46 protein-coding genes and 2 tRNA genes are annotated in these 52,285 nt (G+C 40.9%); 35 read left to right on the top strand and 13 right to left on the bottom strand.

The window, feature by feature from the left end; genetic code table 11:
• Nucleotides 1–170: 170 nt before the first annotated feature.
• From IJI01_RS12135 to IJI01_RS12120, 4 genes are all read left to right on the top strand, one after another.
• A complete protein-coding gene (locus tag IJI01_RS12135; protein WP_292190698.1) occupies nucleotides 171–1,271 on the top strand; it encodes an SGNH/GDSL hydrolase family protein in 1,101 nt (366 codons plus the stop codon).
• A gap of 57 nt (nucleotides 1,272–1,328) precedes the next feature.
• Nucleotides 1,329–1,571, top strand: coding sequence for a TIGR03905 family TSCPD domain-containing protein (locus IJI01_RS12130; RefSeq protein WP_292190695.1), 243 nt, complete (start codon nucleotides 1,329–1,331; stop codon nucleotides 1,569–1,571).
• Between the two features lie 28 nt (nucleotides 1,572–1,599).
• Nucleotides 1,600–2,694, top strand: a complete 1,095-nt coding sequence (locus tag IJI01_RS12125; RefSeq protein ID WP_292190692.1) for an undecaprenyldiphospho-muramoylpentapeptide beta-N-acetylglucosaminyltransferase — start codon at nucleotides 1,600–1,602, stop codon at nucleotides 2,692–2,694.
• A gap of 271 nt (nucleotides 2,695–2,965) precedes the next feature.
• Nucleotides 2,966–5,764, top strand: coding sequence for a hypothetical protein (locus IJI01_RS12120; protein WP_292190690.1), 2,799 nt, complete (start codon nucleotides 2,966–2,968; stop codon nucleotides 5,762–5,764).
• Nucleotides 5,765–5,840: 76 nt separating this feature from the next.
• Here IJI01_RS12120 and IJI01_RS12115 read toward each other — a convergent pair whose 3' ends face one another.
• From IJI01_RS12115 to IJI01_RS12105, 3 genes are read right to left on the bottom strand one after another with little or no spacing between them, the layout of a single operon-like run.
• Nucleotides 5,841–6,536, bottom strand: coding sequence for a 5'-methylthioadenosine/adenosylhomocysteine nucleosidase (locus IJI01_RS12115; RefSeq protein ID WP_292190688.1), 696 nt, complete (start codon nucleotides 6,534–6,536; stop codon nucleotides 5,841–5,843).
• Nucleotides 6,537–6,554: 18 nt separating this feature from the next.
• A complete protein-coding gene (locus IJI01_RS12110; protein ID WP_292190686.1) occupies nucleotides 6,555–7,034 on the bottom strand; it encodes an S-ribosylhomocysteine lyase in 480 nt (159 codons plus the stop codon).
• 9 nt (nucleotides 7,035–7,043) lie between these two features.
• The gene (locus tag IJI01_RS12105; RefSeq protein WP_292190684.1) at nucleotides 7,044–7,910 is read right to left on the bottom strand and encodes a MurR/RpiR family transcriptional regulator; all 867 of its coding nucleotides are present in this window, start codon (nucleotides 7,908–7,910) and stop codon (nucleotides 7,044–7,046) included.
• A 248-nt stretch (nucleotides 7,911–8,158) separates the two neighbouring features.
• On the opposite strand from IJI01_RS12105, the gene IJI01_RS12100 reads away from it, so the two are divergent.
• Nucleotides 8,159–8,698 carry an NADH peroxidase gene (locus tag IJI01_RS12100; protein WP_292190682.1) on the top strand — a complete coding sequence of 180 codons (540 nt, stop codon included), beginning with the start codon at nucleotides 8,159–8,161 and terminating at the stop codon, nucleotides 8,696–8,698.
• A gap of 431 nt (nucleotides 8,699–9,129) precedes the next feature.
• Here IJI01_RS12100 and IJI01_RS12095 read toward each other — a convergent pair whose 3' ends face one another.
• Entirely contained in the window at nucleotides 9,130–10,710 is a 1,581-nt protein-coding gene (locus IJI01_RS12095) for a glucose-6-phosphate isomerase (protein ID WP_292190679.1), read from the bottom strand.
• 200 nt (nucleotides 10,711–10,910) lie between these two features.
• Between IJI01_RS12095 and IJI01_RS12090 the strand changes: the two genes are divergently transcribed.
• The 4 genes from IJI01_RS12090 to IJI01_RS12075 all read left to right on the top strand — a co-directional run bounded on the left by IJI01_RS12090 (nucleotide 10,911) and on the right by IJI01_RS12075 (nucleotide 15,539).
• Nucleotides 10,911–11,843 carry a glycoside hydrolase family 43 protein gene (locus tag IJI01_RS12090; RefSeq protein WP_292190677.1) on the top strand — a complete coding sequence of 311 codons (933 nt, stop codon included), beginning with the start codon at nucleotides 10,911–10,913 and terminating at the stop codon, nucleotides 11,841–11,843.
• 117 nt (nucleotides 11,844–11,960) lie between these two features.
• On the top strand, nucleotides 11,961–13,475 hold the full coding sequence (locus tag IJI01_RS12085) for a sensor histidine kinase (RefSeq protein ID WP_292190676.1): 1,515 nt from the start codon (nucleotides 11,961–11,963) through the stop codon (nucleotides 13,473–13,475).
• 24 nt (nucleotides 13,476–13,499) lie between these two features.
• Nucleotides 13,500–14,189: a response regulator transcription factor gene (locus tag IJI01_RS12080; protein WP_292190674.1), complete on the top strand. Its 690-nt coding sequence runs from the start codon at nucleotides 13,500–13,502 to the stop codon at nucleotides 14,187–14,189.
• A 60-nt stretch (nucleotides 14,190–14,249) separates the two neighbouring features.
• Nucleotides 14,250–15,539, top strand: coding sequence for a sensor histidine kinase (locus IJI01_RS12075; protein ID WP_292190670.1), 1,290 nt, complete (start codon nucleotides 14,250–14,252; stop codon nucleotides 15,537–15,539).
• Here the strand turns inward: IJI01_RS12075 and IJI01_RS12070 are convergent.
• Nucleotides 15,528–16,124 carry a response regulator gene (locus tag IJI01_RS12070; RefSeq protein WP_292190667.1) on the bottom strand — a complete coding sequence of 199 codons (597 nt, stop codon included), beginning with the start codon at nucleotides 16,122–16,124 and terminating at the stop codon, nucleotides 15,528–15,530. The two genes, IJI01_RS12075 and IJI01_RS12070, sit on opposite strands and share 12 nt — an antisense overlap.
• 281 nt (nucleotides 16,125–16,405) lie before the next feature.
• On the opposite strand from IJI01_RS12070, the gene IJI01_RS12065 reads away from it, so the two are divergent.
• The 3 genes from IJI01_RS12065 (at nucleotide 16,406) to IJI01_RS12055 (ending at nucleotide 20,410) form a co-directional block, all read left to right on the top strand.
• Complete coding sequence (locus IJI01_RS12065) at nucleotides 16,406–18,019, top strand: InlB B-repeat-containing protein (protein ID WP_292190664.1); 1,614 nt, start codon at nucleotides 16,406–16,408, stop codon at nucleotides 18,017–18,019.
• Nucleotides 18,020–18,152: 133 nt separating this feature from the next.
• Nucleotides 18,153–18,926, top strand: coding sequence for an RluA family pseudouridine synthase (locus tag IJI01_RS12060; RefSeq protein ID WP_292190662.1), 774 nt, complete (start codon nucleotides 18,153–18,155; stop codon nucleotides 18,924–18,926).
• Between the two features lie 17 nt (nucleotides 18,927–18,943).
• Nucleotides 18,944–20,410 (top strand): O-antigen ligase family protein, encoded by a 1,467-nt coding sequence (locus IJI01_RS12055; RefSeq protein WP_292190660.1) that lies wholly within the window; start codon nucleotides 18,944–18,946, stop codon nucleotides 20,408–20,410.
• Here IJI01_RS12055 and IJI01_RS12050 read toward each other — a convergent pair.
• Complete coding sequence (locus tag IJI01_RS12050; protein ID WP_292190658.1) at nucleotides 20,384–20,869, bottom strand: hypothetical protein; 486 nt, start codon at nucleotides 20,867–20,869, stop codon at nucleotides 20,384–20,386. The two genes, IJI01_RS12055 and IJI01_RS12050, sit on opposite strands and share 27 nt — an antisense overlap.
• Nucleotides 20,870–21,063: 194 nt before the next feature.
• Here IJI01_RS12050 and IJI01_RS12045 point away from each other — a divergent pair, with 194 nt between their 5' ends.
• Complete coding sequence (locus IJI01_RS12045; RefSeq protein ID WP_292190655.1) at nucleotides 21,064–21,816, top strand: polyphosphate polymerase domain-containing protein; 753 nt, start codon at nucleotides 21,064–21,066, stop codon at nucleotides 21,814–21,816.
• Nucleotides 21,817–21,864: 48 nt separating this feature from the next.
• Complete coding sequence (locus tag IJI01_RS12040) at nucleotides 21,865–22,551, top strand: DUF4956 domain-containing protein (RefSeq protein ID WP_292190652.1); 687 nt, start codon at nucleotides 21,865–21,867, stop codon at nucleotides 22,549–22,551.
• 46 nt (nucleotides 22,552–22,597) lie between these two features.
• Here the strand turns inward: IJI01_RS12040 and IJI01_RS12035 are convergent, their stop codons facing one another.
• On the bottom strand, nucleotides 22,598–23,893 hold the full coding sequence (locus IJI01_RS12035) for a sensor histidine kinase (RefSeq protein WP_292190649.1): 1,296 nt from the start codon (nucleotides 23,891–23,893) through the stop codon (nucleotides 22,598–22,600).
• 46 nt (nucleotides 23,894–23,939) lie between these two features.
• Nucleotides 23,940–24,617: a response regulator transcription factor gene (locus IJI01_RS12030; protein WP_292190647.1), complete on the bottom strand. Its 678-nt coding sequence runs from the start codon at nucleotides 24,615–24,617 to the stop codon at nucleotides 23,940–23,942.
• A 178-nt stretch (nucleotides 24,618–24,795) separates the two neighbouring features.
• Between IJI01_RS12030 and IJI01_RS12025 the strand changes: the two genes are divergently transcribed.
• From IJI01_RS12025 to IJI01_RS12015, 3 genes are all read left to right on the top strand, one after another.
• Nucleotides 24,796–25,950: a DUF3810 domain-containing protein gene (locus IJI01_RS12025; RefSeq protein ID WP_292190644.1), complete on the top strand. Its 1,155-nt coding sequence runs from the start codon at nucleotides 24,796–24,798 to the stop codon at nucleotides 25,948–25,950.
• Nucleotides 25,951–25,993: 43 nt separating this feature from the next.
• The gene (locus tag IJI01_RS12020) at nucleotides 25,994–26,683 is read left to right on the top strand and encodes a hypothetical protein (protein WP_292190641.1); all 690 of its coding nucleotides are present in this window, start codon (nucleotides 25,994–25,996) and stop codon (nucleotides 26,681–26,683) included.
• A gap of 181 nt (nucleotides 26,684–26,864) precedes the next feature.
• On the top strand, nucleotides 26,865–27,173 hold the full coding sequence (locus IJI01_RS12015; RefSeq protein WP_292190638.1) for a hypothetical protein: 309 nt from the start codon (nucleotides 26,865–26,867) through the stop codon (nucleotides 27,171–27,173).
• Nucleotides 27,174–27,292: 119 nt separating this feature from the next.
• On the opposite strand, the gene IJI01_RS12010 is transcribed toward IJI01_RS12015, so the two are convergent.
• From IJI01_RS12010 to IJI01_RS12000, 3 genes are all read right to left on the bottom strand, one after another.
• Nucleotides 27,293–27,742 carry a Fur family transcriptional regulator gene (locus IJI01_RS12010; protein WP_292190635.1) on the bottom strand — a complete coding sequence of 150 codons (450 nt, stop codon included), beginning with the start codon at nucleotides 27,740–27,742 and terminating at the stop codon, nucleotides 27,293–27,295.
• A 22-nt stretch (nucleotides 27,743–27,764) separates the two neighbouring features.
• A complete protein-coding gene (locus IJI01_RS12005; RefSeq protein WP_292190632.1) occupies nucleotides 27,765–28,661 on the bottom strand; it encodes a putative manganese transporter in 897 nt (298 codons plus the stop codon).
• Between the two features lie 93 nt (nucleotides 28,662–28,754).
• Nucleotides 28,755–28,825: transfer RNA gene (locus IJI01_RS12000), tRNA-Gly, on the bottom strand.
• 167 nt (nucleotides 28,826–28,992) lie between these two features.
• On the opposite strand from IJI01_RS12000, the gene sufC reads away from it, so the two are divergent.
• From sufC to sufU, 5 genes are read left to right on the top strand one after another with little or no spacing between them, the layout of a single operon-like run.
• Nucleotides 28,993–29,739: a Fe-S cluster assembly ATPase SufC gene (gene sufC / locus IJI01_RS11995; RefSeq protein WP_292190629.1), complete on the top strand. Its 747-nt coding sequence runs from the start codon at nucleotides 28,993–28,995 to the stop codon at nucleotides 29,737–29,739.
• A gap of 11 nt (nucleotides 29,740–29,750) precedes the next feature.
• Nucleotides 29,751–31,160, top strand: coding sequence for a Fe-S cluster assembly protein SufB (sufB, locus tag IJI01_RS11990; protein ID WP_292190626.1), 1,410 nt, complete (start codon nucleotides 29,751–29,753; stop codon nucleotides 31,158–31,160).
• 50 nt (nucleotides 31,161–31,210) lie between these two features.
• Nucleotides 31,211–32,386 carry a SufB/SufD family protein gene (locus IJI01_RS11985; protein WP_292190623.1) on the top strand — a complete coding sequence of 392 codons (1,176 nt, stop codon included), beginning with the start codon at nucleotides 31,211–31,213 and terminating at the stop codon, nucleotides 32,384–32,386.
• 15 nt (nucleotides 32,387–32,401) lie between these two features.
• Entirely contained in the window at nucleotides 32,402–33,622 is a 1,221-nt protein-coding gene (locus IJI01_RS11980; RefSeq protein WP_292190621.1) for an aminotransferase class V-fold PLP-dependent enzyme, read from the top strand.
• Entirely contained in the window at nucleotides 33,612–34,061 is a 450-nt protein-coding gene (gene sufU / locus IJI01_RS11975; RefSeq protein ID WP_292190617.1) for a Fe-S cluster assembly sulfur transfer protein SufU, read from the top strand. Before IJI01_RS11980 ends, sufU begins: the two co-directional genes overlap by 11 nt.
• Before the next feature lie 60 nt (nucleotides 34,062–34,121).
• Here sufU and IJI01_RS11970 read toward each other — a convergent pair whose 3' ends face one another.
• Nucleotides 34,122–34,670, bottom strand: a complete 549-nt coding sequence (locus IJI01_RS11970) for a M48 family metallopeptidase (protein WP_292190615.1) — start codon at nucleotides 34,668–34,670, stop codon at nucleotides 34,122–34,124.
• Between the two features lie 454 nt (nucleotides 34,671–35,124).
• Nucleotides 35,125–35,197, bottom strand: a tRNA-Lys gene (locus IJI01_RS11965).
• A 215-nt stretch (nucleotides 35,198–35,412) separates the two neighbouring features.
• Between IJI01_RS11965 and IJI01_RS11960 the strand changes: the two genes are divergently transcribed.
• The 13 genes from IJI01_RS11960 to IJI01_RS11900 all read left to right on the top strand — a co-directional run bounded on the left by IJI01_RS11960 (nucleotide 35,413) and on the right by IJI01_RS11900 (nucleotide 52,171).
• On the top strand, nucleotides 35,413–36,177 hold the full coding sequence (locus IJI01_RS11960) for a TatD family hydrolase (protein ID WP_292190611.1): 765 nt from the start codon (nucleotides 35,413–35,415) through the stop codon (nucleotides 36,175–36,177).
• 41 nt (nucleotides 36,178–36,218) lie between these two features.
• Nucleotides 36,219–37,097 carry a 16S rRNA (adenine(1518)-N(6)/adenine(1519)-N(6))-dimethyltransferase RsmA gene (rsmA, locus tag IJI01_RS11955; RefSeq protein WP_292190609.1) on the top strand — a complete coding sequence of 293 codons (879 nt, stop codon included), beginning with the start codon at nucleotides 36,219–36,221 and terminating at the stop codon, nucleotides 37,095–37,097.
• Between the two features lie 39 nt (nucleotides 37,098–37,136).
• Complete coding sequence (locus IJI01_RS11950) at nucleotides 37,137–39,890, top strand: tetratricopeptide repeat protein (protein WP_292190606.1); 2,754 nt, start codon at nucleotides 37,137–37,139, stop codon at nucleotides 39,888–39,890.
• 34 nt (nucleotides 39,891–39,924) lie between these two features.
• Nucleotides 39,925–41,844: a 1,4-alpha-glucan branching protein GlgB gene (glgB, locus tag IJI01_RS11945; RefSeq protein ID WP_292190603.1), complete on the top strand. Its 1,920-nt coding sequence runs from the start codon at nucleotides 39,925–39,927 to the stop codon at nucleotides 41,842–41,844.
• A gap of 85 nt (nucleotides 41,845–41,929) precedes the next feature.
• On the top strand, nucleotides 41,930–45,079 hold the full coding sequence (locus tag IJI01_RS11940; protein ID WP_292190600.1) for a DUF6240 domain-containing protein: 3,150 nt from the start codon (nucleotides 41,930–41,932) through the stop codon (nucleotides 45,077–45,079).
• 10 nt (nucleotides 45,080–45,089) lie between these two features.
• Entirely contained in the window at nucleotides 45,090–46,277 is a 1,188-nt protein-coding gene (locus IJI01_RS11935; RefSeq protein WP_292190598.1) for a flagellin N-terminal helical domain-containing protein, read from the top strand.
• Nucleotides 46,278–46,305: 28 nt separating this feature from the next.
• Nucleotides 46,306–46,782 (top strand): flagellar export chaperone FliS, encoded by a 477-nt coding sequence (locus IJI01_RS11930; protein ID WP_292190596.1) that lies wholly within the window; start codon nucleotides 46,306–46,308, stop codon nucleotides 46,780–46,782.
• Between the two features lie 293 nt (nucleotides 46,783–47,075).
• On the top strand, nucleotides 47,076–47,471 hold the full coding sequence (locus IJI01_RS11925) for an A24 family peptidase (RefSeq protein WP_330623159.1): 396 nt from the start codon (nucleotides 47,076–47,078) through the stop codon (nucleotides 47,469–47,471).
• Nucleotides 47,468–48,505, top strand: coding sequence for a hypothetical protein (locus IJI01_RS11920; protein ID WP_292190590.1), 1,038 nt, complete (start codon nucleotides 47,468–47,470; stop codon nucleotides 48,503–48,505). Before IJI01_RS11925 ends, IJI01_RS11920 begins: the two co-directional genes overlap by 4 nt.
• Nucleotides 48,489–49,736, top strand: coding sequence for a CpaF family protein (locus IJI01_RS11915; protein WP_292190587.1), 1,248 nt, complete (start codon nucleotides 48,489–48,491; stop codon nucleotides 49,734–49,736). The genes IJI01_RS11920 and IJI01_RS11915 overlap by 17 nt, the downstream gene beginning before the upstream one ends.
• 37 nt (nucleotides 49,737–49,773) lie before the next feature.
• Nucleotides 49,774–50,436 (top strand): type II secretion system F family protein, encoded by a 663-nt coding sequence (locus tag IJI01_RS11910; protein ID WP_292190584.1) that lies wholly within the window; start codon nucleotides 49,774–49,776, stop codon nucleotides 50,434–50,436.
• An 11-nt stretch (nucleotides 50,437–50,447) separates the two neighbouring features.
• Entirely contained in the window at nucleotides 50,448–51,908 is a 1,461-nt protein-coding gene (locus IJI01_RS11905; protein WP_292190581.1) for a type II secretion system F family protein, read from the top strand.
• A gap of 44 nt (nucleotides 51,909–51,952) precedes the next feature.
• The gene (locus IJI01_RS11900; protein WP_330623158.1) at nucleotides 51,953–52,171 is read left to right on the top strand and encodes a Flp1 family type IVb pilin; all 219 of its coding nucleotides are present in this window, start codon (nucleotides 51,953–51,955) and stop codon (nucleotides 52,169–52,171) included.
• Nucleotides 52,172–52,285: the final 114 nt, after the last annotated feature.

Here is a 52,285-nt window from a genome sequence, read left to right as displayed (position 1 = left end):
CCCGCTTGCTGAACCACGCATGCGTGTTAGTTTGTATTATCGATAAAGTGGTTAGAATGAAATGTGAGGAGCCGTATGCGTTAATAGCGCACGTACGGTTCTGGAGAGGAGTATAATGAAAAATTGTTATACTTACTTAAGGTACTATCTTTTTATAGAAAGAAATAAATATGAATACTGTTAGCAATTCACAAAAATTTATAAAAAGACTGCTAGTAACGATGCTTGCTGTAGCAGTTCTGATTGGCTCAGTGGTATATGCCTTTGATCCCTTTTATCACTATCACAAGCCATGGTTCGGACTCAAGGCAGTCCTAAATGATAAGGAATATCAGTGCGTAGGAACCCTGAGACACTTTGATTATGATGCTCTCCTTGTTGGTTCATCAGTTATGGAGAACAACGACAATGCCTGGTATGACAATGCTTTTGGTGTTAAATCAATAAAGGCTATCAGAAGCTACGGAGCAACGGCGGATCTGTGCTACCTCATGGATGAAGCCTATGCTGATCACGATATTAAACTTGTTTACTACAATATTGATCCGTCTGCGCTTAATGGCTCAACTGAGACCACCTATGAATCCACAGGTTGTCCCATGTACCTGTATGATAAGAATCCATTTAATGATGTAAGTTATCTATTTAATAAAGATGTTCTTTTTGAAAAGATTCCTTATCAGATTGCAAATTCTTTTATGGGTGACTATAACGAGGGACTTTCCTATAACTGGGCTAAGTGGAAGAGCTTTAATTCTGATATGGCACTTGGACTATATCACAGATCAAACGAAGTGGTTCCAATGATGGATGAAACCGTATATAGCCAGGAACTTGCTGGGAACATAGCTCTTTTGACAAGTCAGGTTGAGGCTCATCCTGAGACTGAGTTTATTTTCTTTTACCCCGTTTATTCCATGCTCTGGTGGGATGGAGTAGTCAGATCAGGTGAAAGAGATGCTTATATCTACAATGAGATTCAGATGACGAAAGCTCTTTTACAATATGACAATGTAAGAGTATTCTGCTTCCAGGCGCAGGAAGAGGTTGCTACAAACCTGGAGCTGTATATGGATTCCATTCATTTTGCTCCAGAGATCAACAAGCTTATGCTGGACGAAGTTCTGGCAGGTGAATATGAACTGACCAAAGATAACTACGAAGAGAAACTTATGGAAGTTAAGGCTTTCTCTGACAGAGTAGTAAATGAATATATCGTCCCTTATGAAGAAAAAGGGCTGCTGAACTATCAAACTGTTGCAGAACAATAAGATGTGTTATACTATACTCCGGATTAGACATTAGTGAATCAGGAGTATAGTTTTTTTATGGTTTATAAGACAAAAGGAACCTGCTCAACACAGATAGATATCGAGGTTGAGGAAGGCGTTATCAAGCACGTACAGTTTACAAATGGATGCAACGGTAATCTTCAGGGTGTGTCAAGACTTGTTGAGGGAATGAAATGCGAAGATGCTATTTCCAAGCTTCGCGGAATCAAGTGTGGGTCCAAGAATACATCATGTCCGGATCAGTTATCATATGCTATAGAGCAGGCAATGCAGGCCTGATATAGCGATCTGAAAGAAGGTTATAGAATTGAGCGAAAATGCTAATAAGAGAATCGTCCTTACTGGTGGCGGAAGTGCAGGTCATGTAACACCTAATATTGCACTTATTCCAGCTCTTCAGAAGGCTGGTTATGAGATTTTTTATATTGGTTCATATGAAGGAATCGAGAAAAAGCTTATTGCAGACTATAACATTCCATACTTTGGAATAGCTACAGGTAAGCTTAGAAGATACTTTGATCCCAAGAATTTCTCTGATCCATTCAGAGTTATGAAGGGATTTACAGAGTCAATCTCATTACTCAAGAAGATCAAGCCAGATATCATTTTCTCAAAGGGCGGATTTGTAAGTGTTCCAGTTGTAAGAGCAGCCAGAGTTCTGGGTATTCCTTATATTGTACATGAGTCAGATATTACCCCAGGTCTTGCCAACAAGCTCAGCATGAATGGAGCTAACAAGATCTGTTGTAACTTCCCTGAGACAATGAGACTTCTTCCTGCTGACAAGGCGATACTTACAGGAACACCTATCAGAGAAGAGTTAGGTAAGGGCTCAAGAGAAGAGGGAATGAAGATCTGTGGATTTACAGATGACAAGCCTGTTCTCATGGTTATAGGCGGAAGCCTTGGTGCACAGTCAGTTAATGAGACCGTCAGATTCGCACTTCCAAGACTTCTTCCACAGTTCAACGTAGTTCACATCTGTGGTAAAGAGAAGATGGATAACCTTAAGCTCTCTGTTCCAGGATATAAGCAGTTTGAATATGTTAAGAATGAGTTAAAAGATCTGTTTGCAATGGCAGACATTGTTGTTTCAAGAGCTGGAGCTAATTCAATCTGTGAGCTCCTTGCCCTCAAGAAACCAAATATTTTGATTCCTCTTTCAACTAAATCAAGCAGAGGCGATCAGATGCTCAATGCCAAGTCTTTTGAGCAGCAGGGATTCTCACTTGTTATCAACAATGATGATCTCGATGAGGATATTCTAGTTGAGACAATAGAAGATCTGTACGAGGATAGAGAGAAGTTCCTCGCAAATATGAATAAGAGCAGCCTTCAGTCAGCAACTAACGTTATTGTTCAGATACTGAACGATGAAGTTAAGCAGATAGCTCAGAAATAAGATAATTTAATATGTACATAATTAGAAGAGTAGAGATTTTTAATAAAATTATCTCTACTCTTTTTGCGTTCATTAGCCGATTAATAGGGAAATAAAACATAGAGGTAATCATAAAAATAAACAAACTATTAAATGATTATAAACAATCACAAAATCACATCTTTTAGACAAAATATTATTTCTATATGATTCAAAATATGATTGCCAATAAATACAATAAAGATAAATAAAGTGTGTGTGTAACCGTTGTTTGGTTTATGAGGGTAAAGAAATGAGAAAGAATACAAATAATAAAACAATATCAGCTATTCTTGTAGGTATTTCAGCTATACTTGCCATTTCAAATCCATTAACAGTTTATGCTGAAGATACAGAGGGCGCAGTAGAAAACAATACAGCTTCTGAAGGAGGACAGGCTGGTGGACAGCAGTCTGAGAATTCAGAGAACAGCGAAAACACAGCTCCTGATGCATATGACGAAGTATCATCAGAAATAACTGAATCAACAACTGATATTGGCGAAGCTAGAACAGCAACAGATGAAGCTGCTCAGCCTATTGTTGATGCAAACATTACAGCAGATGAAAAAGTAACTGGAAACATTTCTGATGCTGCATTAGAAGAAGTAAAAAAAGAAGCTCAGAAGGTTGATCCTGATACTGATCCTGGAAAGAACCTTGATGATGCTCAGGATAGAGTAGATGAAGCCAAAGCTCAAGTAGGCGAGGCAAATGCTCAGGATAAGGCAGCAGAAGTGTTTGAAGAAAAGGTAGAAGAGAAGGCTCAGGAAGCAGCTGGCTATGCTGATGATGCTCAGCAGAGCGGAGCTGATGCTCTTAAAGCTGCTAATGAAGCTGAGAAGACTATGACAGAAGTTGTTGATGATATTAACAACGTTAATTCTTTAGAAACTGCAGAGGCTGTTCAGAAAAAGCTTAATGATCTTATCACAGATACAGAGAATGATATAGACGAAAAGAAGGCAGAAGTTGAAAAGTATGAAGGTCTTTACAACGATGCTGTTAAGGCACTGAAAGAGGCAAAGGCTAATTACGAGTCAGCACGTACTGAAGAACAGACTGATCTTGGCAATGCAGAAGGCAAGGCTAAAGATGCTCTTACAGAGCTTAAGGCAGCTCAGACTAACGTTGATAACCTTAAGGCGGCGCTTGATAATGCTATAGAAAATCTCGGTAATGAAGCAGCTAGTGCGCAGGCAGCAAATGATGCATATGATACCATCGGCCCTGGCCCAAGACCTAATTGGAATGCTAGAAGAGATACAATGATCTCTGTAGTTATCAACTACATTATCCCGCAGGAAAAGGGCTCAGAGCTTACTAACAAGAAAGAATCAGAAGAAGCTGTAAAGGAACCTGGTGATTATTTCTGGCATAGAGTATCCGGATTTGAGATGCAGGATAATAACTACGTCGAAATTATCTACCGTGATGCAAATGGCAATCCGGTTAAGGAATATTATAATTACGACCTGTTAGATAAGAAGATGAACGGGGATAGATATAACACCGACGATTTAGGCAAATCTTATGGATTCTTTGCTTATGAAAAAGAGGCAGAAGAGATAGAAGCTGATAATTATTTGAATGATTATTTTGGTGGAGAGGATAAAGCTACTGATAATGGATATAATCGGCAAAATTGGTATAAGAAGGGCATAGCTGCGAAGAAAAATGACTATGCTGATTACGTAAGAGTTGATACAGAAAATCGCATTATTTATAAAGACGGAGAGGCGCCTGAAGGAAGTACGTTAGTTAAGATGTCAATAAAAGATCTTGCAAATGCGGGTTATTTCGACGTATTCAAATATACTCAGGCTGATGGAACTGTCAAATATCTTGTAAGAAAAGAGCTTGATGAACTTGGTGCAAAGGAAGTAGATGGAAAGCTGATGATCGGAGATACCGAAGTTACAATGGTAGTCCAGAATCAGAATAACCAGTATCACAAGGCTAACATGTATCTTATTGCTACTACAGGTGATGCACAAAAATATGCTGATATAGAATACATAACCGAGAAGGAGCTTAGTAAGGATAAATACAACACGATACTAAACGCACTTAAGAATAGTCAGGGAACTGATGAAGCTGCAGCAAAAAAGATGAAAGAGCTTTTGGATAAAAATGCTGCTCTTAATGGTTTCTTATCCGATGAGCATATATCAGAAATAGCTGCTATCGAAAGCAAGTACTCAGGCTACATTCAGAAGGTTGCTGATGCACAGAAGGCAGTCACAGACGCAAATACAGAAGTTACCGAGCTTAAGAATGCCATTACTACTCTTAAGAACAATCAGGCATCTAAGAAGACTCTTACAGCAGCAGTAGCTCTTGGAACAAATGATGTTGCTAAATATCTTGGAATCAAGCTTGAGCTGGCAGAAGATATTGATAAATACAACAACATGACAATAGATGAGCTCATTGAGGTAATGAACCAGAAATTGACAGATGCAAAGGCTGATGTTGCAGCCGCAGAGCAGAAGTTACAGGGACTTAAGAATCAGCAGCCAGCACTTGCAGCAAGAATTGATGAGCTTATTGCTTACTACACACCATCACAGACACCTGCTGATGATACAACAACTACAGATACTCCAGCTGGTACTACAGTTGGTGGCGCTGTTGGAACAACAAGCGCAGCAGTTGACACAGTATATACACCAGTAGCACAGACATCAGCTCCTGCAGCAGGAACAACTGAAGCAGTTAATGCAGACGCAGCTACTCCTCCTGTACAGGGCACTGTACTTGGAGCTAATAGAGCACTTGAAAATGGCGATAAGGTAGAGGATAAGGAAGAAGTAAAAGACTCTACTCCAGCTAAGACTGCAACAAAGACAACAGCAACTATCGCTGATGACGAAACAGCAAAAGCTGCAATGCCTACTCTTCCAATGACTCCAGCTACTCCTGAAGAAGCAGAGGAAGGCAACTGGTTATGGCTTATCTTCATCGGATTCCTTACAGCAATCGGACTTGGCGCAATCTTCGGATTCGTTAGCAGAAGAAAAGAAGAAGAGGAAACAGTAGAGAAAAAGTAATCAAATGATTATACACACATAATAAGAGCCCCGTTCCTTAATTGGAATGGGGCTCTTGTTACGTTCTGTAGTTGATTTAAAGAGTCTTGAGAAGTTCAAGAGTTGCTGCTGCGCAGTCCTTGGCAGCCTTGGCCTCGAACTCAGGATAATCCATGATCTCGCTTCCGTCAGCCTTATCAGAGATAGCGCGGATGATGAGGAATGGAACATTGTTAAGGAAGCATGCCTGAGCAATTCCAGTTCCTTCCATTTCACAGCACATTCCACCAAAATCCTTGATAATAGCATCTTTTACAGCTTTATCACAGATGAACTGATCGCCGCTACATACTCTTCCTTCAAAAATTCCAAGGTCAGGAGCTGCAACCTTGATAGCTGCTATAGCTTTTTCTCTAAGAGTAGCATCAGCTGTAAATGTAGCTGTGCCAAGCTGAGGGATTTCTCCCTTCTTATATCCGAATACAGTAGCATCTACATCGTGGTAGCAGGCATCTGTTGAAAGAACTATATCACCAATATTGATACGTGCATCGAGTGAACCTGCTGCTCCAGTGTTGATCACATGGGTAACACCGAAGGTATCAACAAGAATCTGAACACAGATACCAGCGTTAACCTTGCAGATACCACTTCTTACTACAACAACTTCTGTACTACCAATAGTACCTTCAAAAAACTCCATGGAAGCCTTTTTAACAGTGCTCTTAACTGTCATACTGCTCTTGAGGGTTTCTACCTCAACTTCCATAGCACCGATTATTCCTATTTTCATACCGATTCTCTCTTTCGATTATTCTGGGTAAACAAGGTGTTTGTCATCAATGTTATAAAGAGTGTTATCAAGATATCTCTTGGCAAGGAATTTAGCCATTCCAAGATTCATATCAAGATAGTTTCCGCAATCTCTTGCGCTTGCTCCAGGCACCTCACCCTCGAAATCTCTCATGAATTCATACATTCTTGTGATAAGTGGAACAATATCCTTTGAAGAAAGGTCTCCTGCGAGAACAACATAGAATCCTGTTCTGCATCCCATAGGTCCAAAATAGATTGTTCTATCCTTGTACTCTGGATCATTTCTAAGAAATGTAGCACCAAGATGCTCCATTGTGTGAACCTCTGCTGTGTTCATAACAGGTTCTTTGTTAGGAGCTGTCATTCTGAGGTCAAATGTAGTGATTGTTTCCTGTCCAACCTTATCTTTTCTGGATACATAGATTCCAGGCTCAAGGTCAAGATGATTGACTGTAAAGCTTGCAATTTTTTCCATAGTAATTATTTACTCCTTAGGCGGTTCGTTGAATACCTCGTAAGAATCAATCAGGTACTCACGAATATTATTATAGTCGCGATTACATATTGCTGTATACAGCGTATCAACCATAAAGAGCTGAGCAAATCTGGAACTTGTTATACCACTCTTTTTATCAATTTCAGGAGAAGTTGTAAAAAGAACATGGTTACAACCGGTTGTCAGAGTATTATTACCAAGTTTTGTAATAGCTATTGTAATAGCACCTTTCTGGGTTGCTATATTATAGAGCTGCATAACCTCTTTATTCTTGGGGTTATCAACAAAGAAAATAGCAACATCCTCATGGTTTATCTGAGATACTGTCATCAGGTTCATATGATGATCCTGATTGAAAATTACGTTGTAGTGAATTCTAAGAAGCTTACAGTAAAGGTCATAAGCAGCGACACTAGCCGTACCTACACCAAAGACCTGTATCTGCTTGGCTGTAACTATCTTATTAACCACTTCACTAAAACAACCAGTATCAAATAAACGATACGTTGTTTGAATTGCCTGAACGCTGGTTGCGCAAATATTATCAGCAATCGACTGTAATGAAGTATACTCGTTAACGTCCTTAAATGCAATCTTAGGTCCATTGTCTGCCTGTTTAAGAGATACATTTGCTTCTGAATAATATGCATTTTTCAGGTCCTTAAGGCCTGTATAACCAATGGCTTGCGCAAATCTTGTCCACGCAGCCTGCGTTGTTCCAGATAATCTCGCCAGTTCTTTTATCGGATATTGAAAAAGATCATCCTTTCTTTCAAGGACAAAGTCTGCAACCATCTTCTCTGCTGCTGGTAAAGTGTCGTAGCAACTTTTGATTTTTTCGCTGACAATATTCATGAAGTTTCTCCTATTTATGTAAAGGAAAACAACGATATATAATTAATCATATATCGTTCAACAATGTTCATTTTCTCACATATTTAGTATAACTTAAAATCAATTTCAATAGAGAAATATATCTATTAAATCTTTATAAATAGTGCGCAATTTAATGTGTATTTGTGCTATGCTTGTTTATAGGAGATTTCTAGAAAAATAGTGCAGTTGTGCACTTTTGCGGAGAGCGCAAGAAAGGAGACTAGAACATGAAATGGGTATGTCAGGTTTGTGGTTACGTTCATGAGGGAGATCAGCCACCAGAGGCTTGTCCTGTATGTAAGGCGCCTGCTGAGAAGTTCACCAAGCAGGAAGGCGATAAGGTATGGGCTTGCGAGCACGTTGTGGGTGTAGCTTCAACTGCTCCTGATGAGATCAAAAATGGTTTACGTGAAATGTTTAATGGAGAATGTACTGAAGTTGGTATGTACCTTGCTATGGGTAGAGTAGCTACTCGTGAAGGATATCCAGAAATCGGTGCTTTCTTTGAGAAGGCAGCTTGGGAAGAGGCAGAACACGCAGCTCATTTCGCAGAGCTCCTTGGAGAAGTTATTACTGATTCTACTAAGAAGAATCTTGAGCTCAGAGCTGACGCTGAATACGGTGCAACTCAGGGACGTGCAGATCTTGCTAAGAAGGCTAAACAGCTCGATCTCGACGCTATTCATGACGCTGTGCATGAAATCGGACGCGACGAGGCAAGACACGGAAAGGCATTCGCTGGTCTCCTTAAGAGATACTTTGGTTAATCTGAAATACAGATAAATACTGAGCTTTTTAAAGAGAGTAATCAGAGATGGTTGCTCTCTATTTTTGACTAAAAGAAAAATTCTTTGGTGCGTTAAAAAACGCTAGATTACCGCATGGCGCGTTTTCTGGCTTTACGGTAAAGAAAGTGAACGATTGAAACTAGACGTCTTTACCGCATTTATTGCAAACCCGAAATGGCGGTAAAGGAAATGGTACAGAAAGGCAGCGGAGACCTGAGTGGGCTTTACCGCATAGTTCAATTTCGTGCAAATACGGTAAAATAAGTGAAAAATTAGCATTAGAAAACTTTACCGTAAAATGCAGCTTCTGGTGTTTGCGGTAAAAAATGATAATCAAAAAGGAGGAGGGCCATGGGCTCTCCTCCCAAGCTTTATTAAACTATGAACATTCCTCGTCAGGAGGAGCGTCTTTAAATACCAAGTAACTTACTATACTCTGCAAGTGCACCATCTGTCTCGTGAGCGAGAACCTTCTTGGCAAGAACCTTACCAAGCTGAACACCTTCCTGGTCAAAGGAGTTGATGTTCCATACAAAGCCCTGGAACATTACCTTGTTCTCGAAGTGAGCAAGGAGAGCACCAAGTGACTTAGGATTAAGCTCATCGCCAATGATGATGCTTGATGGACGACCACCCTTGAAGTTCTTGTTAGCGTTCTCATCCTTCTTACCACAAGCGAATGCAACGATCTGAGCAGCTACGTTAGCGCAGAGCTTCTGCTGGCTTGTGCTGTCCTGGATGTTAACATCGTTCTGAAGCTGGCTGTTCTTGAAGCCGATGAACTGAAGAGGAATAATATCTGTTCCCTGGTGAAGGAGCTGAGAGAAGGAATGCTGTCCGTTTGTTCCTGGCTCACCAAAGATAACAGGTCCTGTTACATAGTTGATAGGATCACCGAAGCGGTTAACGCTCTTACCATTTGACTCCATATCAAGCTGCTGAAGGTGTGCTGGGAAACGGCTAAGTCCCTGTGAGTAAGGAAGTACTGCTGTGCTGTCATAGCCAAGTACGTTTCTCTCATAAACACCGATCATAGCATCAAGCATAGCTGGGTTCTTGAGGAGATCCTTGTTAGTTGCAAGCTTGTCTTCTTCTGCAGCGCCATCAAGGAACTGAGCGAATACGTCAGGACCAAATGCAAGTGAAAGAACTGCTCCACCAACGCCTGATGTTGAAGAATAACGTCCGCCGATATAATCATCCATGAAGAAAGCTTCAAGGTAGTTATCACTCTTAGCAAGAGGAGATGTCTCAGATGTAACAGCGATCATGTGCTTGCTGGCATCAAGACCTGCCTTCTTGAGAGCATCTGTAACGAATGACTCGTTTGTAAGTGTCTCAAGTGTTGTACCTGACTTAGATACAAGAATAAAGATTGAATGAGCAACATCTACAGAATTAAGAACTGCAGAAGCGTCGTCTGGATCTACGTTACTGATGAACTTAGCTTCCATCTTGAAGTTGCCAGTTCTCTTAGCCCAGTTCTCAAGAGCAAGATACATAGCTCTTGGACCAAGGTCTGATCCGCCGATACCGATCTGAACTACTGTTGTGAACTTCTCACCCTTAGCGTTTGCAATCTCACCTGAGTGAACTTTGTTAGCAAAATCAGCAATTCTCTTCTGCTCTTTAACATAGAACTCACGCTTGTTAACACCATCAGCCATAACGTTCTCGCCAAGCTGACCACGAGTGAGCTGGTGGAGAACCATTCTCTTCTCACCAGTATTTATAACTTCGCCGTTATAGAGAGCTTCATACTTCTCAGCAAGCTGTGCCTCATCAGCAAGTGCAGCAAGAGCAGATAAGATTTTATCATCAACCTCTTTTGCAGCGTAGTTGAAATTAAGGCCTGCAGCCATAGGTACTGAGTACTTTTTAACTCTCTCAGCGCCACTTACGCCAGTCATAGCTTCTACAAGATTAACAGAAGCTGTGCTCTTAAGATCATTGTAAGATTTAAGTGTGTCAAGATTATTCCAATTGATCATTGTATAATTTCCTCCTATAGGAATACGTAAGGAAAACGTTTTTTGTTATCCAGATAAAAGTTTAACAGAGAAAAATACGCTAATCAATAATCAAGCTGTAAAATATTAGTGAACTTTCCTTGATTTTACTAGTATAAATGCTGTTTGAAACATAGTATAATATTTTAGATAAATCAAAACTATATCTAAGGGAGGCTATTATGGGAGCATTTTTATTTGTACATTTCAAAGAGAAATTTACACCTGATGGAGAGCAGGTTTATTTTGGTGTATCAAAAGACGGCTTTAACTGGGAGCAGGTAAATGGAGGAAATCCTATACTTGAGAGTAAGCTCGGAGAAAAGGGAGTAAGAGATTTCACTATCACAAGGAAAAAAGATAATTCTTTTGTCATCCTTGCTACTGACCTTTCGCTTGCCAATAACTTTGCTACAAAATATCAGAGTAATTGGAATATCGTTAACAGACAGGGAAGTAAATTCTTATCCAAGTGGGAGTCCAAGGATCTTGTAAACTGGTCTGAGCAGGAGCTGGTCAAGGTCGTTGATGAAGACTATGGCTGTGCCTGGGCGCCAGATATTATCTATGATGAAGAGGCTGGAGACTACATGGTTCACTGGTCATCTAGATATCCAGCTCAGTCTGCCAACGAGATGGCTATTTTCTATGCTAAGACTGCAGACTTTATAAATTTTACAGCCCCAAAGATGCTCTGCAAGAAGTGTGACACAGGAATCATTGATTCAAACATTGTTTACGAGGATGGTTATTACTACAGATTTGTAAAGAGCGATTTCAATCCTGAGCACATTATTCTTGAAAGAGGAACTTCTCTTACTGGAGAATATGAGAGAATGCCTGCATTTGATGAGGAAATGGACAAATTAGAGGCTGGTCAGTATGAAGCTCCTACCTGTTATAAGCTTCCAGATGGCAGCTGGTGCCTGATGCTCGATTTTTATGGATGTGAGAAATCCAAGCAGGGATACGTTCCTTTCGTGGCAAAAGACATCTCAACAGGCCGTTTTGTGCGCTCTGACAAGGAATTCAGCTTCCCTTACGGCTTCAAACATGGAACAGTTTTGCCTATAACAGATGAGGAATATGATCGAATTAAGGAAAATTTCAAGTGAAATTTTCATAAAGATAAATAATATCTTACTAAATAGGGAATAGGATATTAACAATCATAAACGTTTTTATGATATAATTTTGTTAGGTGCATAGATATAGGTTGCCGGGGGTGCATGATGCGTTTTCGTACAAAACTCTTAATCACGTCAGTGGCGATAGTTATTATTCCTATTATCTTGGCAATCGGTACATTTTTTGCAATAGGCAGATATCTAGTCTATGAACAGAAGCTTGACGATTTTTCGAATGGATTTGATTATAGTATGGTGTCAGATCCAAGTGAAGCTTTTTCAGACATGACAGATGAAGTTACACATGATATAGCACTTGCACTAATTGTTAACCCATTTATTCTGGAAGATAAAGACTTCCTGGAAAGTGTAGACAGCAAGATTGCATCTAAATATTCTTTTCTTCTGGTCAAGAAGGGACAGGATGTTTATTATGTGGCAAATATGGATCGTGCCATGGATGTAGTTGATGAACTGCCAGGCTACGGAACAGATGTAAAAGGTATCTATTACACTGCGTCCAAACATTTAGTCAAACAGATCGATTTCAGATTTTCCACAGGTGATCAGGGAAGTCTGTATATTATATCTGGTATCAGGACAGCTCTCACAGCTTCAATGTTTATCTATATGGGAGTGGCAATTATTCTGATCCTTCTGGTCACAAGTATTCTTCTGACAATGTGGATTGGCAACAGCTTCTTTAAGCCAATAGATGAGCTTAACATAGCGATGCAGCACATTCAGGATGGTAATTTCGATTACATTCTTCCTACGGACATTACGGAAAAGGGCGAGATTGGCGCCATGTATCGTAATTACGAGGACATGAGACTGAGGCTTAAGGAATCAGCCGAGGAAAAGATTGAGCGAGAGAAGCAGAATAAAGAGCTTATCAGTAATATCTCTCATGACCTAAAAACGCCTATCACAGCTATCAAGGGTTATTCGCAGGGACTTCTGGAAGGAGTTGCTGATAATCCTGAGAAGCAGATGAAGTACATCAGGATCATCAATAATAAGGCCAATGATATGAACAACCTTATTAACGAGCTGACCTTGTACTCCAGTATTGATAATAATAGAATTCCTTATAATTTCATCAGACTTAATGTTGGTGAATATTTTGGAGACTGTATCGAGGAGATTGGAGCTGACCTTGAGAGTAAATCCATCAAGCTCAATTATTCCAACCTTACAACTCCGGATACACAGATAGTAGCTGACCCAGAGCAGATCAAGCGAGTGGTCAACAACGTAGTTAGTAACAGTGTCAAATATCTTGATAGAGATGACGGAACAGGTCAGATCGATATCAGGATTTTGGATGAGATTGATTCCATCAGAGTAGAGTTGGAGGATAATGGTAAGGGAATTGCTCAAAGAGATATCCCGAACATTTTCGACAGATTCTATAGAACGGATGCTTCCAGAAACTCCAAGCAGGGAGGAAGTGGAATTGGATTATCTATTGTTAAGAAGATAATCGAAGATCATGGCGGCTATATATGGGCTACAAGCCATGAAGGGGAAGGAACCTGCATGCACTTCGTATTACGTAAATATGTTGAGTATGCGGATAATCAGGAAACAGTTACAGTAGATCATGAAACGCCATAATAAAAAGAAAGGTGAAATACGTGTATGAGTAGAATTCTTATTGTTGAGGATGAAGAGGCCATTGCTGATCTTGAAAAGGATTATCTTGAGCTTAGTGATTTTGAGGTAAAGATTGAGAATACTGGAGATGCAGGTCTTGAGACTGCTCTTGCCGAAGAGTTTGATCTTGTGATTCTTGATCTTATGCTTCCAGGAATGGATGGATTTGAGGTTTGTAAACACATCAGAGAAAAGAAGGATGTGCCGATTCTCATGGTTTCAGCCAAGAAAGATGATATCGATAAAATCAGAGGCCTTGGCCTTGGAGCAGATGATTACATCACCAAGCCATTTAGCCCATCAGAGCTTGTTGCCCGTGTTAAGGCACACATGGCTAGATATTCCAGACTTGTTGGATCAGGCCACGAGAACAATGATTTCGTTGAGATCAGAGGACTCAAGATCGACAAGACAGCCAGAAGAGTATATGTAGATGATGAGGAGAAGAGTTTCACAACTAAGGAGTTTGATCTTCTTACATTCCTTGCTGAGAATCCTAATCACGTATTCACCAAGGAAGAGCTCTTTAGAAAGATCTGGAACATGGATTCCATCGGTGATATTGCAACTGTAACAGTTCATATCAAGAAGATCCGTGAGAAGATCGAATATGACACCTCCAATCCACAGTACATCGAGACAATCTGGGGCGTTGGATATCGCTTTAAGGTTTAATTGCTGATAACTCCTATCTGGTCTTGTGCCGGGTAGGAGTTTTTTATAGGAGGCCAATTAATGACCGATGTAATCAGGACAACAAATCTCATTCTGGTATCAACAGGTTTTATCGTTTCTTTAGTGGGATTAGTTCAGGTTCTGTTTAGCAGAAATATAGAAAAAAAGACAAGATATTTCTTTTATAGTTTGTTTTCTGTTCTGGAATTATATACTCTGTGTATTCTGATAAGGGAGCTGACTCATTCCAATGTTGGAAGTTATGGATGGGTAGTTCTTTCTAAAGTGGTGCTGTTTGGACAGGCTTTTTTTGCCTCGGTTCTGACAGTTCTGATCACTGCATTTCTACTATTTCAAACAGGTGAAGAAAACTGGATAAAGAATAAGGTGCTTATAGCTACAATTATCCTGTGGCTGTGTTATCAGGGACTACTTATCAGTAATATTTTTACAGGCAGTATCTATGAGGTTGACGATAACAATGTATATTCCAGAGGACCGATGTTTGCCGTCCTAGTAGTGCCAACAATAATGATAATGATAATTGACTTATTCATTATCTTTTGGAAGAGAAAGAAATACACTTCCAAGCAGATCAAGGCGTTTCTGGTATATTCGATACTGCCAATGATGGCCATGATAATACAAACAAGGCTTCTTGGAGTTCACTTTATTGTCTTGAGCTCAGTTTTGGCTACTTTTTTCATGCTGATTTGCATTATTAGCGATCAGAACGAGAAGTATTACAAAAAGGAGGCAGAAAATGCCCAGCTAAAGATAAACATTCTTTTAGCACAGATTCAGCCCCATTTTTTGTATAACAGTCTTACTACTATAAAATATCTATGTGCAAAGGATTCAAAAAAAGCAGAAGAGGCTCTGGATTATTTCATTAGTTATCTTCGTTATAATGTGGATTCACTTTCGAATGATGCGCCAATAGAATTTGAAAAAGAACTGGAGCATGTAAAGGGGTATTTAGAACTTCAGAAATTACGTTTTGGAGATGACCTTGATATTGAGTATGACATAGAAACAACTGATTTTAAGATGCCTACCCTCACACTTCAGCCGCTTGTGGAAAATGCAGTAAATTACGGTGTAAGAAAAAATGAAGATGGACAGGGTATAGTAAAAATAATCACACGAAAGAAAGATGACCATGTAGAGGTCATTGTTGAAGACAACGGACCGGGATTTGTATATGATCCATCTCCAAATGCCAGGCAAAAGCTTCATGTTGGTGTAAAAAATGTTATGGAGAGAATTGCGCGTATATCTGGAGGGGAACTTACCTATGAATCTGAAATGGGTAAGGGAACAAGAGCAATAATAAAACTATATAAATGACATGCCTTGAATTGGATGGCGAAGAGAAGAGAGTTGTTTTTTGATATCTTCGGCGTGGAGTGGTTTAAGAAGATATCCGCTCGCGCCAGTCTTCCATGCATCAAGAGCATAATCTGAATGACTTGTCAGGAAAATAATATTTACAAGTGGATTAAGTCTAAGGAACTGTTTGCACAGATCAAGACCATTTTCGTTTCCAAGTTCAATATCCAGGAAAATTATACCTACATCGTTGCTTTCAACGTATGCAAGAGCTTCGGAAGGCTTTGTAAAGCCTGTGATATTGACACCGGGGAGAGTTTCTTCAAGTACAGATATTGCTCCTTGTAAAAGAATTCGCTCATCATCCAGAACAATAATATCAGCCTGAGTATCAGAAGCATCTAGTGAATTGGTAAAAACTGATACGTCTACATTAAGAGCCTTGGCTATTCGAGACATGATGACAAGATCTGGGACTCTTCGGCCACTTTCCCAATTGGCCACGCCACATCTACTTACGAAAGCCTTATCTGCAAGGTCTTGCTGAGATAATTGACTTTCTGTTCTAAGCTTTTTTATAAGTGCTCCAAAAGAATTGTCCATGTAATTCCCTATCTATTTTCGAAAAATCATAGGTTACATCACTATAATATCACTAATTTTGTTTCAAAATAAAGCCATTCTTTCAAATAAAATTTCAGAAAAGCCTTTATTTATCAGTGTTTCACGACTGCTTAAGACTTTTTATCCCGTGTTTATAAAGGTATGGATTGTTTACAGGATGTGTCAGCCTGAAACTTTCAAAAGTTCAGTCGAGGGGATTAGAATGGACCTACCAAGAAAAAAACGGGAACGTGAAACCCAAAGATAAGGAGGTCTTTATTATGAAGGTGAATTATAGAACATGGTTAGCTATGGTACTTAGTTTTGCACTTATGATTCAGGCACCGGTTGTTGCGTTCGCTGCGGGCGAAGAAGAAAATGGAACGCCTGGTTCTGAGCAAAACGTAATTGAAAATGGAGGAGCTGGGACTGGCGATAATCAGAACGGAGGAGGAAATCAGGACGCTCAACCTCCTGTAGATCCATTTACTACTGAGGCAGCATCTTCTGTAACCCAGCAGTCATATAATAATGAAAATATCGGATATGATGCTCAATATAGTGGATTTAATGTATATGGAATGACTGCTTCTAATAGTCAGATTCAAACAACATATAGTAATGCTGGATATGAGACTTATGTAAATAGTAATGAAAACAAGATTAATGAAGAGGGTTTCAAGTATAATAATGCATATACTGTAGAAGATGGTGTTAATACCACTATATCTGCGACAGTAGAAGGTTCAGATGTATTGATAAGATATGAAATCAATAATACTACTGGTGAAAGCAAAACTGTCAAAGTAGGATCTGCTGCAGATACAATGATTGGTGATAATGATAGTGCTCCAGTTGGATATTTAGCTGAGGGTACAGGAATATATATGAATCAGGGCGGCCAGGGAGGAACATCCTTTGCATTATTGCCTTCATCAGAAGAAGATGCATTTACTACTCTTTGGTATGGCAATTTTGGACAAAGAAGAGATAATGTTTTTAATTCTCAGGAAAATGCAGCTGAATATTCTGGTGATAGTGGAATGGCGTATTCCTGGACTATAACTGTTGATCCTGAGTCAACAGCGACAAGAACAGCAGTGTTCAGAATTGGCAACATTGTACTTAGACAGATTACATATGATGCTAATGAAGGAGAAGGAATTATTGCCGGAACTACAGTTATCGGAGGAACTCCACAGAATGTAGTTGTTAAAGTAAATGATGGCTCAATAACAAAAGATGGCTATGATTTTGCTGGATGGGGTACATCAGCAGATGCAGCTACTGCAACATATTTTGGCGGTGAAACAATTGATTTGGGTTCTAGCGTTAATGATATTAAGCTTTATGCTCTTTGGCAGCTTGTAAAAGCTACTAATCCTAATGTAACTATTGAAGAAGTTGTTCAGATGGTTCAGGCAGAAGCAGTTGTTGAAGAAGCAGTTCAGGAAGTTACGACTAACCCTACAATAAATGAGACACTTCAAACACTTGGAACAGAGGGTATTAATATTATTACAACTCAGACTGGTGACGCGCTTCCAACAAATGAGCTTGGAAATGCAGAGGCAGTAACAAGAACTATTTCTCTTGATATCACAAAGGTTACACCAGCACAGTATAGGGATGTTGTAACAACTACAGTTCAGACTGTTCCAGTAAATGGTGTCGCTGTTATAGAAACAAATGATGTATCAATGCTTGATAATAATATTATAGAAGCTATGTCTTCTCGTCCTGACCTGGCAATCAATATAGTTTTCAGGCACGATGGAGTTAAGAAGAGAGTAGTTATCCCTCCAGGATACGATGTTAAATCTCTTCTGGATGAGAATGGATATTGTGGATTCCTTAGACTTGCAGCAATACTCGGATACACAATTCTTGAGTAACAAGTACCATTTTCACAATGTTCATATATCCCTTCTTGGTAGCCGTCGCACTAATTAGTGCGGCGGCTTCTTTGTACTATTTTATTTACAGGAATGATATACTAAAGGCTATAAGATACGCGATGAGGTACGTATGAGAGATATTAAGTGGATATATGAAGATGATGATATTCTGGTTTGTCATAAGCCGGCTGGAGTGGCCACAGAAGGGGCTAAAGCCTACAATATGGATGTGGTAAGTGCTGCCAGAAATTATTTAAGCAGGCAAAATAGAGGAAAGACAGCGGATAGAAAGCCGCCTTATGTGGCAACAGTACATCGTTTGGATCAGCCTGTAGAGGGAGTCCTGATTCTTGCAAAGAATAAGAAAGCTGCTACCAATCTGGCTTCGCAGATAAAAGATCGAGCTGCAGATAAGTATTATTATGCACTTTGCAGGGGCTCGTTTGAGGAAAAAAAGGGACGACTTGAAAATCTCCTTGTTAGAAAAGAGGATGGCTTTGCTGCTGTAGTTACAGAAGAAGAGAGTAAGACTCTTAAGGATGGGGCAATCACTCTTGAAAATGGCGAGGTCATAAGGATCATTGCTGGTGAAGTTAAGAAAGCAGTCCTCGAATATGAGGTTGTAGCAGAAAAAGAGAATACTTCGCTCCTTAGGGTTAAGCTTATGACTGGTAGATTCCATCAGATCAGAGTACAGATGGCGAACCTTGGTCATCCTATAATTGGAGATCAGAAGTATGGAACAGAAGAATCTCTGGCGCTAGCTGAGCAGCTGGGGGCCAAAGATGTATGCCTTGTAAGCTACAAGTATGCAGTGAAACACCCATCTACACACAAGAGGATGGAATTTGAGATAACTCCTTATAATCCTCAGATAAAAGAAATGCTTAATACTACTACATAACAAGGAACAAAGACTAAATGCAGATTCTCTACACAATATATCTGATACTTATATGCACCGTTTTACCTATATATATGAAGGATGGCTACTATGAACTTGGTGAAGCCAAGGCCATCTGCTATGTTCTAGTAAGTGCGCCATTTGCAGCTCTAATGCTGTTAAATATGATATTTTCAAAGGATAAAAAGCAGAGTACTAATTCTGAAGATGTATCTAAAGCGAAGTCTATAATTGTTCCAGAGTTCTTTCTCTATGGAACAGTTTTTTCAATGCTCATATCATTTGCATTTTCCATTGATAAAAAGATAGCACTGCTAGGTTTTGAAGGCTGGAGAAATGGCCTTTTAGTTTCTGTGATAGCTATCTTGTTCTGCATTCTCTTTAGTCAGAAAGAATGCAAAATAGATGGAAAGGTCCTGGCAGTTCTAATGATAGTTCCATTTTTGGAAGCTATTCTTTCTATATTAAACAGATTCTCAGTTTTTCCACTTGTTATAAATGGTCAGAACACATCATTCCTTGCAACTATAGGTAACATCAACTGGTTTTCTGGATTTCTTTCTATATGGGCGCCTCTTGGAATCGGAATCATGTATCTTCAGAAGAACTTTTCCTGGAAGTTCTGGATTAACGGATTATATACAATCGTTATGCTGCTTTCGCTGATGCTTCAGGGAAGTGACGGAGCGGTATTGATTTTGATAGGAGCTTACGGCCTGTTACTATTCTGGTCTCTTTCTGACAGGGATTCTTTTAAGAGGTTTCTGATACAGTTGGTAGTTTTGGGACTATCAATGACAATAGTTGACGTAGTTATGCTGTTTGCCGGAAGTGCCTATACCTATGACAACAATATTCTTATTTCTCTGTGCGAAGCACATATCGGAATGATCCTTGTGGCAGCAGCTTTTTTCATCTACAGAGTATGCAGATTATTAGAGGAAATAAAGGCAACCTTTAGAGGAACTATCTATAAGTGGATTTATGTGGCAGCTCTTTTGGCAGGAATTACATACGCTGTGGCAATGGCTGTTATGGGCTTTGGAGATGAATTTGGAAATGGAAGGGGCATTATCTATAGGATGTGCGCCGATCTTTACATGAATTTATCCCCATGGCAGCAGCTTGTGGGAATTGGACAGGACTGTCTCTATCCTTATGCCATGAAGGACGCTATGTGGAGCAGCTCTTTTAGAAATGTCTTTGGAGATATTGCGCTTACTAACGCTCACTGTGAGTTTTTGACAATACTCATTGAACGCGGAATGATAGGTGCTGCTTTATACGTGGGACTTTTTGTATCAGCAATTTTCCAGCTTTTTAAGGTAAAAGAAAAGGAGCCCAAAGCAGTAGCTCTTGGACTCCCTATAATTTCGTATTTTGTTTATAATCAGATTTCTTTTCAACAGATAATGGCAATGCCATATTGCTATATCCTGCTGGGAATGGGTATCTATTTAGGGAAGCTCAGGAATAGGGATTGAGTCATCCAGTTCATGGAAGAAGGTTCTGGTCTCTACAATTCCATAACGAGCTTCATTGTATTCCCACAGGAATCTGTCATTGATGCACTCTTTTCCATACATCATAACTCGGCCGGTGTAAGCGTTGATCACTGATACATAGCGCCTATCCTGATCGAATTTCTTGAGAATCTCATCTTTTCTGCGCCTAGGATGCTTGGCTGCGAATTTTCTGATATCAATCTGCAAATCTACAGGCAGGGGTTTTTCTCGTTCCTGTACTGCGTGTAGATACTTGTCATAAGTTTCTTCATCTATTTTTTCAAAATGATTCACAAACTCAAGACAACATGCGCCATCTGGTAGTAATAGCCTTACTCTGTCTGCCCCGTACACGTCTTCTACCTCGGCAACGACCTGGGGAACTAGTGGCTTGCCATTGTAGTCTAAAATGATAACTTTGTCACCTTTTTTGTACATGTGTAACCTCCCCTATGTTGATGTCTAGTAATACATTAATTATACCATGAAACGTTGATTTTTCTTGCTATTTCCGGATAGAATTTGTCTTTTTGTAAAAAATATTTTGGTTTTAAGTTATTTTTAGGTAGCGTATTTAGAATGACTTCAAGAGTTAACCAAAAAACGAGATGAAAATACGGTGAGGAAAGATAATGAGCGGATTTAAAGATGTATTTGAAAGAATAGAGACAAAATTTCTGTTGGATGAAATGCAGTACAAGGAGCTGATGAAGAGACTGGAAAATATGGCAGCTATCGACAGCTATGGAAAGACATCCATCTTAAACATATATTTTGACACCCCAGATTATAGGCTTATCGAAAGATCATTGGAAAAGCCAGTGTACAAGGAAAAGCTAAGGCTGAGAACTTATGGAGTGGCAAGCGATGACACAAATGCTTTTATAGAGATCAAGAAAAAATATAAAGGCGTTGTGTACAAGAGAAGAATTTCGATGCCATACAGTGAAGCAATGGATTACCTGGTTAATGGCAAAGAGCCTAAGGAGACTTCACAGATTTCAAATGAGATCGACTATTTTCTCAAATACTACAAGGGAATAAGACCTGCAATGGCCATATCCTATGACCGAATAGCCATGGCGGGAATCCGTGACCCGGAGCTTAGAATTACCTTTGATACCAACATCAGATGGAGAACAGATAAGCTTTCGCTAAAAGAAGGAAATGTAGGAAAAGACATTTTACTTCCAGGACAGCATCTTATGGAGCTGAAAATTGCTGGAGCGATGTCGGTAGAAATGGCAAGGCTCCTGGATGAACTTAATATCAGGCAGACCTCGTTTTCCAAGTATGGAAGAGGATATCAGGATCTCATGAGCCAGAAGCTAATGGAAGCAAAAGAAGAAAACAACAAGATTGCGATGTTTCGCAAAGCAGTATGAGCATAGATTCAATTTTGATTCAGATGATAGAGAAAAGGAGATAATACAATGACAACAGATATGATTTTTGGAACAATAATGTCAGGCGGCGAAGTAACAGGGGCTTCATTCCTCATAGCAATGCTTTGCTCACTTGCAATAGGTATTTTCATTGCCTTCATGTATACGATCAAGAATAATTATTCAAAGAGCTACATTGTTACACTGGCTCTTCTTCCTGCAATTGTTCAGGTGGTTATAATGCTTGTTAATGGCAACATCGGAGCAGGCGTAGCAGTGGCTGGAGCATTTTCACTTGTAAGATTCCGTTCAGCACCTGGTACAGGAAAAGAGATCACAAGTATCTTCCTTGCTATGGCAGTAGGTCTTGCAACAGGTATGGGGTACATTGGAATCGCTGCTATGTTCGCAGTTATCATTACACTTGCTAACCTTATTCTTTCTAACTGCGGCTTTGGTGATTCACTTGCAGAGGAAAAGACGCTTAAGATCGCTGTTCCAGAGAGCCTTGATTTTGAAGGCATTTTCGATGATATTTTTGAGAGATACACAACAAAGGCTGAACTTGAAGAGGTTAAGACTTCAGGAATGGGAAGCTTATATAAGCTTACATATAAAGTTGTACTCAGACAGAAGGCTTCAACAAAGGCTATGATCGATGAAATGAGACAGAGAAATGGTAACCTTGAGATCAGCTGCTCAAGACCAGTTACAGTTAAGAGCGAGGAATTATAATTTAGGATAAATAAGGAAAACCGGCATCGCCTGATGCCGGTTTTTGTTAACCTTTATTCTTGTTTTTGGGAAGCTCTTTGGGGAGAGTGACGATGAATCTGATGATCTTGTCGCCGTCTCTTACAGCTTCTATATTTCCGCCATGAGATATGGCAATTGCTCTTGCTACAGATAGACCGATACCATAGCCACCAGTTTCTCGGCTTCTGGAAGAATCTGCACGGTAGAAGCGGTCAAATAGTCTGTCGAGATTTCCACTTGGAATGCTGTCACAGGTGTTTGAAACTTCAAAAACAATGTTTTTGTCCCTGGAGAGCGTTACGTGGATGCTTCCTTTATCTGAGGAATACTTGATGGCATTGTCCAGAAGAAGCGAAGCTAGCTGATTCATTGCATTCTTATCTCCTGTAATATGTATTCCTTCAGTGATGTCTACCTGAAATTTTTTATCCTTTGATTCTGCTACAGTTTGGAAAGAAGAGGCAGTTTCAAGCATTGTCTGACTCAGATCAAAATCAGAGAATACAACATTTATCCGCTCCTCATCCATTCTGGAAAGGGTAAGAAGGTTTTTAACAAGGCTGTTCATTCTCTTTATCTGGTTGCGAATACTGCTGGTCCATTCACTTTTTCCTGTTTCCAGCTCGAGAACATCGATGTTTGCTGAAATAACAGCAAGAGGAGTTTTGAGCTCGTGACCAGCATCCGTGATGAATCTCTTTTGCTTCTCAAGGGATTCAACGACAGGTGCCACTGCCTGACTTGAGAAGATATATACCAGGATGAACATGGCTATCAGCGCAAGTGCGCCAACAAGTAGTGATTGTGATAGCAGCTTAAATGCATTAAATATAGAAGAACTAAGGTCGATGAAAACGATGATACAAGAACCATCGTCATTAATGGCTTTCTTGTAGCGATAGGAATGATACATTCCCTTTTCCTTATTGGAAGAATAAATCTGATTAGCGAATGCCGTCGCGTCTTCTTCGGTAATAGCTGCGATATGCAAGAGGTCAGTCTCTGTGATGTTGCCAGTTGAATCGAATCTCACTACAAAGTATCTGGACTGATAGGGCATCTCCGCAGAGCGTGTGTTGTTCAGACGGTCGAAGGTAAAGGGGGTGTCAGGTCTGAAACGCTCCGCTGGTGGATGAAAATTGTCATTCATCATTCCAGGGAAACGGCCATCGTTGGTAGTCAGGATAGCAAGAAGGTTGTCAGCATCCTGATACATACTATGAAGATTTACAGCATTGATTATGCCTATCATCACGACAATTATCAGCAAAAGGGACAACATGGCGGTGATGACAAATTTTTTCCTTAATCTTTTAACCATAATTAGGCTCCATAATTAAGTATCTAAGAATCAGGTGAAAAAGTTATCAGTTAGAGATTTCGTTTAATGAGTATCCGAGGCCTCGAGAAGCTTTTATCTCGCAACTGGCATCAAGGGAGGTCAGTTTTTTACGTAGGTTGGAAACGTAAACCCAGACAACATTTACATCAGCTTCTCCGTCAGCCCAGATGCGGTCCATGAAGGTGTCTACAGATATGATTCTACCTGGTGAAGTCATGAGCATTTCCATCATCTGGAACTCACGGCCAGACAGGCGGATCTTATCGTGGTCAGGTGTTGATAATTCATAGCCTGCCCTGTCGAGAGTGAGATTTCCGCAAGTGAGATTTGGCTGTGAGAAGTCAGCTTTTCTTCTGAGCATAGCCCTTACTCTTGCAAGAAGTTCGCCCATATCAAAAGGCTTAGGAATATAGTCATCGGCGCCAAGATCAAGGCCCTTTATTCTGTCTTCTACCTCTGTCTTGGCGGTCAGGAAGAGTATAGGGGTTGAGAGTCCTTCGGCACGTATCTTGCTGAGTACTTCAGTTCCATCCATTCCAGGCATCATGATATCCAGAATAATGCCATCGTAATCACCTGTAAGGGCGTAGTCCAAGGCATCATTTCCGTTATATACTGCATCAACTGTGTAATTACTGTGTTTTAATATGGCTACGAGGGCGTTAACGAGCTCGACCTCATCATCTGCAACTAATAGCTTCATATAATACCGTCCATTTCTGAAATTATTTAAGTTACACTTTAATTCTAGCAAATAGATAGCGCAATTGCACGGAGCAATTATGTATAAAGTATGAACGGATTAAGCGTTTTTGGACATTTTGAGTACATATTTGGAGAGTAAAATACTCTTTACCAAGATCATTTTGGAGGGGATAGCAATGAAGAAAAGGGGAAGAGCTTTTTCTTTACCTATTATCATAGCTTTAGGGTTTTGCATTATCTTTAATCTGGCTGCATGGACCAGCACGAGATTTTCTGACTTTTATGTCACTTATATTTTCCCGGTAATAACAGGTGTATATGGCAGGTTTACCAGTCTGTTTGGCTTTTCCGTAGGGGAAAAGATGCTGGTTGCAGTATTGATCTATATTGCCTTAGCCATTATTTTTGTTCTTTTCCATACTATATTTATGTTGTTTGGCAAAAGAGAAAGCTCTTTTGGCAAGAAGTGTGAAGCTGTTTCGGATTTCTTTTACCGTGTTACACCTGTGCTTCTGGCAATCACTATGGTTGTGATGAGCCTTAACTGCTTTGTTCTGTATCACACCTCCAAGCTGGATGTGTCGCCGGAGAGCGACCATGAGGAATATAATCTGGAGGAGCTCACGCAGCTTCGTGACTATATAGTCAGGAAATGTAACGAGTTATCAACCAAGGTTCCACATGATGAAAATGGAAACGTGGCCTTTGAAGGAGATATGGCTGCTACTGCGATTTCTGCAATGCAGAATATTTCTGTGGATTATCCAAGGCTTTCCGGATATTATGTGACGCCCAAGGCCCTTTATTTCTCAGACTTTATGTGCCAGCAGTACATGCAAGGGTACTATTTTCCATTTTCTATGGAGGCTAATTATAACGACACCATGAACATGATGAATAAGCCATTTACTATGTGCCACGAGCTGGCTCATACCCATGGCTACATATATGAGGATGAGGCGAACTTTTTTGGGTTCCTTGCCTGCATCAGTTCTGATGACATTGTCTTCCAGTACAGTGGATATCTGGGAGTTTTGAATTATGTGAACAATGATTTTTATAGAGCTGTCAGTGAAAAAGAGTACAAGTCTCACGTTAAGATTTCTGACAGAGTTAAGTATGATAATGAATTCCTGTCCCGGGAAGGCTGGCAGGAAGTTGAGAAAAAGGCTGTGATCAAGACTGAGACTGTCAAAAAGGCAGCAGATGCATTTATCGACACTAATCTGAAGGTAAACGGCGTGTCTTCTGGAAAGGTCAGCTATGCTCACGTTGTAGGTCTTATCATGGACTACTATTATAGTAATTCAATATTGGCATCAGCAGGTTAAGCGTTATAATAGGACTATCGGATTTCATGAAATGGAGATTAATATGAAAAAAAGAAGATCAGTTCTATTAACTACGATGCTTATGTGCGCTCTGCTTGTGGGGTGTAAGCCATCGGAGGATAAGCTTGCTGAGGCTGAGACAGCAAGAACACAGTTATTATCAGCAAGAGACGCTGCAGAAGAGACCTATCTGGATATTGCTGATACTTCAATGAGATCAGAGCTTGATACTCTTGGAGTTAAAGTCACAGAGATAGAAGCAATAGATTTCACTAACATGAGTGACAAGAAGATTAATGAAGTACTGCCAAGTATCGTTGAGCTTACTGAGAGTTATACGACTGTTCAGGCTAAGCTATCTGGTACATATCAGGAAGAGACTGCAGTAAAAGAGGAGCAGGCCAAGAATGTACAGGTAGATGCCTATATTATAAATAAGATGGGCTTTGATCTATCAAGTGTTGTTCTGCATGATATTACTGCGGATACTTATTCTGAGAATATTATTTCTGGTGATCAGGCACTTGTTTCTGGCTACACACTTATGGGAGTTAAGCTTGAGATATACACAGACAGCTCAGAATGGGAGTTTATCGTAACAGATACAGCTGGAAACAGCTATAATATTCCATCTGAAGATTTGAGATCAGTTTCAGACAAGGGTGTATCACTATCTTTTGAGTATGATAAAGAGACTGATTCTGGTGTGGTTTCTTTTGGTGGATACTTCTAAAACTTGATATTTATTAATTTTTTTGTTAAATATAAACAAAATCTTAAGAGAATCTTAAGATAATATGCACAAGTTTATTCATGACATATTTTTTTTTCAAGTATATAATCTTATTTCGTACTGAAGCAATTGGCTTGCAATAGAATTGTAAAGTATAGGTAAGAAGAGGAGATTATATATTATGAAGAAGAATATCGTAACATTACTTTCAGCATTAACACTTTCTGCAGCAGTACTTGCTGGTTGCGGAGAGGCTACAGTAGAGACAGCAGTAGAGGAGACATCTGTAGAAGCTACAGTTGAGGCTACAGAGGTTGTAGAAGAGGCTGTTGAGGCTGCTTCAGAGGCATCATCAGTAGAAGAGGCTGTTGAGGCTGCATCAGATGCTTCATCAGTAGAAGAGGCTGTTGAGGCTGCATCAGACGCTTCATCAGTAGAGGAGGCAGTTGAGGCTGCTTCAGAAGCTACATCAGAGGCTTCAAACAACTAATTCAATTAGATTTTTTACACCAGGTTTAACTAGTTAATAATCAATTGCTTTAGTCAGTACATGATAATAAGAGCCATCACATTCGATTGGGTGTGATGGCTCTTTTCATATTATCTATATTATTTACAATCGTTACAGTATCCGTATACCTCAAGGTTGTGGCCTGTGATCTCAAAGCCTGGAACAGAATGTTCTATTTCGTGGCTGATTTCGTGAAGAGGGCAGGTTCCAAGAGGAATCTTTTTGTGGCATTTAAGACATACAGCGTAGTGCTTGTGCTTGCCACTTTTTAGCTCGTATACGGCAGTTTCTTCTGATGAGAAGATTGTCTTGGATATTACGTTTGCTTTTTCAAATGCAATAAGGTTCCTATATATAGTAGAAAAAGCATACATTTCGGAAGCGTGTTCCTTATTGAGAATAGAGTAGATCTCGGCAGCAGACAGGGGATCCTGACTTGAATATAATACCTTGAAGATATCAATTCGCTGCTTGGTTTTCTTGACTCCTTCGGGCCAGTTTCTTTCTATGATTTCATCATAAGATTCAGGATGTATCTTACAGCTCATAATAAATCCTCATAAATGTCTATTAGATAGTGATTCCAAGTATATCAATTAAAAGTCCAACAACAGTTCCAATAAAGAACAGTAAAAGAGCGATATTGATATTCTCTTTCTTGTTATCATTAACTCTAAAGAGAACCAGAAGTCCAATACCTGCGCCCACTAAAAGGCCTGACATCATTGTACCGAGAGTGATCATCTGGTCAAGATAGAGCTCAGTGATGATAACAGAGGCAGCACAGTTAGGAATGAGGCCTACTAATCCGGCGAGGATGTGGCTGATAACCGGACTTGTCTTGAGGAGCATAGCTACACGATCTGCACCGATGAGCTCGATCACAAGGTTAAAGACAAGTGAAAGAACCAGTACGAATAAGAAAATGTGAATTGTATGTACCAAAGCAGATTTAACGATTCCGATAAAGCCGGCGTCTTCATCATCGTCGCAGTGGCAATGCTCTTTTTCACAGAGAGCTTCTATATTAACAGGATCATTTAAAGATCTGCCACGTGACTTGTGATAAGCATGAACAATAAAGTCGATGACAAAACCTGCGATGATACCAATAAGAGCTTTGATTGCAAGGATCTGAACCATTGTAATTACTGGAACCTGCTCAGAAATAAAGAGAGGAACCATTTCGTCTGATGTGGACAGATAGATAGCAATGAGAGTTCCAAGTGTTATTACTCTGCCGGCATACAGGTTAGATGCTGCTGCAGAGAAACCACACTGCGGGAAAACTCCGATAAGTCCGCCCCAAAGAGGTCCGAAATGTTCAGTTTTTTCTACGACACCTGAAGTGAATTCAGCTGTCTTGTGCTCTAAGTATTCCATTATCAGATATGTGACAAATAAAAATGGAAGTATCTTGAGCGAATCTATTACTGCGTCAATTACTACGTCTAAAATAAGTTCCATGGTGATCTCCTTTTTGAGTATCTATATGTTATACCTGTTTAAATGCAAATGCAAATCATTTGCATTTAGAAAAAGGCAAAAAAAATAAGCAGAAGCGGGTGATGGGAATCGAACCCACGTATCCAGCTTGGAAGGCTGGTGTTCTACCATTGAACTACACCCGCATGGTGCTGACAAGTATGTATTCTACCGAGTTTTATATAGTATGTCAAGGTCTTTTGTGATAAACTATGTTTGTTTGTCATTTGACATAGTGTTTTGCTGGTGTTAATATAAATCCTACTAAGTTAGTAGGAAATAGTTTTGCGTATATATGAAAGGAACTATTACAATGTCAGAACAGTCTTTATTACAGGTTAAGGATTTATCAGTATCTATAGATAATGAACTTCCTATACTTCATAACATCAATTTGGATATCAAGCCAGGAGAGACTCACGTACTCATGGGACCTAACGGAGCAGGCAAGTCTACACTTGGTTTTACGCTTATGGGTAATCCACATTACAACGTAACTGAGGGAAGCATCACTTTTGATGGACAGGATATTACAGCAGCTTCTTCTGATAAGAGAGCTAAGGCTGGAATGTTCCTTTCTTTCCAGAATCCATATGAGGTTCCAGGAATTTCCCTTAGCAGCTTCATTAGAAATGCATATCATGCACAGACAGGAGCTCCTGTTAAGCTTCTTGCATTCCAGAAGTCACTTAAGGCTGCAATGGAGATTCTTTCAATGGATGAGTCATATGCAGACAGAGATCTCAATGTAGGATTCTCTGGAGGTGAGAAAAAGAAGGCTGAAATCCTTCAGCTTCTTATGCTTAATCCTAAGTTTGCAATCCTTGATGAGACTGACTCAGGTCTTGACGTAGACGCTGTTCGTACAGTTTCCAAGGGTATCGAAGAGTACCAGAAAAAGAAGGATGGAGCTCTTCTTATCATTACACACAGCACTAAGATTCTTGAATCTCTTCACGTAGATTACACACACGTACTCGTTAAGGGTAACATCGTTCACACTGGCGATGGTTCACTTGTTGATGAGATCAATGCAAATGGTTTTGAGAGATTTGTATAAAGAGGGTTGATATGAGCGATAATAAACAGATTGTGGCCGATATCGACCGCAGTTTATATGATTTTAAAGATGTGGAGTCAGAAAAAGACTTCTATCGTATGGCCGAGGGTCTTACTAGAGAAACAGTTCTCAAGGTTTCTGAGGAAAAGAATGACCCTGAATGGATGCGAGATTTCAGACTTAAATGTCTTGAGTTATACGAAGAGATCAAGATGCCAAATTGGGGACCAAGTATCGAAGGCCTCGATATGGACAGAATTTCTTCTTATGTTAGACACAAGTCAGATATGAAGGGCAAGTGGGAGGATGTTCCAGAGGATATCAAGAATACCTTTGAGAAGCTTGGAATCCCACAGGCTGAGAGAGAATCTCTGGCTGGTGTTGGTGCTCAGTACGATTCAGAGCTTGTTTACCACAATGTTAAGGATGAGGTTGCTGCCCAGGGCGTAATCTACACAGACCTTGAGAGTGCACTTCACGGTGAATATGCAGACATGATCAAGGAACACTTCATGAAGCTTGTTCCTCCTACAGATCATAAGTTTGCAGCTCTTCATGGCGCAGTTTGGTCAGGTGGCTCTTTTGTATATGTTCCTAAGGGAGTCAAGGTTGACATTCCTCTTCAGTCATACTTCAGACTTAATGCAGCTGGAGCAGGACAGTTCGAGCATACACTTATTATTGTAGATGAGGGTGCAGATCTTCACTTCATCGAGGGATGTTCTGCACCTAAATATAACGTTGCCAACCTTCATGCTGGCTGCGTAGAGCTTTTTGTTGGTAAGGGTGCGAGACTTCGTTACTCAACAATTGAGAACTGGTCCAAGAATATGTACAACCTTAACACCAAGAGAGCAGTAGTTGAGGAGAATGGAATTATGGAGTGGGTATCAGGATCTTTTGGTTCTCACACTTCATATCTTTATCCTATGACTATCCTCAAGGGTGATAATTCCAAGATGGAATTTACAGGAATTACTTTTGCTGGTAAGGGACAGAATCTTGATACAGGAGCCAAGGTTGTTCACATTGGTGAGAGAACTTCTTCTGTTATTTCCACTAAGTCTATTTCCAAGGACGGCGGAATCGGTACTTACAGGAGTAGCGTAACAATCCAGAAGACAGCCAAGAAGGCTAAGGCATCTGTTTCCTGTGATTCACTTATGCTTGATAGCATTTCAAGAGCAGATACAGTTCCAGCTATGGATATTCGTACTAACGATGCAGATGTAGGACACGAGGCTAAGATTGGTAGAATCAGCGACGAAGCTATTTTCTATCTCATGTCACGTGGTATCAGTGAAGAGGATGCCAAGGCCATGATCGTAAGCGGCTTTGCTAATCCGGTTTCCAAAGAGCTTCCTCTTGAGTATGCGGTTGAGATGAACAATCTGATCAAGCTTGAGATGAGCGGACATTAATAAGCGTATTACTTTAGGACGTTTCTTAGAAAAAGATTTGGGAGCATAACATGAATACAGATTTAAATATGAAGGTTAATGTACTGCCAGTTTATACCTACAATTTCCTTAGAGTAAACGACAGTACACTCGATGCTTCAGATATAACAATAGATTCAGTAGAAAGTCCAGTACCAGCAGCTGTTCCACAGGGTGTTAGCCTTAAGAGCGGTGTTTCTTTTGATGAAGCTGGTGAGGTTTTCAGAGCAAATAAAGATAAGATTTTGGTATCAACAGGCGTTCCAGGTGAGCCTAATGGCGATACTTCTGCCAGAGATAACGAACAGGCAGTTAGAACTGGAATGGGCGTTGATGTAGATAAGCTATTTATTTCTACAGGTGCTAAATGTGATGTTTACACTGTAGAAGAGGGCACAGTTGTAAAAGAGCCTATCGTTCTTCGTTTTGATATGAAGAATGGAAATGGCCGTCTTGCTTCTCAGGTTATTCATGCCAAGAAGAATTCAGAGATTACAGTGATCATGGATTACACTTCTGAGGATGATAAAGAGGCAGCAGGCTTCCTTGGCGTAAGTACCAGAGTTCTGGCTGAGGAGGGAGCAAGGGTTATCCTTGTTAAGACTCAGATGCTTGGAAATGGCTATCTTCATTTCGATGACCTTGGCGGTGCTTGCTATGAAAAGGGCGCCATCAGGCTGGTTACATTAGAGCTCGGTGCACAGAAGGTATGGACCGGAAGCTATATGAATCTCACAGCTAAAGAGGCTGATTTTACTAGTGATGTTGCTTATCTTAGCCGCGAGGATCACCACATGGATATTAACTTTGTGGCAGATCACAGAGGCAAGAAGACAAACGCGCTTATGCAGTTCAAGGGTGTCCTCATGGATGAAGCACAGAAGACACTTAGATTTACTATTGATTTCAAGAATGGTAGTGCTGGTTCAGTTGGCGATGAGCAGGAAGATGTACTTCTTCTTGGCGACGATGTAATCAACCGTACAATGCCTATTATTCTTTGCCAGGAAGAGGATATGGATGGACGCCACGGAGCTACAATTGGTCAGCTCGGTGAGGACCTTCTTTTCTATATGCAGACAAGAGGAATTGATGAGGAAGAGGCTAAGCGTATTATGGTCAAGGCAAGACTTGATAGCGTAGCGAGACTCATTCCAGATGAAGCACTGGCGCAGAGAGCACAGCACTATATTCAGAATATTATTTGATCAGGAGAAAGACCCATGGGTAGTTTGCAGGATTTTCGCAAGGATTTCGACATCTTGAATTCTGGCGATTATGTATATTTTGATAACGCAGCTACATCTCAGAGACCAAGACAGGTACTGGATGCAGTAACAAACTTCTATAAGACAACCAATGCTAATCCTTTAAGAGGCTTATACGACTGGAGTATGGGTGCTACAGAAGCCTATGAGAATGCCAGAAGTACTGTTGCCGATTTTATCGGTGCCAGCAGGGCAGAAGAGATCATTTTTACCAGAAATACTACAGAATCTCTTAACCTTGTAGCATATAGCTATGGTATGGAAAATGTTCACGAAGGCGATGAGATCGTTGTTACAGTAATGGAGCATCACAGTAATCTTCTTCCATGGCAGATGGTTGCCAAGAAGAATGGTGCTAAGCTTGTTTTCCTTGAGCCTGATGAAGAGGGTGTTATTACTAAAGAGGAATATGAGTCCAAGATTACAGATAAGACCAAGATTGTAGCAGTTGGACATGTTTCTAACGTATTTGGTATTACTAATCCGGTTAAAGAGATTGCAGAATATGCTCATTCTAAGGGAGCTATCATGGTAGTAGATGGTGCTCAGTCAACACCACACATGTCAGTTGATGTTCAGGCTATAGGAGCAGACTTCTTTGCTCTTTCAGGTCACAAGATGCTTGCACCTATGGGAATTGGAGCTCTTTATGGAAGATACGAGCTTCTTGAGAAGATGCAGCCATTTTTAACAGGCGGCGAGATGATCGAATATGTTACCAGAACTGATGCTACTTATGCTGAGATTCCTCATAAGTTCGAAGCTGGAACAGTAAACGCTGGAGATGCAGTAGGACTTGCTGCAGCAATAGAGTATATTAAATCAGTAGGATTTGATAAAATAGAAGAGCAGGAACTTAAACTTACCAAGCTGATCATGGAAGGACTTGCTAAGCTTCCATACATCAAGGTATATGGTTCCAAAGATTACAGAAAGCATTGCGGAATTGTGACATTTACAATGGAAGGTGTTCATCCTCATGACATGTCATCAGTACTTAATGATGATCATGTATGTATCAGAGCCGGACACCACTGTGCACAGCCTCTTATGCAGTTTATAGGAGCAGGTTCTACCGCAAGAGCCAGTGTATACTTCTATAATACTGAAGAGGAAGTAGCAGTTTTCCTTGATAAGCTGTCCAAGGTTAGAGAGGTTATGGGATATGGAGCTTAAGCAGTTATATCGCGAGATAGTTAATGAACACAATCTTCACCCTGTTAACAGAGGTAAGATTGAGGATGCAGATCTGGTACTTAGAGGTGTTAATCCAAGCTGTGGAGATGACATTACTCTTTATATGAAGCTTGATGGAGATGTTATTAAGGCAGCTTCCTACGATGGAAGTGGATGCGCTATTTCACAGGCATCAGTAGATATGATGGTTGACCAGATTCTTGGCAAGAACAAGGAAGAGGCAATCAAGCTTGCTGGAACTTTCATGGGAATGATCAAGGGCGAGATTACAGACGAAGAGAGCATTGAGGCTCTTGATGAGGCAGCAGCTCTTCAGGATGTAGCTCATATGCCTGCAAGAGTTAAATGTGCAGTACTTGGCTGGCACACAATGCAGGAGATGCTTGAGCACCCAGAAAAGGCTCAGGAGAATAAATAATATATAGAAGAAATAAACCTCAGAACATTCAAATAGAGTGTTCTGAGGTTTTTATTATAATTATTTGACCATTAATTCACTTCCGTGATCCTTAAGCCATTTACGTCTTTCCTTGTAATCGGGAAGTATACTTTCTACAAGTGCCCAGAATCTGTCTGAATGATTCATTTCCTTGCGGTGACATAGTTCATGTACAACAACATAATCTATAATTTCATCCGGAGCTCGCATCAGAAGGCAATTGAAATTAAGATTTCCCTGAGCTGAACAGCTTCCCCATCGGCTCTTTTGCATTCTAATGGTAATTCTGTTATAGCTAACACCGAGTATCTTAGAATATCTCTCAACCTTAGGAGGAAGGATCCTTTTTGCCTTGGTAACAAGCAGCTTTATATCCTGCTCAGATAATGGGGTACTTTTGGATTCGTTTTGAGCTCTTTCTTTCATCTTTTTAAGGCTCTTTTCAATCCAGTCTGCCTTCTCACCAATAAAACGGTTAATTTCCCTCTCAGACATCCTAAGCGGCGCCCTGACTATGATTCTTAGATCTTTGGTCACTTCTATCGCTATTGATTTTCTATTACTTCTTATAAGTTCTACTTTCTGCATATGCTAATATCTTAAAACTATTCTCTTTTATTGGGAAGATGTGCATGATATGAATTCAGTGATGTCATGCATCTTGATCAAGCAAAATCAGTTTTGCATCGATTATCATTTAACTGGTCATAATAGATGCAGTTTGGACCAACATAGAAATAGAAATTGCATCTATATTGCGTAGAAATCAATTTTCGATGCTTTTGATAAAAGAAAAGGGCTAAAATGGGCATCGATAATGGACTAAATGCGCAAAATAGATGCAGGCACGCAATATTCGAAATGCTACGCATTTCTCATTTACGCGGCATTCGCCGCATAAATTAAAAGAAAGATAATGAAAGTCTTAGATGAGCAAGCTCCTCATGACATTCATTATCTTTCTTTTATATTGCGTGGCTCATTTTAACGCGAAAAAAAGTACCATCCCCATGGGATATACCCACGAAAACAGTACTCGGCGTGCACCGCCAGGGTCTCGAACCCTGGACAACCTGATTAAGAGTCAGGTGCTCTACCAACTGAGCTAGCGGTGCATTCGTTATTTACTTGGCGTTGCCATGTCTTAACGACAAGTGATATCTTACTACGGTGAAAAAGAAAATGCAAGCACTTTTTTCAAAAATTTTTAAAAAAATTTTAAGATGCAGTATTTATGCGGTTTTAACGGCCAAATTTTTATGATAAATTATTTGGAGCGAGCCCTTTTTTGGTATAAAATATAAAAATGGACATGAATTTTGGAGGAAAAATGATATTTGATACACACGCTCATTATGATGATGAGCAATTTGATATAGATAGAGAGTCCCTTATTGGTTCTTTTAAGGTTGCAGGGATTGGAAATGTAGTTGATATAGGTGCTAGTTTATCTAGTTCACAGAGTGCGATGGACCTGGCTCATAAATATGATTTCTTTTATGCTGCTGTTGGTGTACATCCATCTGAGGTTGAAGAGCTGGATGATGAGAATATTGGAAGGCTCTATGAGTGGAGTAAGGATGATAAGTGCGTAGCAATTGGAGAGATTGGTCTTGATTATCACTGGCCTGATCCGGCGCCGGAGCTTCAGAAGAAATGGTTTATAAGACAGCTTGATATTGCAAGGGAAGTTAAGCTTCCTGTCGTTATCCATTCAAGAGATGCTGCTGCGGATACACTCGAGATTATGAAAAGTGAGAACGCAGGAGAAATTGGCGGAGTAGTACATTGCTTTTCATATTCCAGGGAAGTAGCCAAGCAGTGCGTTGATATGGGATTTTATATTGGAATTGGCGGAGTTCTTACTTTTAAGAATGGTAGGAAGATGGTGGAAGTAGTAGAGCAGACACCTATGGACAGGATTCTTCTTGAGACAGATTGTCCTTATCTTGCACCAGAGCCTTTTAGAGGTAAGAGGAACAATTCCACATATCTTACTTATGTTGTCAGCAAGATGGCTGAGATAAAGGGCATCAGCGAGGAAGAAGTAATAAGAATTACAGAAGAAAATGCAAAACGCATGTATAGGCTGTAAAATGATATTGATAGATTGCATAGATGTGATTTGGAGGTAATATGGCATATTTAGGTAATCCAGCCAGAACAAAAGAGGTACTGGCAAAATATGGCATGAGTGCCAAAAAGAAATTTGGACAGAACTTTTTGATAGATAGTGGCGTACTTGATGGGATAGTTAGCGCCGCAGGAGTGACAAGCGATGACTGCGTTCTTGAAATTGGCCCTGGTATAGGAAGTCTTACTCAGTATCTGGCTGAGTCAGCAGGTAAGGTTGTTGCTGTTGAGATTGATAAGACCCTGATTCCTGTTCTTGCAGATACACTGTCTGAGTATGACAACGTAACTGTAATAAATGAGGACGTTCTCAAGGTTGATATAGACGAGATTGTTAAAGAGTACAACGGTGGTAAACCAATCAAGGTTGTAGCTAATCTTCCTTACTACATCACAACTCCTATCATTATGAAGCTCTTTGAGAGTGGTGCTCCAATTGAGAGTATTACAGTAATGGTACAGAAGGAAGTTGCAGATCGTATGGCCATGGGACCTGGCAACAAGGATTATGGATCTCTTTCACTGGCTGTTGGATATTACGCTGAGGCCAACGAGGTTATGGATGTTCCACCAAGCAGCTTCATTCCGCAGCCTGGAGTAGGCTCGGCTGTTGTTAAGCTCACAAGATATAGCGAGCCGGCAGTTCAGGTTCAGGATGAGAAATACATGTTTGAGATAATCAGAACCTCTTTTAACCAGAGGAGAAAAACGCTGTCCAATTCCCTCGCAAACAACCCTGCATTGAGGGTTTCAAGGCAGCAGGTTCAGGATGCCTTAGTAGAAATGGGAATTGACGAAAAAGCACGTGGGGAAATTCTGAGTTTAGAGCAGTTTGCAAGGCTTTCTGATATTTTACAAAGAAGTAGCGCTATGTTAAACTAACTTTATATGTAGTTTTGTTGGTACCAAAGGGGAAAAGTTTTGGATAAAGTGGAGTATAAGATCAGGGCTGACGAGATTAAGGCTCTGATCGGGGAAGGCAGATATGCCGAAGCAGTGAAAATTGCTGATACAATAGACTGGAAGCGTGTTAAGAGCGTATCTATGCTCTGCACCATCAGTGACTTATATAAGATCAATCGCCGTTTTGAGGAGAGTAGAGATGTTCTTCTGATGGCGTATGACAAGCACCCTACAGGAAGGCCAATCGTATACTCTTTATGCGAACTGGCTATCAAGATGGGCGAGTTTGTTCAGGCGGTTGAATATTATAAGGAATTTGTCAGAATAGCGCCTAGAGATACAGGCAGATATATCTTACAGTACAAGCTCTACGAGGCACAGGAAGTCAGCCTTGAAGAGAGAATTGCTGTCCTTGAAGAATTCAAAAAACACGATTACAGAGAAAGATGGGCATATGAACTGGCATACCTTTATCACAGGGTAGGCCTTACTACTGAGTGCGTAGAAGAGTGTGATGAGATGTTCCTTTGGTTTGGTGAGGGAAGATACGTCATGAAAGCTCTTGAACTCAAGGCACTTCATGAGCCTCTTTCACCAGAACAGCAGGATAGATATAACAGATACAAGATCAAAAATGGCATTGTGACAGAGTCTGCTACAATACCTGATTCACCAGTGGCTGCTCCAACACCTGCAGTTACTGCAGAGATTCCTACTCCTTCAGCTGAGTATGTTCCAGAGGGCAAGCAGCCTACCAAGGAAATGCCACCTGTAACAGATGAAGTGATCAAAGAGTACACTATGTCACGCAATGTGCCACAGGAGCCAGCACCAGATACTATTGTTTATTCTCGCATTACTGAGATTAAAGAGCCATCTGTAGATGTAAGTGCATATAACACCATGAATCTTCAGGAGGCACTTGCAGAGGGGCTTAAAGAGATATATGCATCCGAAAGTGATGTAGCAGAAGAGCAGCCACAGCCAACTGGCAGCATGCAGGAAATCTTTTTTGATACACAGACAGAGGATATTCCTACAGCGCCTCAGATGGGTATTGATATTAAATATGGCGGAAATGGACCTATCCTAGGAGAGGCCAAGCAGTACGAGCAGTTAGTATCAGAACAGGATACAGACGAAGCTGTTGCTACAGATATAGATACAAATACAGCACCTCTTTACAGAGGAGTTGTTTATGAGGAGAAGCCTCTTGAGGACGAAGTTCCAGGAGCTGTTATCCATCCTAATGCAAGCTATCAGATGCCCAAGCATTTTGAGAATATTCTTGCACAGGAATCAGACGGTCAGATCAGCATGGCAGTTCAGCCAGAGCCAATGGTTGAGAAGCAGATTACTGGTCAGATCAGTATAGATGAGTATCTCGGCAACTGGGAGAAGTTCAAGAGAGATCAGAAAGAGAAACAGTTTGCTGCAGTTAAGAAGAGAGTTGCAGACGAAACTGGCAATATGTTTGCTGATTACGACGAGCTGACCAAGGAAGGCCTTCAGGAAAAGATTGAGAAGGCTATATCCGACGCCCTCAAAAAGGAGCAGTATGACAAAGCTTCTGGAAGAGGCGACTGGTCGGTCAATAGAGAAGACGTTATCAATGCCGCAGTAGATGAGGTTATTGATGAGGCTGAGGCCAAGGAATTAAACGTTTCTGATTCTGCTGAGCTTGATAAGATTCCAGATGAGCTTCCTGAGGAAGTAGATGCGGATGCAGATACTGTAGAACAGGAGCTTGCTGCTAGCGAGGAAGAGTCAGAGGTTGGAACTGTTACATCCGAGAAGGATGCTGTAACACCAGCAGATGACGAGGATGAGTCAGAAGCAGAAGATTCTGATGATGAAGACGCTGATAAGGATGAAGCTGAAGAAGACATCCCAGAAGATGAATGGGAAGGTGAGAATCCTGAAGCCAAGCCTGAAACTACTCAGAAGCAGGTAGCTAGACCTGAATCTAAGTCAGAAGAAAATGGCAAGAAGCACCTTGGAAACAGAGAGATTGAAGAGCGTGTCAGAACAATGACACCAGAGGAAAAAGAGCTCTTTGGACCATATATTCATCACAAGAAATCCAGAAGACAGATCATCAATGCTATCGACAATCTGAGCATGGATGCCTTCACAGGTAACGCAATCGTTACTGGTGAGGAGGGGGCAGGAACTGTTAACCTGGCTAAGGGTCTTATCAAGGCAGTTCAGGCATCTGATTCCAACTTCAGTGGTAAGGTTGCCAAGATTACAGCTAACACTCTCAACAAGAAGAGCACCAGCAGCATTTTTGATAAGCTTGCAAATGGAGCGCTGATCATTCAGAGGGCTGCTGATCTTAACCAGGAAACAGTCAATGAGCTTCTTGGAATTCTTCAGGAAGAGAATAAGGGTCTTATCCTTGTTATGGAAGACACCAAAGAGGATATGGACAGATTCCTTGACAAGAATCCATCACTTAAGCAGAGCTTCAATGTAAGAGTTGATATCGAAGCGCTTGATGATGATTCTCTTGTAGCTTATGCAAGACAGTACGCCTATGAGAAAGAGTATGCTATTGATAACCTTGGAATTCTGGCTCTTCATACCAGAATCTCAGAGAGACAGACTCTTGACCACGAAGTAACAGTGGCAGAGGTTAAGGATATCATCGATGATGCTATTTACTATGCTGAGAAGCGTTCAATAGGCCATTTTGTAGATGTACTTGTCAACAAGAGATACGATGAGAATGATATGATCATCTTAAGAGAAAAAGACTTTATGCACTAAGAAATAAGTACCAAATAAACTGAGGGGGTTATTTATGAGTCAAAAGGTTTTTATATCTGAGGACGACGAATACTTATTTGGACAGGGCACACATTATGAGATTTATGATAAATTAGGAGCTCATCCAGCAGAAGAGAAGGGGAAAAAAGGATTCTTTTTTGCAGTATGGGCACCAAATGCCGCTGATGTTCATGTTGTAGGTGATTTTAACGGATGGGATGAAAATGCTCATCAGATGCAGCGCACCAAGACAGGTAACATCTGGACATTGTTTATTCCGGGGGTAGGAATAGGAGCATTATACAAATACCTCATTACAGCTCAGGACGGAAGGAAGCTTTACAAGGCTGATCCTTACGCCAACTATGCTGAGCTCAGACCTGGCAATGCTTCCAGGACAACAGATCTTTCAGGCTTTAAGTGGTCAGACTCCAAGTGGTATGACTCACTTAAGGGTAAAGACATGAACCGTCAGCCCATCGCCATCTATGAATGCCACATTGGCTCATGGATGAAACATCCTGATGGAACTGAGGACGGCTTCTATACATACAGACAGTTTGCAGACAGAATTGTTGAGTACCTCAAGGAAATGAAGTACACACATATCGAGCTCATTGGAATAGCTGAGCATCCATTTGATGGCTCCTGGGGCTATCAGGTAACTGGCTACTATGCTCCGACAGCAAGATATGGCGAGCCAACAGATTTCATGTATCTGGTTAATACACTTCACAAGCATGGAATCGGTGTTATCCTTGACTGGGTTCCAGCTCACTTCTGTCCCGACGAATTTGGGCTTGCATGTTTTGACGGAACCTGTATCTATGAAGATCCAGACCCACGTAAGGGTGAACATCCTGACTGGGGCACCAAGATTTTCAATCTTGCTAAGCCTGAGGTCAAGAACTTCCTCATAGCTAATGCATTATACTGGATCCGCAAGTTCCACATCGATGGACTTAGAGTAGATGCAGTGGCATCAATGCTGTATCTCGATTATGGTAAAAGAGATGGACAGTGGGTGCCTAACAAATATGGCGATAACAAGAACCTCGATGCTATCGAGTTCTTTAAGCACTTTAATAGCGTAGTAAGAGGAACATATCCTAATATCCTCACTATTGCAGAGGAATCCACAGCGTGGCCTAAGGTTACAGCTCCACCAGAGGAGGATGGACTTGGCTTTGCATTTAAGTGGAACATGGGATGGATGCACGACTTCTGTGAATATATGAAGCTTGATCCATACTTCAGACAGGGTGCTCATTACATGATGACCTTTGCAATGAGCTACAATGATGCTGAGAATTATATTCTCCCATTGTCACACGATGAGGTAGTTCACCTTAAGTGCTCAATGGTAGAGAAGATGCCTGGTTACAAGGTTGATAAGTACGCGAACCTTCGAGTTGGCTATACTTACATGTTTGGTCACTCTGGTAAAAAGCTTTTATTCATGGGTCAGGACTTTGGTCAGGAGCGTGAGTGGAGCGAGAAGAGAGAGCTCGACTGGTTCCTCTTAGAGAACGACCTTAATAGAGGAATGAAGGATTATGTAGGTAAGCTCCTTGAGCTCTACAGAAAGTATCCAGCTCTTTATGAAGTGGATAATGACTGGGGAGGATTTGAGTGGATCAATGCCGATGACAAGGAGCGCAGCACTTATAGCTTCTACCGCAGAGCTTCTAATGGCAAGGACAACATTCTCTTTGTACTGAACATGACTCCTATGGAGAGAAAAGGCTTCAAGGTAGGCGTTCCATTTGATGGCACTTATACCAAGCTCCTTGATAGCGCGCAGGAATGCTATGGCGGATCAGGCAGCTGTGTTCCAGATAAGATAAAAGCTGAAAAAGGACTATGTGATTACAAGGATTACAGCATAGAATTTGACCTTCCACCATATGGTGCCGAGGTATTCCTCTTCCAGACTAAGAAAACTAAAAAGTAAAGTTTTTTGAAACTAAGCCGAAATAAATGGTGATGAATAATATGTTCATCACCATTTTTTGTGTGATAAAAATAGTGAGGTACAAATGAATATTAACTTTCAGGCAATTACCAGTCATGGAAAAGATGAGAGTCTTGATATTCTTGGGATGGAACCAAAGGAGGCTTTCGCATCCAAAGCTGGCAAGTCAAGATCTGTAGCTACTACTTCTGATCCAGTTAGTATACAGCTTGATTCAAGCATTTATAGTAATAATGCTTATGCCTGTCAGGCCAAGAGCTTAGATAACATAAGCGAAATGGCTGAAAACACGGACGTTTTGACACAGCATAACTATATGGCTCTTTTATCAAATACCATGTCCAAAGAGGACTATGCCAAGGCCGCTGAGGATGGATTTGATATTAAAAATATGGACAGTACAGAAACTGTGACCATTCTTGATAAGATCAAGAGTGTTCTTTTGGAGTCTGGGCAGGAAATCGTAGGCTTTAACGATGATATGAGCCTTGATAAGCTAGCCAGGATCACAGGCAGCATGTCTTTTGCTACAGAATTACAAAAGAGCTTCCATGAAAATGACATTCCCGTCACCTATGAAAATATAAAAGCTGCAAGCGTTGCATACTCTGAAGTTGCTGATATTCAGGGACTTGATGATGCTGCGGTTAAATATCTTGTCCTCAACAACATGAGCCCAAGTATTGAGAATATTTACCGTGCATCTCACAGTACCAACGGCCAGAACATGTCAGGAAGAGGCTTCTATGCTCAGGATGCAGGCGGATATTATGCCCAGAAGGCAGAGGCCTATGACTGGGAGCAGCTTGATGGCCAGATAGACAAGATAATCGAAGAGGCAGGATTTGATAAGGAAAACATACAGGTAAGAGAAGAAGCCAGATGGGCTATTCAGCAGGGAATTCCGCTTACAGCTGATACACTTGCCGGTGTACACAGGGTAAAAGAGATTTCTTTTCCTATATCTGAAGAGACAGGAGCAAAGGCTGTTGCTGCGGCCATAGCTGATGGTAAGAAAGCTACTATGGCTGACATTTCAGATCCAAGAAGTCTTTTTTCCAGAGCATATGCCATTAAGGATGATTTCGAAAAGATTTCTGATAACGATATAAGGACAGGCCTTCACTCGGGAAAAGAGCTGAATCTGTCCGTTCTGAGAGCTGAATCGATCAAGAATTCCATTACTTCAGAATATGTGGATAAATGTCCTATCGATACACAGGATACACGTTTTATTCAGGCCAGAATGCAGCTCGAAGAAGTACGACTTCGTATGACAGTAGATGCCAACAGGCAGCTTCTTAGCAGCGGTTTTTCAATTGATACAGCACCTATGGAGCAGCTGATAGAGAAGCTCCATAACATACTTGGAGATCTTGCCTGCGAGACTGCAGGTGTAGCGATTGATAAGATAACAAACGTGACTCCGCAGAATACTGGTTATCTCATAGAAGCAACTCTGAGCAGAGTCAGCATCATTAGCCGCGGACCTATTGATGTTACCGGTGCAATGCTGGATGAGATGGAGACAGCGTCTCTTTCCAGAATCAGTGAAGTATCAAGCGACATTGAGATGCGTTACAAAAAAGCCCAGCAGGGCTATGAACCACTGATGACAGCACCTAGAGCGGATCTTGGCGACAGTATCAAAAAGGCATTCCAGAATGTTGATGAAATCCTTAAGGATATGGGACAGGAGCCAAGTGAAGAAAATAGAAGAGCAATACGAGTTCTTGGATATAACAGCATGGAAATGACTCAGGAGAATTTTGAGAAGGTAAGAGCCTGGGATCAGATGCTAAAGAATACCATGGACAGACTTAAACCAGGAGCGGTTGTCGATATCATCAGAGAAGGCAAGAATCCTCTTGGCATGACTATTGAGGAACTCTCACAGAATCTGAACAAGAATTTTAATGGCGATGATTCTGGAAAGGGCGGATCCAAGTCAGATGAGAAATATTCCAAATTCCTGTACAAGCTTGAGAGACAAAAGGGTATTACAGAAGCAGAGAAGGAATCTTTTATCGGAATATACAGATTGTTCCATACGCTTAAGGCGGGTGACTATCAGGCTATAGGTTCTGTCATTAAGACAGGAGCCAAGATGACTTTGGGAAATCTTTTAACAGCAACCAGAACCCAGAAGGCATCAAGACATGGAATGGATTATACAGTAGATGACAGCTTTGGTGGTATTGATGCCATTAGCAGATCATCAGAATTAAAAATTGATGAACAAATCAGTTCGGCCTTTAGATATTATAGGGCACAGGCCGATATAGTATATGAGAATCTTGAGCCCGAAAAACTTCAGATGGCCAAACCTGACGAGAGTACTCTTTTACCAAAACTTGCAGAAGATCTGCAAAGTGCTGGGGTAAATGAGGAGCTTGAAAGGGATTACGCCAACGAAGTTGTCAGGCAGATAAGAGAGACGGCCCAGGTACGCGATGGAGAAGGCGCATATGAGGAGCTTAAGAGCCTTAATATGGAAGTCAACTTCAACAACCTGGAAGCTATGATCTCCAATAGAAGGGACCGTAAGAACGGTAGTATCTGGCAGAAATCGGAAGAGCTGTTAAAAGAGATGGCCACCAAAGAGCAGAGTTTGCTGGTGGACGCTCTTGGTGAGCAGGATTATGAAGACACTTACAAGAATGCTCTTCAAAACATTTCTGACAGCCTGGAAGAACTGCTGATGGATGAGGACGATACTTATATTGATGTAAGAGCAATCAACCTCATGCAGAGAAGACTAACCGTTATGAGCGCTGGCTCAGAGAGGGGAACCTTCGATGTACCTGTCATGATCGATGGGCAAAAGATTTCCATGCACATCACTTTGAAAAACGATGCAAGCATGGATTCACGGATGGAAGCCAGTATTCAAACCTACGAGTATGGTATGGTCACAGCCACTCTTTCTGAAAAGAATGGCATTGTTAGTGGAATGATCACCACAACCTATGGCCAGAGCACCGAAGAAGTAGAATACATGGAAAGCGTTAGATCTAAAATGTGCGTGAAATTGGCTGAGAAACTAAAGGATTTTGGCGTGGGCCAGGACAACATTGCAATCCTTTACCATGCGCAGACACAGCCTATCTCAGTAGGAACAGCTAATGCAAATGCCACGGATGGCAATCAAAAGACATTTACAGACACAAGTATTTTACTGTCTATGGCAAAAGCATTTATAGAGGCTCTCTAAGGAGGTAGAAATGAAAGTTAATTATAATGTGTCAGCGATGATCGCTAATAACGCGCTTCAGCGAAATGATACTCTTTTATCTGAATCACTGGAGAGATTGTCCAGCGGTCTCAAAATCGCCAACGCAAAGGATAATCCTTCAGGTCTTGCGATGTCCAGAAGAATGAATTCACAGATCGAAGGTCTCGGAGTTGCCGGGGATACCTCCAATGACGCAATCTCAATTGTACAGGTTGCTGACGGATCCCTTTCAGAGATCCAGGAGATTCTGCAGAGAATGAACCAGCTGGCTGTTCAGGCTAGTAACGGAACACTTACAGATGCAGACAGAGAGACAATCCAGGAAGAGGTAACTCTTTTAAAAGAAGAGATTGTGAGAATGGCAGAGACCACACAGTTTAATGGTCAGAGTATCCTTGATGGAACCTTTGATCTTAAGGGCTATGCCACAATCGGCGACAGCTTCTCAGGCTCCAAGACTGATGCTAATGTAAAAGTCATTAACTACTCAGACGTTGTAGAAGCAGGAGTTTACAAGATTACTGGTATCGATGTTTCCTATATGCACCTTACAGGAACAACCGGTGTAGATAAGCAGGGAATCTTCTTTGAAAATGGCAGCGATAAGGCTATTAAGATCGAAAGAGTTAATGCAGATGGAACAACATCTTCATATATGAACAACGGAATGATCGCATCTATTAACGAGGACGTATTGACACTTAGCGACAGTACTGGTAAGAAGATCGATATCCAGATTGACAGAGCACTTAGCGATACAGTATTTGTGGATCTTACAGCCAGCGGTGCTATGACAATGCAGGTTGGAGCTAATGAGGGTCAGACACTTGATATCAGAATCCCCAGAGTTAACCTTACAACTCTTGGAATCTACAACCTTGATATGGCTAATCCAGAAGGTGCCCTTGAGGCAATCGAGGATGTAAAGGGAGCCCTTGCAAATATCAGTTCAATCCGAAGCAGACTCGGTTCCTACCAGAATAGATTGGAGCATACTTCCAGCAGTATCGATATCACAGTTGAGAACATGACAGCTGCTTATTCCAGAATCATGGATGTAGATATGGCAGAAGAGATGACAGTTTATTCAACACAGCAGGTTCTCTCACAGGCTGGAACTTCAATGATGGCCCAGGCTAATGAAAGACCTTCACAGGTTTTACAGCTTTTGCAGTGATAATTAGTTTGATTAGCGAGGATATGCCATGACACAGGAAAAGAAACAGGAATATACCCTTAAGATCACTCAGGCCAATAAAACTCAGATGATCACAATCCTATATGAGATGGTCATCGATTATATAAGCGATGCAGAAGCTGCTATGACCAATGGGCAAAGAGATATCGCTGACAGAAACCTTTTGTATGCTCAGAATGTAATTGATGAGCTCATCCGCTCAGTTAATCTTAAGATGGAGCTGGGTAGAATGCTCCATAAGCTCTATATTTTTTCCAAGACAGAGCTCACGGCAGCAGGCGTACAGGGTAGTGTAAAAAGAATTGGCAAAGTTAAGCAGAATTTCAAATCCCTCCATGCAGCTTATAAAGAGATCGAGTCAGAGGATAAAAGTGCTCCTACCATGGGAAATATACAGACAGTTTACGCTGGCCTGACCTATGGAAAACACAGTCTCAATGAGGATGTGACGGCAGCTTCCATGAACCGCGGATACATGGCTTAAGAAAATCTTTAAACTATTAATTTTGCTTCTGAGATTCATAATAAAGAAAATAGAATAATACGAAATCTAAAAGAGCGAGCGAAGACTGTTTCTACAAAGAATGGGTTTGAAGCCGCTCTTTTTCTATGTTTAGAGGAGTTTATAAAGTGTTCGACTCCATTCGAACAAAAAATTAATATTGGCGTGCGAGGGAAAATTTGAGGGGGTTTACAAATATTTTTTGTGGTGCTAAATTCTTTAATCGCGAGCTCGACACAAAACTTTGAAAGGAGTGGATAGAGATAAGAGCGGTTTTGCTTTTGTTTTTGACAGGAGCGGTATTTACTGATCTTACCAAAGACAAAATTTATAATGTTTGGGTAGTACCTGGACTACTGACGGGCCTGATAATTGCCTTGAGCCAAGGAACCGGGAGGTTCATAGAGGCGCTTGTGGCAACTTTAGCTACTTTCCTGGTACTCATGCCGGTATACTTCCTTAGAGGTATCGCGGCCGGCGATGTTAAATTACTATTATCTACAGCATCTTTTTTATCATTTCAGGAATTACAATCCTGTATCTTATATTCTTTCCTCATTGCAGGAGCTATTTCATTAGTAATCGTTGTTTTTAAGAGAGAAAAGAAAACCTTGCATTTTGCTGTTCCAGTCCTTGTAAGTACTATTTTGGTCTTAGGAGGAATTGTATGAACAGATTAAAACTGGCTATTTGCGACGAAGATGAGATTTATTTAAGAAGGCTTGATGAGTATCTTAGAGGAAATCTGGGACTTGGCTTTGACATTTTTTCTTTTACTGATTTCGATCTGATGGAACAGTTCATTAAGAAAACTAAGGTAGCTCTTTTGATGATTGCTGAGAGTGCGCTTGAAGGAATCGATGATCTAAGGCTATCTGAGAATGTGAGAAATGTACTGGTGTTGGATGAGGGCTTTGGCGGTAGTAGTCTTGTGTGCGAAGACGGAGAATGTAGTTCTGATCTTAATAAGAAATACATAAGTAAGTATCAGCCGGCTTCTGTAATTGTAAATGACATCGTGGGCTTTTGCACTGAGGAAGCAGAGGAATTTACAGGGCTTAGTCTTTCTGCTGCTCCTGGAAAAGGAAGCGTGATCGGTCTTTATTCACCACTTTCGAAATGCGGGCAGACAACTCTGGCGGTTAATATTGCGGAGAAGCTTGCAAGGGATGCCAAGGTTATTTTTCTTAGCTTTGAGAGTTTCTCTACACTGCCTCAGATGCTGGGGATTAGCAGCGATGAGGACATTACAGATCTGATATATTACGCAGAGCTTGAGGCAGAGAGGTTTGGTCTTCATCTGGAGAAGATAAAGAAATCCAGAAATGGCGTTGATTATGTTATGCCAGCCAGGACTGCAATGCAGATCAAAGAGATAAGTTGTCAGAAGCTCAAGAATCTATATAGTCTTCTAATCAATGAATGCGGATATGATTATATCGTGGTGGACATGACTGAATATCCGGGAGAATTCTTTGATATAGCGGCGCTGTGTTACAGGCTTATTACCATAACAAGGCCTTATGCATCGGATCAATATAAGCTTAAGCTGTTCGAGGAAGTGCTGATGCAAGGTGAGCTTGAAGAGGTAAGAGAGAAGCTTGTGAAGTGCCAGGTGCCAGACTTAAGGGACAAAAAGAGCTATGACGATTATGTCTTGAGGCTGCTTGAGAGCGAGGGAATAATAGGTGGAACAGAGAATTGAAGGCTTAAAGAGAAATATAAGGCAGCAGATAATCAGTTCCATTGATTATTCCAAGGACATCACTGATGAAGAAATGTATGAGCTGGTGGATCAAAGGTTGTCAGATAGTTTAAGGCATGCGGTTATTTCAGTCGAAGACAGGAAAAGGCTTCGGATGCAGATATTTAACTCCATAAGGAAGCTGGATATTCTGCAGCAGTTGGTGGACGATCCTGGGGTGACGGAAATCATGGTAAATGGTACGGACAATATTTTCGTTGAGAGAAATGGTTGCCTGTCCAGATTCAACGGAAGGTTCGAATCCAGAGAAAAGCTTGAGGATGTAGTTCAGCAGATTGTTGCTTCCTGTAACCGAGTGGTCAACCAGTCACAGCCGATTGTAGATGCAAGGCTATCAAATGGCAGCCGTGTAAACATTGTGTTGGATCCGGTGGCACTCAATGGCCCCATCATCACGATCAGGCGATTTCCGGAAAAGCCAATAGACATCGAAAGACTTCTTTTGCTTGATTCTATATCGAGCTATCTATGTGACTATCTCAGGATTCTGGTTAAGGCAGGCTATAACATCTTTATTTCTGGTGGTACCGGTTCAGGTAAGACTACCTTTCTAAATGCTTTGTCAGATTTTATTCCCAAGGATTTGAGAGTTTTGACAATTGAAGACTCTGCGGAGCTTCAGATAATAGGCGTGCCCAACCTTGTTCGTTTGGAAGCGAGGAATGCAAACGTCGAAGGCTGCGCGCCTATTACCATCAGAGACCTCATCAAATCATCGCTGCGAATGCGCCCAGACTGGGTGATCGTCGGAGAGGTACGAGGAGGAGAGTGTGTGGATATGTTGCAGGCTATGAATACCGGGCACATGTCAATGAGCACAGGTCATGCCAATAGTGCCTACGATATGCTCTACAGACTTGAAACCATGAGCCTTATGGGAATGGGAGAGCTTCCGCTTGCGGCGGTGAGGGGCCAGATAGCAGCAGGAATAGACGTTATTGTTCATCTGGGAAGGCTGCGCGACAGGTCCAGAAAGGTTCTGGAAATCTGCGAGGTGGAAAAAGAGCTTGATTCAAATGGAAAGATTAAGCTGAATCCGCTATTTAGGTTTGTGGAGAATGCGGAGGAGTCAGGGGAGAGGATAAAGGGAGAATGGAGGAAAACTGGTGAACTTAAGAACATTGAAAAGCTTGTGGCAGCAGGTCTTACATTACCGGCCGAAGAAAAGTGATCTGGTTTTTCTGTTACAGGGAGTGGGGATAGCTGTAATGTTTGGGCGACTATTTTTTGATTCGTGGCTGGCAGTTCTTATGATATCTCCAATTGCGATTCCGTGGACTCTTTTGCAAAGGAAAAATGAGAGTATCAGGAAGTGCAGACAGATTGGAATCCAGTTTAAGGACGCCATATTCTCTGTTCTTACCAGCTTAAAGGCGGGATTTTCAATAGAGAATTCCTTCCTTGAAGCAAGAAGAGACATGGATCTTTTGTATGGAAAAAATAGCGATATATCTTTTTACCTATCAAGGATCAGCAAGGGGCTTAAAAACAGTGTGCCTCTTGAAAAGCTTATTTTCGGAATGGGGAAAGAAACAGGAAATTCTGATATTCAGGATTTTGCGCTTGTTTTTGCTGTAGCCAAGAGAAGCGGAGGAAATATGACAGAGATCATCGACAGAACTATAAGCGTTATTTCAGGAAAGCTGGAGGTAGAAAAAGAAATTGATGTGCTGATAAGTGCAAAGAGACTGGAGGCTAAGATTATGAACATGGTACCTTTCTTCATTATTTTTTACATAAGTATTACCAGTCCGGGATTCTTTGATGCGCTATATCACAATTTTTTTGGAATTATCCTAATGACTGTATGCATGGTGATCTACTGTATATCCTACGTGCTCTCAGAGAAAATCGTGAACATCAGGATTTAAGGGGAGAAGTGATGATAATTTGCATTTGTTTGATAATTCCTGTCGCTGTAGTGGCGCTAGGAATACTATCCAAAGATACAGAGCTTTCTCCGGATATCAATGAGACAGGGATAGCAAGGCTTCTATATAGAATATCTCTTTATCTGTATGGGCTTTTGAAGGATAGGAAAAAGATTGTCAGCTCGCAAAAGATAAGGGCGAATCTGTCCACTCTGAATCGTGAATCAAACGCAGATAAGCTGGAGGCGGATTACTACGCGCAGAAAATAAGCATAGTCATCCTGTTGTCATTGTGTGGCAGCTTTTTGGCACTTCTTTTACATCTTCAGACCATTTATGGAGGAGAGCTTCACGATGATGTGTTGATAGATAGAAAGCAGCCAGGAGATGGAGCACTGGCGCTTAACCTTATTGCTGAGGATGAAGAAGGCAACGAGCTTGGACAATTCAATGTGACAATTGATGAAAAGCTTTATACGAAGGCAGAAGCGGACGAATTTTTTGAAATGGCCAGTCTTGAAATGGAACAGGTTGTTCTTGGAGAAAACGAGTCTTTTGAGAAGGTCACAGAAAATCTGAACCTGGTGCAGAAGATAGATGGGTATCCCTTTGAAGTTTCCTGGAAGATAGACAATGTTGATGTCTGCAAGTATGACGGAGAGATAGACTGGGACTTTGTTCCTGAGGAAGGAATTGTTATTACCCTTACAGCTACCTACAAGTACAACGAGAGCAGATGGGAACAGATTCTGTATGCCGACGTAATCCCGAGGCAGTTGTCGGCAGCAGAGCTGATCCAGAAGGAGATTAAAGAGCTGATTGATCTAAGTAATGATCAGACCAGATATCAGGATCAGATCAAGCTTCCTTCTGAGTACAAGGAAGAGACAATTATCTGGAGAGAAAAAGAAGAAGATAACAGCCTTATCCTGTTGCTCATCATGGTAATTAGCGGAGCTGCAACTTTTGTGCTCAAGGATAAAGATCTGGCTGACCAGATTGAGAAGAGAAATGAGGGGCTTTTAAGTGATTATCCGGGGCTTGTTTCGCAGATGGTTTTATATCTGGGAGCTGGAATGACCATGAGGAATATCTTTGGAAAGCTTTCTGAGAACTATGTAGCCAAGCTAAAGGCTGGGCAGGAAAAGAGATTTGCCTATGAGGAAATGCTTAGAACAACCAGAGAGTTGGCAGCAGGGAAATCAGAGAGTGATGCCTACGAGGAGTTTGGCTATAGATGTGGAGGGCAGCAGTATACGAGACTTAGTACTTTGCTGTCCCAGAATCTTAGAAAGGGTAATAGTGAGCTACTTCGTCTTTTGAATGAGGAAGCGAGAAAAGCTCAGGAAGACAGGCTCGACAGAGCCAGAAAAGCTGGCGAAGAAGCGGGGACTAAGCTTCTTTTGCCAATGATACTTATGCTGCTTATCGTGATGATAATCATCATGATACCTGCATATATGACGTTTTAGTCCATAAATAAAAGACAATTGTTTGGTAGAAGAGGTAAATATAAATGAAAAAATTACAAAACGGAGTAAAAAATATTGGAAATAAGATTGCAGGAGGAATCAAGACCTTCTGGAATGACGAGGCAGGAATGGGCACGGTTGAGGTCATTTTGATCATCGTCGTTCTGATCGGACTGGTAATCGTATTCAAGAAGCAGATTTCAGGAATCGTAGAGGATGTCTTTAAGACAATTAGTGAAGAGACTCGTGAGATCACAAACTAAGGGATATATAACGGTCTTTTTGTCATTATCTATCATGATAATACTGTCACTTGTTCTGGCTCTCTTTCAGGGAGCCAGGATAGGAGCTGTCAGGATGAAGACGGAATGTGTAAT

The sequence above is a fragment of the Butyrivibrio sp. genome (assembly GCF_017433805.1).
GTDB lineage: Bacteria > Bacillota > Clostridia > Lachnospirales > Lachnospiraceae > Butyrivibrio.
This window is presented reverse-complemented; position numbering and strand designations above follow the sequence as displayed.

Bases quoted from the DNA above. Each gene is read 5' to 3' on its own strand.
- IJI01_RS11905 (WP_292190581.1), top strand. From the start codon at position 50,448: ATGATAATTTGCATTTGTTTGATAATTCCTGTCGCTGTAGTGGCGCTA.
- IJI01_RS12075 (WP_292190670.1), top strand. From the start codon at position 14,250: ATGACCGATGTAATCAGGACAACAAATCTCATTCTGGTATCAACAGGT.
- IJI01_RS12040 (WP_292190652.1), top strand. From the start codon at position 21,865: ATGACAACAGATATGATTTTTGGAACAATAATGTCAGGCGGCGAAGTA.
- IJI01_RS12095 (WP_292190679.1), bottom strand. From the start codon at position 10,710: ATGATCAATTGGAATAATCTTGACACACTTAAATCTTACAATGATCTT.
- IJI01_RS12060 (WP_292190662.1), top strand. From the start codon at position 18,153: ATGAGAGATATTAAGTGGATATATGAAGATGATGATATTCTGGTTTGT.
- IJI01_RS12030 (WP_292190647.1), bottom strand. From the start codon at position 24,617: ATGAAGCTATTAGTTGCAGATGATGAGGTCGAGCTCGTTAACGCCCTC.
- IJI01_RS12050 (WP_292190658.1), bottom strand. From the start codon at position 20,869: ATGTACAAAAAAGGTGACAAAGTTATCATTTTAGACTACAATGGCAAG.
- IJI01_RS12035 (WP_292190649.1), bottom strand. From the start codon at position 23,893: ATGGTTAAAAGATTAAGGAAAAAATTTGTCATCACCGCCATGTTGTCC.
- IJI01_RS12085 (WP_292190676.1), top strand. From the start codon at position 11,961: ATGCGTTTTCGTACAAAACTCTTAATCACGTCAGTGGCGATAGTTATT.
- rsmA (WP_292190609.1), top strand. From the start codon at position 36,219: ATGGCATATTTAGGTAATCCAGCCAGAACAAAAGAGGTACTGGCAAAA.
- IJI01_RS11970 (WP_292190615.1), bottom strand. From the start codon at position 34,670: ATGCAGAAAGTAGAACTTATAAGAAGTAATAGAAAATCAATAGCGATA.
- IJI01_RS12070 (WP_292190667.1), bottom strand. From the start codon at position 16,124: ATGGACAATTCTTTTGGAGCACTTATAAAAAAGCTTAGAACAGAAAGT.
- IJI01_RS11900 (WP_330623158.1), top strand. From the start codon at position 51,953: ATGAAAAAATTACAAAACGGAGTAAAAAATATTGGAAATAAGATTGCA.
- sufU (WP_292190617.1), top strand. From the start codon at position 33,612: ATGGAGCTTAAGCAGTTATATCGCGAGATAGTTAATGAACACAATCTT.
- IJI01_RS12120 (WP_292190690.1), top strand. From the start codon at position 2,966: ATGAGAAAGAATACAAATAATAAAACAATATCAGCTATTCTTGTAGGT.
- IJI01_RS12025 (WP_292190644.1), top strand. From the start codon at position 24,796: ATGAAGAAAAGGGGAAGAGCTTTTTCTTTACCTATTATCATAGCTTTA.
- IJI01_RS12100 (WP_292190682.1), top strand. From the start codon at position 8,159: ATGAAATGGGTATGTCAGGTTTGTGGTTACGTTCATGAGGGAGATCAG.
- sufB (WP_292190626.1), top strand. From the start codon at position 29,751: ATGAGCGATAATAAACAGATTGTGGCCGATATCGACCGCAGTTTATAT.
- IJI01_RS11940 (WP_292190600.1), top strand. From the start codon at position 41,930: ATGAATATTAACTTTCAGGCAATTACCAGTCATGGAAAAGATGAGAGT.
- IJI01_RS11920 (WP_292190590.1), top strand. From the start codon at position 47,468: ATGAACAGATTAAAACTGGCTATTTGCGACGAAGATGAGATTTATTTA.
- IJI01_RS11935 (WP_292190598.1), top strand. From the start codon at position 45,090: ATGAAAGTTAATTATAATGTGTCAGCGATGATCGCTAATAACGCGCTT.
- IJI01_RS12055 (WP_292190660.1), top strand. From the start codon at position 18,944: ATGCAGATTCTCTACACAATATATCTGATACTTATATGCACCGTTTTA.
- sufC (WP_292190629.1), top strand. From the start codon at position 28,993: ATGTCAGAACAGTCTTTATTACAGGTTAAGGATTTATCAGTATCTATA.
- IJI01_RS12065 (WP_292190664.1), top strand. From the start codon at position 16,406: ATGAAGGTGAATTATAGAACATGGTTAGCTATGGTACTTAGTTTTGCA.
- IJI01_RS12105 (WP_292190684.1), bottom strand. From the start codon at position 7,910: ATGAATATTGTCAGCGAAAAAATCAAAAGTTGCTACGACACTTTACCA.
- IJI01_RS11985 (WP_292190623.1), top strand. From the start codon at position 31,211: ATGAATACAGATTTAAATATGAAGGTTAATGTACTGCCAGTTTATACC.
- IJI01_RS11930 (WP_292190596.1), top strand. From the start codon at position 46,306: ATGACACAGGAAAAGAAACAGGAATATACCCTTAAGATCACTCAGGCC.
- IJI01_RS12135 (WP_292190698.1), top strand. From the start codon at position 171: ATGAATACTGTTAGCAATTCACAAAAATTTATAAAAAGACTGCTAGTA.
- IJI01_RS12110 (WP_292190686.1), bottom strand. From the start codon at position 7,034: ATGGAAAAAATTGCAAGCTTTACAGTCAATCATCTTGACCTTGAGCCT.
- IJI01_RS11910 (WP_292190584.1), top strand. From the start codon at position 49,774: ATGTTTGGGCGACTATTTTTTGATTCGTGGCTGGCAGTTCTTATGATA.
- IJI01_RS12005 (WP_292190632.1), bottom strand. From the start codon at position 28,661: ATGGAACTTATTTTAGACGTAGTAATTGACGCAGTAATAGATTCGCTC.
- IJI01_RS12130 (WP_292190695.1), top strand. From the start codon at position 1,329: ATGGTTTATAAGACAAAAGGAACCTGCTCAACACAGATAGATATCGAG.
- IJI01_RS12020 (WP_292190641.1), top strand. From the start codon at position 25,994: ATGAAAAAAAGAAGATCAGTTCTATTAACTACGATGCTTATGTGCGCT.
- IJI01_RS12015 (WP_292190638.1), top strand. From the start codon at position 26,865: ATGAAGAAGAATATCGTAACATTACTTTCAGCATTAACACTTTCTGCA.
- IJI01_RS11980 (WP_292190621.1), top strand. From the start codon at position 32,402: ATGGGTAGTTTGCAGGATTTTCGCAAGGATTTCGACATCTTGAATTCT.
- IJI01_RS12080 (WP_292190674.1), top strand. From the start codon at position 13,500: ATGAGTAGAATTCTTATTGTTGAGGATGAAGAGGCCATTGCTGATCTT.
- glgB (WP_292190603.1), top strand. From the start codon at position 39,925: ATGAGTCAAAAGGTTTTTATATCTGAGGACGACGAATACTTATTTGGA.
- IJI01_RS12045 (WP_292190655.1), top strand. From the start codon at position 21,064: ATGAGCGGATTTAAAGATGTATTTGAAAGAATAGAGACAAAATTTCTG.
- IJI01_RS12010 (WP_292190635.1), bottom strand. From the start codon at position 27,742: ATGAGCTGTAAGATACATCCTGAATCTTATGATGAAATCATAGAAAGA.
- IJI01_RS11960 (WP_292190611.1), top strand. From the start codon at position 35,413: ATGATATTTGATACACACGCTCATTATGATGATGAGCAATTTGATATA.
- IJI01_RS12115 (WP_292190688.1), bottom strand. From the start codon at position 6,536: ATGAAAATAGGAATAATCGGTGCTATGGAAGTTGAGGTAGAAACCCTC.
- IJI01_RS12090 (WP_292190677.1), top strand. From the start codon at position 10,911: ATGGGAGCATTTTTATTTGTACATTTCAAAGAGAAATTTACACCTGAT.